The organism is Bradyrhizobium ingae, assembly GCF_055791185.1.
In genome coordinates this window covers 451,903-509,573 of the sequence record NZ_JBVUBB010000001.1, presented here as the reverse complement: position 1 = coordinate 509,573, position 57,671 = coordinate 451,903, and the positions used below count along the sequence as shown (strand labels likewise).

The window sequence follows — 57,671 nt, the reverse complement described above, 5'->3', positions numbered from 1 at the left end:
CTCGAGCAAAATTGCCGTCCGACCGAGCGCCGCCCGCTCGACTTTCTCGACCGCTTGCGTGAGTGCTTGGCTACATCCGACAATCGCTTCCTTGGCCGACGTGAGCGCTGCGCGCGCTATCGGTGAAACTTGGGTGCTGGCAGAATTTATTCGGGGCCTCGCCGCAAGCACGAGCATCGCTCCCTGGACAGCACCATCGACCAGCAGCGGCTCAATCCGTTGTTCACGCAGTCCCTCGGGCAGGCCATTGGTCAAATCTTTAGCCAAACGACCATCGTGGCTCGGAAGTATCCGATTTCCGATGTTCAGGTCGCCCGACTCCACGATCCGTTGCCAGCGAACCCGAGCCATGTCGTTGTGGTGGATGACGCGACCGAAACGATCGAGGATCACCACACCGTCAGCGCTGCCCATTCCCGGCATTCGAGAAATGCTGGCCTCGAGAAGCCGTATTCTTTCAAGCCGGATCTTTTCCGAGAGCGCAAGCTCGATGTGATTGGCCGCGATCACCGCTAGTGCAACGTTGTGGCGGTGAAAGATCGCCTGTGGTCCAGAAAAATCAATGATACCGATGATGCTGCTGTCGATCGGGCTGCGAATGGGACTGCCGACACAAGTCCAAGCTTTGATACCCTCGGAAAAGTGCTCGGCAGCGTGGACGTGAACCGGTTTTCCCGTAACGAGTGCCGTGCCTATCCCGTTGGTGCCGGTGATCGTCTCACCCCAGGCGGCGCCGACTTCAAGGCGGATATCGTGCCCTGCGTCGATTGTCCGCTGATCACCACCGACGTCGAGGACGACACCGTTCCTATCGGTGATAACCAACATCGTCGCGGCGTCGCCGAGCACTTCCGCGACACGACGGAATGTCTGAGCGCTCGAGCCAAGCAGGTCATCATTCTTCAGACGCAATTCATACAGGTCGTCCGGCGAAGCGACGAGATTGCTGCCTTTGCAATGAGCATCGACTCCTGAATGCACACTCCGCTGCCACGACTCCTCGATAACGCTCCGCACCAGTGCGTTCTCACGGTTGGCCTGTCCAAAGGTGAGAAAATTCTCCCAAGCCTTGTTGGTTTCCCGCTCGTCGTATGGCCGCCCTTGATCCGCGTCCGAAGTGTCGGCCGGAACCCCCTCCATGGAAAACGGCGGCTTAGCCATTAGCGTTTCCGTTAGCATTGGAACACCGCGCTCCGCTTGGCAAAAGGCTCCCCAATCAGCAGAGATAACGGGGGCCAGGCTCTATTTGTCGGCCGCGATCTGCTGGGCCTCGGCCCGAGAGAATCATTCGATTTCTTTAGCAATCGCGTTCAGCCCGAGGCGGTCTGCGATGATCTGTTCGAGCTGCTGCTCGGCAGCCTCGTTGGGCACTTTTGCCCCCTCAAGGTCGGCGAGGACTTTGTGGGACTCATCATCAAGCGGGTCGAAAATCCCGTTCTCGCGGGTCGCCAGAGCGAAGTGTCGCGATTCAGCCCTTCCGCGCAGTTCACCCAAAAAATGGAGTTGTCGCCCCGACGCCAGATCAGCGATTACGACTCGTCCGTTTAGGCTAATCCGCACGTAGGGCTCCCTCTCCCTGGGACGGCTGGGCGGTGTCGACCAAAGCTTCCCCGATGGCTGGGGCTGCGGAGGTGGCGTCCGGTTGCGCAGCTCCTGCCAGCGCCCGCCAGTCAAATGATTGGCGATGGCGTCAATCCCGGTGCGGTTTTTCTGAATGAAATCCTTGGCCGCCACCTCTTCACGGTACGGACCATCCCGCTTGGAAATGATATGGACCACGTTTCCTTCCCTCCTTCTTTGCCTGGACGGGTGACCGTAAAGGCTTATAGGCCGCCTCCTTCGGGTCGCATCCACACTTGCAAGATTGTAGCTCAATCTAAATCGTTGTCATCGTCCAATCATGCGCGTCCGAGCTTCTCTGCTCCACCGCCCAAGGCCGGTCCCTGAGTTGGATCGATGTACTCGGGCACGTCGGCCACGAGGGTATTCGTGGTCAGCACGAGCGTGGCGACGGAAGCCGCGTTTCGAAGCGCAGTGTAGGTGACCCGAACGGGGTCGACGATGCCGGCCGATACCATGTCGATGAAGTTTCCGTTGGCAGCGTCAAACCCTACTCCTGCCGGCGCGCTCTGTAAGTCGGCTACGACCCTTTCAGCGTCGTGCCCTGCGTTCCGCGCAATGAAAGCGGCCGGGCGGGACAATGTCTGGCGTACCAATTTGATGCCTTCGCCGAGGTCGCCGTTGATGTTGCCCAGTGTGCGGGCCACCATCGGCGCACATTGCGCCAGGGCAGTTCCGCCGCCCGGCACAATGCCCTCGTCGGCTGCGGCACGCGCTGCACTGAGCGCATCGTCGATCAGTTGGATCGTCCGCTTCTGCTCAACGGGTGTGACGCCGCCGGCAAAGATCACCGCTGTCCCGCCCGAGAGCTTCGCCAGCCGTTCCTTGAGTTTGTCCTGCTCGATATTGGGTGGCGCCAGATCGTGCTGCTTGGCGACCTGCTGGCGCCGCGCTGCAATCGCCGCATCGTCGCCACCGCCGCGAATGATCACCGTCTCCCGGGCACTGGCCCGAACCTGCCGCGCGGTGCCGAGATCGGTGAGCCCAGCCTCTTCCAGCCTGCCGCCAAGGTCGCGGGCGATCACCCGTCCGCCGGTGATGATGGCGAGGTCGTCCATCATCGCCTTGCGCCAGTGGCCATAGTCGGGCGGATTGACCACCAGGATCTTGCCGCGGTTACCGTCGCCAAGGAGCGTCACGACGACCTCGGGCGCGATCTCCTCGGCAACGATAACAAGAGGTCGCCCGGTCGCGGCAACGGTGGCACGCACTGACGACAACTCGCCCGGCGCCCTGATCTTGAGATCGGTCAGGAGAATGTAGGGCTGGTCCAGCACTACCTCCATCTTCTCGACGTCCGTCACCATGTGGTGGGAGATGTAGCCGCGATCGAACGACATGCCCTCGACGACCTCGAGCGTCGTCGTGGTCGTCAATCCGTAATCGGAGCTGATGATGCCGTCCTTACCGACGCGCTCTACCGCCTCGGCGATAAGGCCGCCCAGATGGGCGTCGGTCGATGCGATCGTCGCCACCGCCTGCAACGTCTTTCGGTCTGACACCGCGATTGCCGAGCTCTTTAGCGCCTCAACCACTACCTCGACGGCGCGTTCTATGCCCTTGCAGAGATCCACCGCCTTGGCGCCGCGCTCCAGGGCCGCAACGCCACCCTGAATGAGACCGTTTGCGAGCACCATCGCTGTCGTCGTGCCATCGCCGGCGACCGCGTTGGTCTGCATCGAGACCTCACGCACCACCTGCGCCCCCATATTCTCGAACCGGTCGGGCAATTCGATCTCGGAGGCGATGGTGACGCCGTCGCGCGAGACGATCGGCGTACCGATCGGCCTGTCGACCATGGCGTTCATGCCCTTTGGGCCGAGCGTCGATTCGACGGCAGCGGCAAGCTTCTCGACTCCCCGCGCAAGAGCGCGGCGGGCCTCTTTGTCGTGCAGCAGGACTTTCGGCATTGGGTTTCCCTCCGAGGCAGTCGTCTCTTGTTGATCTACTCAGGCGGACTTGCTGCCCGCTCTCGTTTTTGGCACTCGCAGGTGCCGCGATAAACGCGGCCTTACGCGGGCGGAGCGCTGTGTCCCTCGCCGCTCCCGGGCGGTCCGATGGACCGCACGGCACAGCCACTGCCGCAGCCTCCGCAGGGCTGAGCCGTCCGGTCCGCACCGCCTCCATCGAACTCGCGATAGCGAACGGCAAGAAGGCCCCGGCACAGTGAGCTGTTGAACTCCATATTGATGCGCACCCCACGCAACCGCTGGAGATATGAGGCCAGATCGTGACGTTTGATGGCTCGCCCCTCGTAAGTGACGAACACACGGTCCCCAGGGAGACGAGCCAGGTCTCGTTCGACCAGAAGCTCGCGATAGCGCAGCTTCTGGCGCGCAACCTCCTCCGAGGCGAACTCAACCTCGTCGTAAAGGCCCAGACTCATCCGGCAGATCGCCGGATCCTCGTAACCTAGCCCCCGTAACGCCAGGATCATGACCTCCTGGCGCCGCTCGAATGCCTTGCGGCGGAACTTCTCCCTGAGATCCTCAAGCGACCCGCCAGACGCAAAGTCCTTAAGGGCGTCACCGAATGATTTGCCTTCCCTGACGCCACGGTTGATCTCCTCCGCGACCATGTGGTCCTGGAGCTGCGGCCGGGCCTCACGAACCCATGGCAGCGAAGAGACCGCCCGACGCATGTCGTCCGCCATGAGGAACGCGAAGTTTGCCGAGCACCAATACGTCGGCAGGCGAAAAACGATATCGACCCCTCCGATGTCGTCGACGGTAACGCTTTCGACAAAGCCAAGCTCCGTCACCGACTCATCCAGCTCTGGGTCGGTGACCAATGCGAGACGCTTCCACACCTCGCTGGCCTTCAGGTCATGCTCCTCGACCGACGCGCTCATGGGCCGTCATCCCGCCGCGCTTGCGTAGTCGGTTTTCGCCAGTTTGGCCTTTTGCGCCTCGACGTCCACGCCGTAGAGGCGCGCGGCGTTGAGGCCGAGAATCTTCTTCTTTGCCTGCGGGGTGAGATCGACGCCGTGCTCCTGCTTGAGATCTTCTGGAAGCTCGAAGTTCCAGAACTTCTCGACCAGCCATCGCGGCGTCCAGATGGCGTAATCGCTGCCGAACAGGATTTTGTCCTCGCCGACCCAGAACAGCAGCTCGCTGATCACTTCGGCGAAGTAACGCGGACGCCCATGTATGAACGGCAACGCGACGGCCAGACCGCCATAAACGTTGGTCTCCTGCGTAGCGATCCAGCAGAAATCGTCCAGGCGCGGCAGGCCGCAATGCTCGATGATGAAATTCAGGCCCTGGAAATCGGTGGCCGCATGGTCGACGTCGTGAACATCGAACGCGTCCTTGTCCAGCGGAATGATGGTGGGCCCCTTGTGGACGTGGATATTGGTGATGCCGAGCTTCTGGCAGAGCTCGAAGCAGCGATAGGCGTTTGGATCGGTCAGCTTCCAGCCACGCGAATCGCCCTTCCACTCGGCAGTGTAGAGCTTGACGCCCTTGATGCCGAACGTCTCCTTCATGTAGTGAATGTACTCAAGCGCCCGCTCACCGTCGCGTGGGTCGAAAGCGCCGTTGACGATGAACCGGTCCTTGTACTTCTTCGCCATTTCGGCGTTGCGGTCGATGGTGTTGAAACCGTTCTTGTAGAATTCCGTAAGGTAGGTCGACTGCACGATGGCCATATCGTCCGGACCGTCGACGAACAAATCGCGATACATCTGTTCCGCGCTGTACTTCTCGAACTGTTCCTTGGGCCAGAGTTTGTCCTTCGGGCTCAGCGACGTGTGGTAGGCGTAGAAGCAATCAATGAACTGCTTTCCGTGAATGTTGAGCTGGTTCGCCGGACTGCCATCCCAGAAATGGGTATGACCATCGATGACGAACACTTCCTCGCCGGTCGGGGTTTTGAACATGACAATCTCTCCAAGTTTTCTGCGTGTTTGTCGATAAATCCGTCACCGACGGTGCGGGAAAGTGGCGGAGCCGCGATCCGAGGAAAGCGGCTCCTCCTAGTCACGAGGGAGGCCTCAGTTCACTCGATGTATTCGAAGACCTCGTCCATGTTGCCGAACAGAGTCACAGTGTTGTCGTCAATGCGCACCATTCGGCCGTAATGCGTCGAGGTGTTCACTTCGAAGATCTCGGCCGTCATCTCCTTGCCGAGAATTTCGCTGATTTCGTCCATCTTGAAGATCAGCTTGCCCTCACCGTCGATGCGGATCAGGGCCGGCTGGTAGGTCACGGTCACGCTGGGCTTCTTGCCCATGAACTCGGCGATGGCGCGCGCCTCCACGCTGTCGTTCATCGTGACACCACACTGATGCGAGATCGTTTGTTCGAAACGAAGATCTCCCATCTTCTGAAAGATGTTCTGGTTGGTCGCAGACCTGGAAGCAACGGACATTGCAATTTACTCCTTGGGAAGGGTGAGGCCGAGTTCGCCGAGAATCTTCTTGATGCGTTCGACCGACTGCGCGCGCGCGTCGGCGTACTGCGCCGGCTTCGAATGCGGCTGCGACCAGATCGGTTGCAGGCCTGCGGCCGCCTTGTTGGCGAGGGCCACATGCTTGTTGACCCAACCCTGGAACAGCTTCTTGTTGTGTGCTGCGTGCTGATTGTCGGTGACCAGCAGATGTACCAGGTCGATCGTGTTCGCGAGATTGCGCTCATAGTCGGCCTCGGCCGCCGAAATCACCGGCGGCGTGATGAAGTCGCCGTTCGACGAGGCCACCTGCATCAAGAAGCCGCTACGGAACAGTTCGCCGACGAGCGGCTCGAACACGATATTGGTGGCAAAATACTGCTCGAGATAGTCGGCCGATCCCATGATCGACTCGATCGCTTCCCGGGTACCTTGCCAGCCCTTGTCGTCGAGCCAGGTGCGCTTGCCCGCCGCATCGTCGAAGCCGGGAATGTCCATTCCGATCTCGGCGAGATAGAGCGTGATATCCTGAGCCAGGCGCAGCTTGTACGACGAGTTCGTCAGCGTCGCGTTGTTGATCATCTGTGTGTAGCCGTAGCGCTGTGCCTGCATCAGCGACGTGCCGAGCCCGAACTCGACGTGCTTCCACGCGCCGAGGTGGGTTTGGAGAATCTTGACCCAGGCCTTGTCGAAGGACTTCGGGGCGCCGGACTTGCGACCATTGGCGATGACCGCCTGGACCATCGCCTCGATCTTGGATTGGCGCTGATAGTGGGTTCGCTCCCACTCCTGGTCCGGAGCACGGAAGGCATGCCAATTCGAGCTCAGGGCGGCCGTGTTGTCCTTGGTGTAAGCCCCCTTCCCGTTCGGGAAAGAAATGATCCAGTCTTGCAGCAGATAGCGCTCCGGATCCGGCTGCACGTCGACGGTCACGTCCTCGTAGTGCGTGGCTCGCTTGCTACGTGGCTCGAAATACCGGTACCTGCGGCTGTCCGAATCAGGAAATATTGCAGCACCGGCGGCGCCGGATCCTACTGAAACGCTTGGAACGGCAGTCATAGTCTCTCTCCTCCCATTGGTGGCTTTACGCTCGCTAGGTCGTCACTCAGAACATCTCAGTTGGTGGCCGGCGTGAACTTGTCGAAGAAGACGCGCTCCGATTCGACATCGTTCATCTGCAAAACTGGTGTCAGCGCCTCGATCATCGGCGATGGCCCGCAGGCATAGACGTCAACGTCATCGCCATAACCCGAGCTGCGCAGGTGTGCTCCGACCGCCTCGTGCACGAAGCCTTTTTCGCCTTGCCAAGTCGCGTCGTCCGCCGAATGAGAAAGGACCGGCACGAACGTGAACTCCGGGTGCTTCTCTGACAGTTCGGCGAAGCGATCGAGATAAAACAGGTCCTTTTGCGTGCGGGCCCCATAAAAGAAATGGACGGGGCGTACCTCTCCAGAGTTGAGGTGATCGTGCAGGATCGACCACAGCGGCGACATTCCCGAGCCGCCGCCAACCAAGATCATGGCTCCGGTTTTGTTCTCTCGTCTGAAGCAGGTGCCGTAAGGTCCCTTGATCCCGACCTCGGTTCCGATGGCGAGGTCTCCGTCGAGCCGGGAGGAGAACCGTCCGTTCGGGTACTTTTTGATGATGAATGCGAGTTTTTGGCCTTCGCCCGGCGAATTTGCCATGGAAAACGAGCGCGTAATCGTCTCTGCCCCCGCGAGCGTGATGTCGACATATTGACCCGCCCAGAACTTCAGAGGTTGCTCCAGCGAGATCTCGAGGTACCTGATATCGTGGGTCAGCGCCGAGACGCCCGTCACTGAGCCCGTGAAATCCCTGACCGGGATTGATTTCGACAGCACCTCCTCGTCATAGTTGAGGAGCTCCACTTCGAGATCCGAGTAGGCCAGCGTCCGACACAGCAGAATGTAGTCCTGGCCTCGCTCCATCTCATTGAGGGCGAACGTCGAGTATTTCTTCAGCTCGATATCACCGTCGGTAAGCACGCATTTGCAGGCCGAGCATTGTCCCTCCTTGCAGCCGTGCGGCAGCGCGATTCCCTGGCGGAACGCCGCGTCGAGAACCGTCTCGTTCTCCTCGACTTCGAACTCTATGCCTACGGGTTGCAGACGAACGATATTGGTAGGCGCGCCCATACGGGCCTCCTCAAGCGTGGCTTGCGATTCTTTCGGGGATTGTTCGGGGAAGGAGCCGGCTGAAGCCGGCTCCTTCCGACGCGTTTAATTGCAGGGATTGATGGTGAATCCCTTGCGATAGTCGGCGAGATGCTTTTCGCGATCGGCCGGGCTCATCTCCCGCAAGATGGTCAGCGGGCTCTTGAGAATGTGGCCACGGACATCGTCGAGCGTCCACATTTCCTTCTCGTCGAAGCGCAGGTGCGGCTGGGCGACCAGGGTCTTGCCGTCCGTGCGCACGAAGCCGAGGTCCTTGATCGCGTCGGCGAGATCGACATTGTGGTAGACGCTTTCCCACTCGCGACGGCCGCTGAACCGCCCCATCGCCGGGGTCGGACGTCCCTGATACTCGCCGGCGAAGGCTTCGACAGCCGTCCAGCGATCGAGCTCGTGGGCGAAGGTGTACAGCTTGCCGTCGATTTCGCCGGTGACCATGTCCTCACGGATCAGGCAAGGCACCAGGCACGACCAGCAACGATGCGGATAGACGTAGCCGACATCGCTGTTGAACAGGATGTTGGTCTGGCCACGATGTGACAGCTTCTCGTACCACTTCCAGAACTCGCCGAACTGGGCATACCAACCCGGATACTTATGCTCGAACCACTCGAAGTCCCTGTCGGTCTGCGCCTCGATGCGCCAGAAGTTCGCCGACCAGCCGACCGCGAAGAACTGGGCGACCTTGTGGACGTAGTGTTTCTCAGTCAGTCGCTTCCAGGCGGTCTGGACGTCGTCGTGATGGATCTTGATGCCGTACTTTTCGAGCGGCAGCATGTAGGTGCGATAATAGTCCTCGAAGATCCAGCGGTGCCACATCTCCGCATAGGATTCCTTGGTCTTGTCGCGATTGGTGGTGCCGTACTCAATGAAAGTTCCGATCGCGGCATCGACGATGGCGTGGTTCTGCCAGAAGGCATACCGCATGTCGCGCTCGAGCAGCAGGTGGTTTTCCGGCTCCTTCAGCATCGACATGAGCATCGAGTGGCCGTTGCCGATGTGGCGGCTTTCGTCCGACTGCACCGAGAGGAAGACGGTCGGAAGCGCGTAGTCGCCGTTACGGGCCGCTTCCGACGGCATTGCGACGAACAGCGTGTTGGTGAACGCCGTCTCGGCGACCACGGTCAGGTAGACGTTCGCCGACGTGATCGCGTCACCGGTGATGAAGCCTTCGCCGAACTGGCGGCCGATGGTGGTGGCGTAGCACTTGCCGAACGCCTCCTCTGTGATGTCGAACCCGGCCGGGTCGATGTAGTTCTCCATGTACCATTTCTTCAGATTCATCTGGATCGTCGAGTGACGGAACTCGTCGACCATCTGCATCGTGAAGCCGGTGCGGAGATCTTCGCCGGGAGCCAGGCGGCCGACCATCGCCATCGAACGCGCCGCAGAGATTTCGGGGAACGGGATGATCGCCAGGAACAGCTTCATCCACTCGACCCAACGAGGCTCGACGTTGCGGAACATGTCGCCGCGAAGTGCCGCGTCAAGCGCGCCATAGACGCGGTTGTCTTTCTCCTCCTGCATAGGGAAGTAGGACCGAAGGACCTGCTTCATCGGGTCCTTCGGCGCCTTGGTGATCTTGTAATCCGTGGGGAAGGTCATCGCCTCTTGGACGTAGGACGGATTCCAGCCGAGGTCCGCAATCTTCTTTGCAGCCTCGCCGACGGAAATGCCGCGCTGGGCGGTGATCTTGTTGAGTGTTAAAGTTCCAGACATCTCGTCTATCCTCCTGATCGGGTCAGAAACCACTTCGATATTTCGCCCGCCCGGGACCTCGACGGACCGAGCAGCGCTCACCCGTGCGTTACGGGCCACCTCGCGGTCGTTCGCACGACCGGACGTTCAATATCGGCAAGGGTCTTGGGATGACTGTGAGGCGCTCGAAGGATGACAGTAGCGATCCTTGAACCAGCGGTCCTCCGATCGCAGCGGTGACATCCCGCACAAAGTGCCCCTCGTCTAAACGTCCCCTTCCCTCGTTCTTTTCGCGGCTCGCCCAGACGGACCAGTCGGCGTTGTTGTCTTCACAAGCATTGCAATGGGCGTGCCAGTGCGTCCGAGGGCCTTTCCGCACGATTTATAACTGGCTAAGCGCGGAAACTTGCGAAAGACGCAGCCGTCGTTGGCGTCGGCCAAGGATCTGGCGAGGAGCAAATTGCGACGAGAATTGCAAATTGAGATTCTCATCGAGTTGAGACATCGATCTTGCAGCGCATGATTTGCATCGCAACATCAACATGCTGACCAAACGACAACGACGTGTCCTGCTGTTAATCGATATCGAACGCTTGGGATGCTTGCTCCCAGCCGGCTCTATTCTCGCCTATCCGAACTAGCGATATTCATCCGTGGCAACGTAGCGCTTTGACTCCCCAGCTCTCGCGATCCAGCGATCGCAGTACAGAGCGTAACAATCATGATCGCAGAACGGCAGCCCAGTATTGAATTCTCTAAGATAGCTTGCCTGAATTGGCTCACAGCAGAGCATACAGAAGGTCTTTAGCCACGGCGTCCTGCCGTTCACCAGAATAAACCTCATGCGCGGCATCCCGATACAAAGCATTGCAATCCCACCTTCCGCTCGTTGAACGGCCACGCGGCTCGCAAACGGCGTAGCCACCTGTGGTCGGCCTACGTGCGCGATCAGAACCGGTCGCCTTTTGGAGCAAACGACATTCGCCAACAGTAGTAGCAGACAGGCCCAAACCTTCCGCCGCAAATGGCGTAGCTACTCGCGTGAACAGAATTCCTGGAGCCCTCCATTCTGGCCTCCTCTCGGCATCACGCGAATGGTCCGACTGCGTTTCCTCGTCGGCGCGACCCCTCGTATATTGCGGCTTCGGTCATTGTGATTGCACGCCATGTCTCACGGCGGATACGATCGCCGGACGCTCGAGAACTCGCCTCTGCGTACCTCAAGGCGAGGCGCCCAGTCTTGGCCGTGTCGGCGCGCTTCGTCGGCTTGTACTTACTCAGACGGCGTGCAACGGTCGTGCCAGATCGTTCGATGGCTGCTTTTAGATAGGTCACATGAACAGATAGGAAGGCGGACTCGATCGGACTGGTGTCGCTGGCATCGATCCGAGACCGGCCGAGTTGCAAATTGCGACAACGACGCAAATTGAGACTCGATGCGGCACTGCGTTCGGTTCGGCTGCGAGGTTTGCATCGCAACATAAACAGCAGGCCCAGGACTGCTTCGCGCCGCTTTCCCAGAATTCCGAAGCAGAATCGACTGGGTACCTTTTTTGGGGAAGCGGGATTTCGCACCGTGACAAATACACGAGATCCATCGCGAGTCACCCTCGCGATGGATTACGGGTAGCAGCAGCAATCAAGGAATTAATACAGCGCGCCCGTGAATTTTGCCGGCATTGAGATCGTGCAATGCTTTGTTTGCGTCCGCCAGGCGATATTCGGCAGTTGCAAGTTCGACGAGACCTCGGTCCGCAAGCGCCATCAACTCAGTTAGCTCGGCCCACGTGCCGACCAGATTTCCGATGATATTTTTCTCGGTAATCACCATGTCGACGGTCGGAACTCGGATATCCTCACCATAACCAACGACATAATAGCTGCCCATCGGGCGGGTCATCGCCAGGCCTTTGGAGGTCGTGCCCTTCTCGCCGACGAAATCGATCACCGCTTCTGCGCCGTTTCCGTCAGTCAGAGCCAGCACCGCTGCCACTTCGTTGCCATCAGCTTTGACCATATGGTCAGCGCCCGATTTTTCAGCCAGCGTCAGCGACGCTTCGGACTTGTCGACCACGATGATGTCGGCCGCACACATGGCCTTGAGGCACTGGATTCCAATATGCCCTAGCCCACCCGCGCCGATAACGACGCAATACTCACCCGGCAGAAGGTGACGCGTGGCTTTTTTGACAGCTCGATAGGCCGTGAGTCCCGCATCCGCGTACGGCGCGACTTCCTTCGGCGCAAGTGTCCGCGGCAACGGCACGATATTGCGTTCCGAGGTGCAAAGGAATTCCGCGTAGCCGCCGTTGCAATCGAGACCCGGAAATGTGCCGGGACCGTGCATGTCGAAGCCACGACGACAGGCGAGACACGTGCCGCCACTGATCTTCGGGTGAACAATGACCGGGTCACCTTTCTTCAATCCCTCGACTTCCTTGCCGACCTCTTCGATCCAGCCGGCATTTTCGTGTCCCATGATAATGGGCAGCAGCTTATCGCCTGTCGGATCCATGTGCGGCTTCCAGACGCCTTCGATGATGTGAAGATCGGTCCTGCACACGCCCGCGCCGCCGATCCGGACGATGACGTCTGTCGATTTGGTCAGCTTGGGATCAGGCACTTTTTCTTCGCTGACCCACCGGTCGTTGGACAGCTTCTCGTCATACGCTCTCAATACTTGGGCTCTCATGATCTCCTCCGTCTCCTCGGCGACCTTCGGGTCTCCATTGGTGATCGAGCCTCAGCATTTTCTATGCCAATGCATTTCGCAGCGCCAACAGCCACTCCTTCGGACGGAATAACCGCAGTACTGCGGTGCACCGCGGAGCAAGTCGTCATTCGCAATGAAACAACCCGTTACTACCAAGTCTGGCTTGGCGTCCCCTACAGTCGAAAATCGCTAGGGAGGATCGATGGCCAAGTGCGGTTTGATGAGCGTAGCGGCAGCTGGCGTCTGTACTGCGTTGCTTTCCATATCGGTGGCCGGCGCTCAGGTGCCGCTGCCCGCGGTCCCGCCTCCCGACGGGGCAACGTTGTTCAAGCAGCAATGCGCCACATGCCATACCACGAATGTTTCGGACCCGGTCCGACAGGGGCCATCACTTTACAAGGTCGTCGGCCGTAGCGCTGGCAAGGCAGACGGGTTTCACTATTCCGACGGATTCGCCAAAGCGGATTTTGTCTGGGATGACGCGCAGCTTGATGCCTGGCTGACCAATCCGCAGGCGATGATCCCTGGTGCGGTGATGGCCTATCGGCAGGCCAAACCGGAAACACGCGCCGCGATCATCGCTTATCTGAAGGAGCTCAACTGAATGGCCAAACCGGTTCACTCAATGATCCGCGTGCTCGACGAAGCGAAATCGCTGGACTTCTACAAGCGAGCTTTTGGGCTGGAGGTCGCAGATCACCTCAAATTCTCCGACTTCGCCCTGATCTATTTGCGCCATCCGTCTTCACCGTTCGAGGTCGAGCTGACCGTCAATTTCGATCGGAAGGCGCCTTACGCCCTCGGCGACGGCTACGGCCATCTTGCGGTCGTCGTCGACCACGTCGATGCGGAACATAAGCGTTTCGAGCGCGAGAATTTATCACCGGGACCTCTGCGCGACTTCAAGCATGATGGCGCGACGCTGGCGCGGTTCTTCTTCGTCTCCGATCCAGATGGCTACAAGATCGAAGTGATCCAGCGGGGCGGGCGCTTCGGTTAACTGCAATCAAAAAAGAGCATTCCACGGAGGAAACTCATGAGAGAAGTCGATCGTCGCAACAAATATGATCGCCGCGTCTTCCTGAGGGGGGCGGCTGCAACGGCACCGGCGGTTGCGATAGCGACCAGCATGGGCATCAGCGTCAGCAACGGCTGGGCGGAGGACGCCACCACGCTGACGCCGGCAACGCTGAAGACGCTGGTGAAGATGGCGCGCGACATCTATCCGCACGATTTCCTCAGCGACAGCTATTACATAACCGCGGTCAAGCCGTGGGACGGCAAGGCGGCCAAGGATCCCGCGGTCAAGTCGTTGATCTCAGATGGGGTCGCCCAACTCGACAAGGCGGCTAACGACCACCACAAGGTCCCCTACGCGCTGGTGCAATGGGAGAACGAACGCGTCGCGCTGCTCCAGCAGATCGATCAGACCGACTTCTTCCAGAAGGTCCGCGGCGACCTCGTCGTATCGCTCTACAACCAGAAAGAGCTGTGGCCGAAATTCGGCTACGAGGGCTCCTCGGCCGAGCATGGCGGCTACATCAATCGCGGGTTCGCCGACATCGACTGGCTCCCGAAGGTCTAGGCAGGGGCGGTCTGGGAGGAACAACAATGGCAAAATTCGATCTCAATGAGAGTGGCGTGGTCGTCATCATCGGCTCAGGCGCAGGCGGCGGAACGCTCGGCAACGAGCTTGCGCAGAAGGGCGTCAAGGTCGTCATCCTCGAAGCCGGTCCGCGTGTCGAGAACCAGGACTTCATCAACGACGAGTGGGAGAGCTTCGGGCAGCTGGCGTGGTCGGACATGCGCACGACATCGGGAAGCTGGCGCGTCGCGAAGGATTTCCCGAACCTGCCGGCTTGGATCGTGAAAGCTGTCGGTGGCTCGACCACGCATTGGGCCGGCGCGTCCCTGCGCTTCGACGAGCACGAGTTCAGGATCAAGTCGGCCTACGGCAACATTCCGGGCGCGAATCTGCTGGACTGGCCGATTACACTCGCCGAGATGGAGCCGTATTACGCGAAGGCCGAGGACAAAATGGGTGTGACGCGGACCAACGGCATTCCTGGGCTGCCCGGCAACAACAACTTCAAGGTGCTGGAGGCCGGCGCTAAGAAACTTGGCTACAAGGAAGTCCACACCGGGCGGATGGCTATCAACAGCCAGCCGCGTGATGGCCGTGGCGCCTGCCAGCAGATCGGCTTCTGCTTCCAGGGTTGCAAGTCCGGCGCGAAGTGGTCGACGCTCTACACAGAGATTCCGAAGGGCGAGGCCACCGGCAATCTCGAGGTGCGGCCGGGCAGCATGGTGATCAAGATCGAGCATGATGCGAGCGGCAAGGTAACCGGCGTCGTCTACGCGGACGAGACCGGCGCGATGCAGCGTCAGAAGGCGCGGGTGGTGGCGGTCGCCGGCAACTCGATCGAGAGCCCACGACTGTTGCTCAACAGCGCGTCAAACATGTTCCCGGATGGCCTAGCCAACTCATCGGGCCAGGTCGGCCGCAACTATATGCGGCACATGACCGGCAGCGTCTACGCCGTCTTCGAGAAGTCGGTGCACATGTATCGCGGCACCACCATGGCCGGCATCGTCCGCGACGAGGCCGCCAACAACCCGAAGCGTGGCTTCGTCGGCGGCTACGAGATGGAGACGCTGTCGATCGGCCTGCCTTTCATGGCGGCGTTCCTAAATCCGGGTGGCTGGGGCCGCTCCTTCGCCAGCGCGATGGAAGACTATCCGCGGATGGCCGGCATGTGGCTCGTCGGCGAGGACATGCCGCAGGAGACGAACCGGATCACACTCGACCAGAAGGTCAAGGACAAGTTCGGCATGCCGGTCGCCAGTGTGCATTTCGACGATCATCCGAATGACATCGCGATGCGTGCCCATGCCTATAGGCAAGGGGCTGCCGTCTATGAGGCTGTCGGCGCCACCGTGGCCTACCCGACGCCGCCCTATCCGAGCACGCACAATCTCGGCACCAACCGAATGAGCGACAAGCCCAGGGACGGCGTGGTGAACAAGTTCGGCCAGACTCACGACATCAAGAACTTGTTCGTCTCTGACGGCAGTCAGTTCACCTCGGGCGCGGCCTGCAATCCCACGCTGACAATTGTTTCCCTGGCGATCCGACAAGCGGATTATATAGCTGCCGCGATGCAGAAAAAAGAAATCTAGAAGCGATTTGCGGGCGACCAGCTCTGTCACTCGGAGAGTGACAGAGCTGCGTCCTCTTGCTGGTTGCGCTCCAAGGTGGATAGCAGGGGCTCCGGCCGGCTACTGGACAAGACTGATATAGGGGTATCAGAATCTCTTTTCGGGCTATCATCGCTGGAGCGATAGACGAGACAGCAGCATCGCAATAGCGAGGTGAAATTCCTCACCTCGCCGTGATGTTCGAGAACCTCGTCGTGGAGCGTGGTAAGAAATTTGGCAAGGCTAACGTTCTCTCCTGCCGCTATCTCTTCCAAAGTATCCCAAAATGTGAGTTCGAGACGGATCGATGTGCAGTGACCTCCAATCCGCAGCGAACGCGTCTGCGTTTCGTAATTGCGTTGAGGTTGGTGCGCAAATAAATTGCACATGACGGGTCCTCCTCGGATACTTGCCTTAGAATGTCACAATCTCTTGTGTCACGCTACTGCGCCAGCGCTTTAGTCGGGCTCATGCGACCGAACCACGCGATCGAATCTGAAGGCAGAATTGGAATGGCGCAAGACAAACGCAAGCCGTGGACGGCAGGTGACGACGAACATCTGCGGCAGCTAGTTCTTTCGGGCGCATCCGCGGCATCAGCCGCGAAACAGCTTGGTCGGACGGTCCCGTCTGTAACTGCGAGAGCTTACGCTATCGGCGTCCCTCTTCGACGCTTCCAAGTTAGGCGCCGCGCTCTATCTAAATGGGGATGAAGTCAGCCGGGTTATTGTCCCAACCCGATGGAGCGAACTGCCAGCGATAGCCGACGCTACTCTGAAGACCAAGAGTCTCCGCAAGATCCTTCAGTTTATTTGGTGATTGCGATCTCGGTTCTATGTTCGAGAGCGATGTTACTTAAGACCGGTACATTGCCATACGTTCGACGAACGCATGTACGCTGAAAACGCTCGGCTCGAAGAACAATTGAAAAACGCGAGCTGGGAAGGAATGGTTGCCCGAAATGCGTCGGATAATGCGTGCGCGCCACGCCCGTCTTAGTTGCGCACCGTCTGTTACTCAGTTACTCACAACGTTCAGCGAAGCTGTTCTCTCCCGCCGCCTCAAGGGAGGTTCGACGTGCGACGATTGTTATAGCAACGCCCGTTGCATATTTGCTGGAAAGGATCATGCGCGATATGCGCGGCCGAGCACCGGCCGATAGCCGTCGCGAGCGCGCCACAGCAGGCGCGCGGAGGAAATTAGTCGAAATCGCAAGTTGGCGTGCAAAATCGTACAAATGGCGGAGAGAGTGGGAGTCAAACCCACGAGTCTCGATCGCTCCCGCAGAACAGCTCGGTAGCACGTAATTACTCGTCGGCGTTCGACCCTCGGAAATTCAGATCCTGCACGTGCGCCACAAACCTGCTCAGCTTGTCTTTGGTGAGATTTTCTTTGATCTCTCGGTGCACACGTCGTGCACACGCCGCCTTCTAACCAACTGATAAAATTGAACTCTCGCTCCAATCCATCATGGGGAAGTTTAAGCAACCTTTAGCCAATTCGATCGAGGCAGAGCAATAGTAGTCCGCTTTGCACCAAAAGCCGCCAATTCGCCCGATCGATCTCGGTGCTCACAACGAGGAATCGATGCAGCTCCGACTTGCGCCCGCCCAAGAACTAGCTGGATGAACCATTCTACCAATTTTATCGGCGACAGAGGGACACGCCGCGCAACGAATGGTGGTTTGCGATTGTCTACCGATTGCGCCCGGCCAAAAAAAGCGAGGGCCAGTTGGCCCTCGAAAGTCGCCGCGAGGGAGCTCTGATCAGTTGGCCTCGGCCCGCTTGGGCGGAGTTGCGGGCCACGATTTGATCAAGGTATCGTAGTCCACGGTCTCGCCCTTGGGCTTCTCGTTCGCAAGCTTGCGCTGCGGGGCGACGTTGCCGTCCTTCTCCGATTTCGCAAACCAGTATTCGGCCGTTTCCTTCTTGTTGAGCTTCGGGCCGCACTTGCCCTGCACACCGGACTTCTCAAGTCGCTCAAGGACCGAATCTTGGGCCAGCGCGAGTGTGTCCATCGCCTGTTGCGGTGTTTTTGTCCCGGATGATGCGTCACCGATGTTCTGCCACCAGAGCTGCGCGAGCTTCGGATAGTCAGGCACATTGTTGCCGGTCGGGGTCCACTGCACCCGCGCCGGCGAGCGGTAGAACTCGATCAAGCCGCCGAGCTTCGGCGCACGCTCGGTGAACGATTTGTCCCAGATGTCGGATTCACGGATGAAGGTCAGACCGACATGGCTCTTCTTCAGCGACACCGACTTGGAGACGATGAACTGGAGATAGAGCCAGGCCGCCTTGCGGCGGTCATCTGGGGTCGACTTCAACAGCGTCAGCGAGCCCGCGTCCTGGTAGCCGAGCTTCATACCGTCCTTCCAGTACGAGCCATGTGGCGACGGTGCCATACGCCATTTCGGCGTGCCGTCAGCATTAACCAGCGGAATTCCTGGTTTCACCATGTCGGCAGTAAAGGCGGTGTACCAGAACATCTGCTGGGCGATATTGCCCTGCGCCGGCACCATGGCCGAGTCGTAGAAGGTCATGCCTTGGGCCTGCGGGGGGGCATATTTCTTCAGCCATTCGAGATATTTGGTCACCGCGTAAACAGCAGCCGGACCGTTGATGTCTCCGCCGCGATCCACGCTCGAACCAACCGGACGGCAGCCTTCCATCCGGATGCCCCATTCGTCGACAGGAAGACCGTTCGGAATGCCCCTGTCACCGTTCCCGGCCATCGACATCCAGGCGTCCGTGAAGCGCCAGCCGAGCGATGGATCCTTTTTGCCGTAATCCATGTGGCCATAGACCTTGACGCCGTTGATCTCCTTGATGTCGTTCGTGAAGAACTCGGCGATGTCTTCATAGGCGGACCAGTTCACGGGCACGCCGAGATCGTAGCCATACTTGGCCTTGAACTTGGCCTTGTAGTCGGGGTTGCTGAACCAGTCGTAGCGGAACCAGTAGAGGTTGGCGAACTGCTGGTCGGGAAGCTGATAGAGCTTGCCGTCCGGCGCGGTCGTGAACGACTTGCCGATGAAGTCATTGACCTCGAGCATTGGGTCGGTGACATCCTTGCCCTCGCCAGTCATATAGTCCGAGAGCGCGACGGTTTGCCCGTATCGAAAATGCGTGCCGATCAGGTCGGAATCGTTGATCCAGCCGTCGTACACGTTCTTGCCCGACTGCATCTGGGTCTGGATCTTCTCGACCAGATCACCTTCCTGGATCGTGTCATGCTTGACCTTGATCCCGGTGATTTCCTCAAATGCCTTGGCAAGCGTCTTCGATTCGTATTCGTGCGTGGGGATCGTCTCAGATACGATGTTGATCTCCATTCCTTTGAAGGGCTCGGCGGCTTTTGCGAACCAGTCTAGCTCCTTCTTCTGGTCGTCCTTGGTCAGGGTCGAGGGCTGGAATTCCGCGATCCACTTCTGGAGCGTGGCGTCGTCAGCGGCACGGACGGGCGCTGCGATACTTATTGAAGCGGCAATCAACGCCGCTGCGCTGGACTTGGTTAGAAACCTGCTCTTGGTCAAGGGAATGATCCTTCTCTTGTGACACGTTGATCCTCCATCGCAGCGGCACGTACGGCGTCCAGGTTGACCCTAGATCTGCCTCTTCGCGAGCTTCAAACCGTGCGGAATATGAGCGCGGCCATCACAAGCGAAATCACTGATGCGAGCCACAGGCTCGAAATTTCAAATCCGTCCACCCCGATCGGCAGCGCAGCGATCGCGCTCGTGCCAACAAGGCCGATCCACAGCAGGTGGATCACGGCCGCCGTGATCAGCGAGATGAACAGGCGATCGCCGCGCGTGGTCGGAATGCGCAGAGCGCCGACGTGATCGGCCTCGGGATATCTGGCGGCCAAGTACGTCAGCACCGCCAGCGTGCAGGCGATGGTTGCGAAGAAGACTGCCGTCGGACCGGTCCAGGCCATCCAAGCGATGGATTCCACGCTCCCCTCCCTAAACCCGCCCGAGCGCGAAACCGCTCGCAATGTGGTCGCGGACAAACCAGATCACCAGCACGCCCGGGATGCTCGTGAGAACGCCGGCCGCGGCCAACAATCCCCAGTCAATGCCGCTTGCTGACACGGCCTGCGTCATGATCGCAGAAATCGCTTTATTGTTTGTCAGTGTTCGCGCGAGCAACAACTCCACCCAGGAGAACATGAAGCAGAAGAACGCTGCGACGCCGATGCCGCTCGTGATCAAGGGCACGAACACGCGCAAGAAGAAAGACGGCAGCGAATACCCATCGAGGAATGCAGTTTCGTCTATTTCGCGCGGCACCCCGGACATGAAGCCCTCGAGAATCCACACCGCCAACGGCACGTTGAAGATGCAGTGCGCGAGCGCCACCGCCCACGGCGTATCGAACAACCCAACCGCAGAGTAGAGATTGAAATAAGGCAGAGCGAAGATCGCGGCTGGCGCCATGCGGTTCGATAGCAGCCAGAAAAAGAGGTGCTTGTCGCCGAGGAAGCGATAGCGAGAGAAGGCGTAAGCTGCTGGCAGCGCGACAACGAGCGAGATCACGGTGTTGAGCGCGACATAGCCGATCGAAAATAACAGGCCGCCGCGCCAGTCCGGCGAATTGAAGATGTAGGTATAATTCCGCAATGTCGGCGCTTGCGGGAGCAGCGTCATAGTTGTCGTGATCTCAAAATTGGTCTTGAAGCTGAGATTGATCAGCCAATACAGCGGCAGCACCAGGAACATCAAGTAAACAACGACCGTGATCCGCCGCACCATCACGCCACCTCCTCGTTGCCTTCCCTGGTCGTGATGGCGGTGTAAAACACCCAACAGACGCTCAAGGTAATCAGCGTATATACGATCGACATGGCGCCCGCCTTTCCAAGATCGAATTGACCAAGCGCGATCTTGACGAGGTCGATCGAAAGCACCGTTGTGGAATTGCCCGGGCCGCCTCCAGTGACCACAAACGGCTCGGTATAGATCATGAAGCTGTCCATGAAGCGGAGCAGGACGCCGATGGTCAGAACCCGCTGTAGCTTTGGCAGCTCGATGCGCCGAAAGACGCCAAATCGCGAGGCGCCGTCGATTTTTGCCGCCTGATAATAAGCGTCCGGAATAGACCGCAGCCCTGCGTAGCAAAGCAATGCAATCAAACTGGTCCAGTGCCAGACGTCCATCAGCACGATGACGACCCATGAACTGATCGCGCTGCTTGTGTAATTGAACGGAATCCCGACGGCGTTTGCAGTCCAACCAAACAGACCAATATTGTCGCGGGCATAAAGCTGCCAAATGATGCCAACGACATTCCAGGGCAACAATAAGGGGACCGCCATCACAACCAGACACAAAGCGAGCCAAGCGCCGCGCTTCGGCATCGATACTGCGACCGCCACCCCGAGGGGCACTTCGATCAGGAGTATAATGATCGAGAACGCAAGGCTCCTGCCAAGCGCGGCATAGAAACGGCCGCCAAGCTCACTACTGGGATCGAGAAGCTCGACATACCATTGTGCACCATTCCAGAAGAATTGGTTGTTTCCGAACGTGTCCTGAACCGAATAGTTCACGACCGTCATCAGCGGCAAAATGGCGTTGAAGGCGACCAGCAGGAATACCGGTAGCACAAGAAACCAAGCACGGTTATCGACGGGCTTCTGCATCTCTCACTCCACCCGTCGGCTGTTGTTATAGACATGGATCTGCTCGCGCTGGGGTACGAGCACGGCATTATCGGCAGGAACCTCGGCATCCTCGGAAACGCAGGCCGCAATCGCCGTCCCATCGAGATCGCAATGCACGATCTTGAGACGGCCTATGTCGTCGACGCGACGGATGCTTACCGCGAGGCCGCAACCACCTCGCTCAATTTTGAGATACTCCGGCCGAATCCCAATTTCTGTCTTCGCGTGAGAGTCCATGCGCTCGATCTCACGACCGAGCGGCAGCACCTGGGATCCGACCCTTGCCTGATCGCCTTCGATACGGGCGGGCAGGACGTTCATGCCCGGCGATCCGATAAAATAGCCGACAAATGTATGAGCGGGCCGCTCGAACAATTCCTGCGGCGTCCCGATCTGCACAACTTCGCCCTGGTACATCACGACGACCTGATCTGCGAAGGTGAGCGCCTCCGTTTGATCGTGAGTGACGTAGATCATGGTCACATCCGTTTCGGCATGGACGCGCCTGATCTGCGCGCGTAGCTGCCACTTCAGGTGCGGGTCGATGACCGTGAGAGGCTCATCGAACAGGATTGCCTTCACGTCGGAGCGGACCAATCCCCGGCCCAGTGAAACCTTTTGCTTGAGATCGCCGGTCAGTCCGCGCGCTCGACGGCTCATGATGCCTTCGAGCCCGAGCATACGCGCCACTTGACGCACACGCGCCTCGACCGTGGCGCCCGGGACGGAGCGATTGCGGAGTGGAAAAGCAAGGTTCTCTGCAACCGTCATGGTGTCGTAGACGACCGGAAACTGAAACACCTGAGCTATGTTGCGTGCCTCGGTGGGAATGTCCGAGACGTCGAGGCCATCGAACAAAATATGCCCGTGCGATGGCTTGACGAGACCTGAGATCACGTTGAGCAACGTCGTTTTGCCACAACCGCTCGGCCCCAACAGGGCGTAGGCACCGCCTTGACGCCAGGTCATGCTCATCGGCTTTAGCGCCCATTGCCAGGAATGCGTTGGATTGACGAAGTAGCTATGTGCCAGATTTCGGAGCTCTATTTGGGCCATCGTCAGATCCTGCCAGCGTGAGCTGCCAAGTCCGCGGGACCCACGACCAAATCATCATGAGAATCGAACACGTAGAAGCGGGCAGGATCGAGATAGATCGCAACGCGCTCGCCGGGAGCGTGCTCGTGAATGCCTGGCAACAGAGCGATCCAGCGCTCGCCGCCGTCGGTATCGAGATGTAAAAAACTATCAGAGCCGGACAATTCGGCCACTGCCACCTCGCCTGTGACCCTGACTGGGACGGCGGTCCGCGGCGATAGCGCCAGATGGTGGGCGCGGAATCCTACCTTGTAGCGTCCCGGTGGTAACTGCGAGATTGTGGAAGGCGGGTCGAACCCAATTGCCGTTGAAGCGTTGTCGTTTGCAAAATGAAGGCTTGCATTTCCGCCGCCTTCGACGGCCATTCCGATGAAATTCATCGGCGGATCGGAGAGCGTCTGAGCGGTAATGCAGTTGCGCGGCCGTCGATAGAGATCTGCAGTGTTCGCGAACTGCACAATTTTGCCCTGGTGGAGGGCGGCGGTGTATCCGCCCAGGAGCAGCGCCTCGCCAGGTTCCGTGGTCGCATAGACAAAGACCGAGCCCGATTTTTCGAAGATCTTCGGAAGTTCGATCCGCAGCTCCTCACGAAGCTTGTAGTCAAGATTTGCAAGTGGCTCGTCGAGCAGCACGAGCTCCGCGTCCTTGACGATCGCACGAGCAATTGCGGTCCGCTGTTGCTGTCCGCCCGACAGTTGAAGGGGCTTCTTTTCCAGCGAGGTATCGAGCTTGAGCAATCGAGCGGCGTCCATGACCTTACGATCAACTTCCGCTCTCGGGACACCCTTGGTCCTTAAAGGAGCGGCTATGTTGTCGTAGACAGAGAAATCGGGGTAGTTGATGAACTGCTGATACACCATGGCAACGCTGCGACGGCGGACCGAGCGACCTGTCACGTCCACACCATTGACAATGATGCCACCCTCCGTGGGCCGATCCAGCCCTGCCATCAGCCGCATCAAGGACGTCTTCCCAGCAAGCGTCGGCCCGAGCAGCACGTTGACGGTCCCTTCGTGCAGCGTGAGCGACACATTGGCAATGTGGTCGATAGCGCCCACTCTGCTGCTGACATTTTGGAGTTCGATCGGCATTGAACAGTTCACTCTTACGCGCGAGATCAACGTGAGATGCTATCGGGAGATTTCGTCCACTCTCGCAGCTCATAGACCGTGCCCGGCCGCGGCTGGATTTTACCGGGCTGCGCCAGTCGCCGCCGGAAACTGTGGATCGGCGTTGCACGGGGATCGATTATCACTTCGAGGACGACCGGGCCGTCGCATGCGAAGGCCTGGTCGACCGCATGTTCGATCTGATCCGGTGTTTTGACGCGGATGCCTTTCAACCCCATCGCTTCGGCCGCAGCGGCATAGTTCGGTCCGCCATCGAAGGAGAGGTCGACCGATTGGCGAAGATTGGAAAAGTAGAATTCCTCCCACATCTGGAGCCAGCCGAGGATGCCGTTGTTGAGGACGACATTGATGATCTTCATCCCGTTCTGCGCATGAGTTGCCAGTTCGCCAATCGCGAAGGAATGACCGCCGTCTCCTGCGACCGTAATCACGCGGCCGCCGGCTTTCCCGAGCACAGCTCCCGCGCCAATCGCGGCCGGAATGGAATAGCCGAGCCCGCCCTGTCCCCTCGCGTAAAGAAAGTGACGCCCCGGACGCATGGCTGGAATGTGGACACCAATCCAGCCAGCAGCCCAACTGGCGTCTGATATCACGACGTCCCGCGGTCCAAGCCTCTCCGCCAGGGCGCGCATAAGGCGAGCCGGTTGAATGGGCATAGAGTCCGATGAGACCTCCTCCGCCAAGCCGGCGGCATGATGAGCCTTGACTTCCTCGATCCGGGCCAGCCAAGCAATCTGCGGTTTTGCAGAAAGAGCGGCATCGAGCAGCTCAAGCGTGATCCTCACATCGCCACAGAGCGGAATGGTGGGGCGGAAGGTACGGCCGTGTTCGAGGGGATCGGAGTCGATGGTGATCGTGACCTGATCGCGCAATGGCAGCGTCCAATTCATCGCGGTGTTCTGGCTCGCCTTGGAGCCGCACCAAACGACGACGTCAGCATCTTTGATCAATTCGATCGCCGCTGCCGAGCCCAGCGGATTGAGCACGCCACCGGCATAACGGCGCGTTTCGGGCACGGACCCTTTGCCGGAAAGACTGGTGACCACCAAAGGCTCGAACCGATCAGCCATGCGCGTGAGGAGTTCGGCCGCCCCAGAGCTGTGCACACCTCCTCCGGCGATAATGGCTGGTCGCTTGGCACTCTCGATCAGTCGCGCAGCCCGCGCGATATCAGCTTGAGGCGGAGCATAGCGAATGGAGGGCATGCGGATGGCTCGGTCATCAACCACCGCCTTGATGTCCGCCTCATCCCATTCGGCATCCATGACGTCGTGCGGAATAATAAGCACGACCGGACCAGGACGTGGTGCGGTTGCGATGCGGAAAGCAGAGCGCACGAGGTCGGGCAGCGCTGCCGCACTTGGCACCATGAAGGTCGCCTTGGTGATCGGCTGGAAAAAGGCAGTCTGGTCGAAGCCCTGCGATGCGACGCCCTTCGAGCGCAAAGAGGTCCAATTGAGCGGTAGCTCGCCCACGATCGCAACCAGCGGAATGGAGGCATTCAGTGCCTCCACAAGGCTGTCGGGCAACTTCGTGGCACCTGGACCAACAGTGACATCGCAAACGCCTGGCTTGCCCGTCAAGCGGGCATAGGCGTCGGCTGCATAGCCGGCACTGCGCTCATCACGAACCAGAATGTGCCGAATGGCTGGCGAACGCCGTGCAATGCCGTCGTGCAGCGCGGCAGTCTGACCACCTGGCATTCCGAACACAAACTCGACCTCCAATTGCAGCAGCATTTCTGCGAGGAGATCGCCCACATGTGCCATTACAGTTTCCTTCCAGGTGTTTTCTTGGTGTTGAGTTCAAGACGCTGAGGAAAGTGAACCGAGCGCCGTGGTCGTGTTGCGGAAGCGCGCATATTTCCGTGAGTAGAAGTGATGGCGCTCCGGATCTGGCTCAAACCTGTCGACAACGCGAACCATCTTTCCGACTGCAGCGCGCGTGCTGTTATGCAGCCCCACGGCAACGGCAGCCGAGATAGCCGCCCCGCGCGCTCCGAGCTCCGAGCCGTCCGTCACCTCCACCGGAAGGCCGAGTGCATTCGCAAACAGCTGCGCCCAGATGCGGCTGCGGGAGGCTCCCCCCGCCAAACGGATGCAGGATGGTCGAGCGGCATCAGATCCCGACAGCAACCGCTCGATGTCGATGCGATGTGCGAATGCGATACCTTCGAAGATCGCTCTGATCAGATCGCCGAGATTGCTCGAGGCCTTCATGCCGACGAGCCCGGCTGGAGCGCCATTCGGGCTGCCAAAGAGATAGGGCAGGAAGAGAATGTCGTTGTCGCGCGCGAGGGCGTTCGCGACGAGATCATTGCACACATCGTAGATGGATCTACCGCTTGCAAGCGCGCGCGCCGCTTCACCGTCGAGCACGTTGCGGCAGAACCATTCGAAATTGGAGGCAGAGGTGGCCGCCCCCTCGGTTGCGAGCATCCAACCGTCGATTAGATAGGGCGTCTGCAAGAATGGCATGACGCTCAAGCGCGGAGAGGCGTGCAGTGTGGAGTTAATACTGAATGTGCCCGCAACCATGCTGAGTTGGTCGGGCTCAACGACACCCGATGCAAGCGAGGAGCCAACCACGTCGACGACACCGCGTACCACAGGTGTACCTTGCTTCAATCCTGTCGCAACCGCTGCAGCTGCGGTGACAGCGCCCGCCAATTCCACCGATGGTCGGATTTGCGGCAGCTTCGCGCGCCATGCCATAAGTCCGAGGTCATCGAGCATCGGCTCGGAATAGTCTCGGGTGCTGACGTCGATAAAGCCGGCGATCCCGGCATCAGTTGGATCGGTTGCCTGCTCGCCGCAGAGATGCCACCGGAGGAAGTCCTTGCACATCAGGACGGTCGCCGTGCTTTCGACGGCTTCTGGCTCGTTAGCTTGAAACCAAGCCATGAGCGAGATTGCCTGGCCCGGCCAGATGCGTTGTTGGATACGGCGTTCGTTGCGCTCGGCGCGACCTTCGCGCCGCCAAGTGTCGACGATCTCGGTTGCGCGGCAATCAGTAGAGACCACCGCCGGGCGTACCGTGCGACCATCCTTATCGACCAGGTAGATGCCGCTGCCGTAACCCGTGACCGAAATCGCGGCTATGTTCGCGGCCGGTGTCCCAGTGTTTTCCAGCAACGTTCTGACCGATTTGGCCGTCGCCTCCCACATGGCCTCGCCATCCCGCTCGGTGTGACCAGGTTTGGGAAACAGCATTCGATTGGGCTGCCGTTCGCAGGCGAGTTCTTGGCCGGCCCCATCGAACAAGGCGGCCTTCGTCATGGTGCCACCCGCATCGATGCCGATGATGCGCTCTTGCATTCACCCCTCCCCTGCGCAACGGCTTCCTTCGGAAGTCCAACTTGTAATTATATGTAGACTGGAGAATGCGGGCCCGTTCGGTCAAGCCGCTATTTTCCGCGAACTTGTATCCTCATTCTTGCATATTCGCTGAGCAGCGACGCTGCTTACGGCGTCGTGCCTTCGGTATGAGCTGCCCAACCTCAGATACGAGTCGGTAAAAATTCCGACTTGTAATTATAAGTTTGCGCGCTTTACGATGATCAAAAAGCGGAAGGGAGGGGCTCGAAATGCTCGCGCGTGACGCCGTGCTGGGTCGATTGAACTCTAGTGAACAGCCGGACGTCCTGATCGTCGGGGGTGGCATTAATGGCATTGGCGCCTTTCACGACCTTTCCCAACAGGGCATCAAGACCCTCCTCGTGGAACGTGGGGATTTCTGCTCCGGCACGAGCGCTGCTCCGTCGCGCCTCATCCACGGCGGACTTCGTTATCTGGAAACCGGCGAGCTTTCGCTGGTCCGGGAGTCGCTCATAGAACGCAATCGGTTGCTGCTGAACGCGCCGCATGCGGTCAAGCCAATTCGCGTTTGGATACCGCTCCGCGGCTGGACAGGCGGGACGTTCGATGCTGTTGGACGTCTTCTGCGGTTGAAACGTGATCCAGGACCGAAGGGCGGGCTGGTCATCAAGCTGGGTCTGTTTCTATACGACTTTCTCGGAACGAGTTTGCGCACCATGCCGCGCCACCGCTTTGTCCCAGCGTCCGAGCAGCGAACGTGCCTGCCGGGCCTCTCCAAGGATATTCGTGCGATCGCGGAGTACTACGACGCAAAGGTCACAATGCCAGAGCGGCTTGGGGTAGAGCTTATCGAGGACGCCGAAGCAATTTGCCCATCCTCCACCGCGTTGCCTTACGTGGAGGTCAGCGGAGTTGATTGTGGCACAATCAGGTTGCGCGACGTGATCGGCGGCAAGTCCTATCAAGTCAGGCCGCGCCTTGTTGTCAATTGTGCTGGAGCCTGGCTCGATCGTGTCGACGAAAGCCTTTGCATTAAGGAGCGCATGATCGGTGGCACCAAAGGATCTCACCTCGTGCTCCGGAACCCGGAGCTTGCAAGACAGCTCGGCGAGATCATGCTGTATTTTGAAACGCGAGACCATCGCATATGCTTGGCATACGCACTGGACGATAGGCACGTCCTGCTCGGCACCACCGACATGCCGACCGACAATCCCGATGATCCCGTTTGTACGCAAGAAGAAGTCGATTACCTCTATGCCGCCCTACGAGAGTTGATGCCGAAATTATCTGTGCATCAAGACCAGATTGTCTTCGCCTACGCAGGTGTTCGACCGTTGCCGCTCACCGAAGGTGCCGCCGCCGGCGCGATCAGTCGCGATCACGCCTTGCGAATGTTTGAGCCCACCTCAGACCGGCCGTTTCCGGTGCTTTCGCTGATTGGAGGAAAGTGGACGACGTATCGGGCCTGCGCCGAAGAAATCAGCGACGCAGTTCTCGTACGACTCGGAGTGCCGCGACATACCAGCACGGCACATGCAATGATAGGCGGGGGGCGAAATTGGCCAAGTGACCCGAGCGAGCGCGCGCACGTCATCTGCCGCCAGAGCAAGATCCGGGACCTGCCGGAGGCGCGCATCGAGCTGCTACTCAGTCGCTACGGCGCACGAGCCATCGCCTATTTGGATCAGTTGGCGCCGCAAGCTTCCGAAGCTATGCTTCGGCACCTTCCCGGCTACTCGGTGCAGGAAATCACGTTCCTTGCGACACAAGAGCGCGTTTCGCGCTTGGCAGACATCGTGCTGCGCAGGACGTCAATTGCTCTCTTGGGCGAAGCGGTGGAAGCTGCCATCGCAGAGCTCGGATCGATCGTGGGGGCTGCCCTAGGCTGGACAAATGACCGCATTCGATATGAAATTACTGCAACGACGACGCTGCTCACTGAACGGTACGCCGTAAGAAGGAGCTAAAGTTGGCGGTAGAGACTTCAGATCCGGCTTCATCAAGCAAGATCCACTATGAGGCAGCCGACCGGAATGCCTCTGCGCCGCTTTGGTCGCAAGTCAAAGCAGCCGTGCTTGACATGATTGCGAATACACCTCTTCCCGAACATGCGCGGCTTCCTTCGGAAGCAGAGCTCTGCGCTCAGTTCAGCGTTTCACGAACCGTGGTTCGCGAAGCCCTGAATCAGCTTGTATTCGAGCGCGTGATCTACAAGCTTCAAGGTAAGGGAGCCTTCGTTGCGAGCCGGCGCGAAGATCAGGACTTTCTGGGATCAAACATCGGCTTCAGCGGAGAGTGGCGGGAGCGGAATCGTGCGGTCTCACGGCGAATCCTCCGGCAAGAGATCGAGCAAGCCGATGATCGAGCGGCACAACTTCTCCGCCTGACGACGGATCGAACGGTCATTGGATTGGATCGTGTGCTCAGTGTCGATGGTATTCCTCGCATCCTTGTGTACACCAAGATAGCCGCAGCGAACGTACCAGGCCTTGAGCGCGTTCCGCTTGAGAACCGTTCGCTCTATGACACGCTCTTCCGAAAATTCGGCTTGAAGATGCGACATGCTGAACGCTGGCTTGCCGCAGTGAACGCAACCATAGAACAAGCCAAGTTGTTGGAGGTGGCGGAGAGCACGCCGCTGATCGCAATCGAATCGATCGGCTTTGCCGCACATGAGGAGCCCATCGAATATTATACGGCCTACTATCGGACTGACGTTGGCCGGCTACATTTCTCGGTCGGCTGAGTTACCTCCGGAACCTTCAGTCCCTCCAGCGGCAAGGTGCCACACCGCCTCTAATGTCAGTGCGCACCCAGATGCCCGCGGCGTCAACCCGCCCTCCCGCTTCCCCGGAGAAGGAGATCTATCATGTGGTCGCTACGCCGACGCCAGTTCCGACACGCTCGCGACACCATCGAGTTTGTTTCGGGTCCTGATCAGTTAGCGAGCTCCCCCCAAAATAGTCTCGTTGTGTCGCTGTCACGCGCGACCGATCGATGATGAGTGCTGCCTGTGATCAGCTCCTTCGTCTACCAAGTTTCGCTTCAGCACACCTCGGGCTATCGCTTACCGCTGACGATCCCAGTTTGGCACCGGCGGATGCTTGCGCTTTATGGAGTTTTCTTGATCTCCCGATGCACACGTCGTGCACACGCGACGTTCTAACTAATTGAAAGACTTGAACTCTCGCTCCAATCCATCATGGGCAAGTTTGAGCTAGGTAGCACCAATTGGGTCGCAGCCAATGAAGAGTGGTCCGTTTTGCGCCACAAGAGAGGATCCCCCGGACAGGGACTCTGCAGTACCTAACGTTCGCACATGTGTATGCAGATGACGGAACGGATGTCAGTCAACCTCTTCTGAAATCACCCGCCTATCTGACCGGCCCGGGCGTCAATCTACGGTGCATCCAGCCGTCATTCTTGAAGGGTTGATACAGATCTCGCGTTTTTCGCGCGACAAGGTTCTATCCCGGCTACATCGCTTGACGGGCATCGCGGACGTTTGCCCAACAAGACATAGCAAATTTATGTCCCTTACCGACGGGATCTCCATATCAATCGCATATCATTTTTACTCGGACCGGCTTTATGCCGCGCCTATGCGATCGCAGGCTGCCTCCTCTCGAATTCCTATCCGCCTCTCGAAGATATTCAGCGCCGCATCTGTGCGGCAACGATCGAGGCGATCGGTACGAGTCTTGCTTGAAGAGCGGGCGATCTCATGAGGCATCCACGAACGATGATCCGGCTTCTGGCGACGGCTCTGGGCGCTGCAGTTTCAATCGGAGTCCTCGCAAGCCCCGTGCTTGCGGAATATCCCGATATTTCGAGCCGGCGCGCAGAACAGCGACGGACGTTCAGCGACGCCGAACTGCGCGACGGCTTCATCAAGATCGCGCTTCACGCCGAGCTGCAGATCGGCGCGCGTGTCGACCGGATCCGCAAGTTCGACGAACCCGTGCGCATCTTTCTCGACGGCAAGGCCGCCCCGGAGCGCGTTAACGTGCTGGAAGGCATCGTCGCCGACATCCGGCACCGCATCGATCGTCTCGACATCGCGGTGACTGCCGATCGCAAGGACGCCAATTTCGTCGTCACACTGGTCAAGGCACAAAAGCTGATGCCGACCATCCGCGCCCGGTTCGGCAAGGAACGCGCCCGGCAGATTGCGCACTCGCTCAATCCCCAATGCCTGTCGGGAATCGCCAAGGACGGCGCTTATCGCATCCGGCGAACCGAGGTGATCCTGCCAGCTGACGCCGGCGACTTCACCTTCTACGATTGTGCCTATGAGGAGCTGTTGCAGGGGCTCGGTGCGATCAACGACGATGCATCCGTGCCCTGGACCATGTTCAACGACGAGGTCCAGATGGGGTTCTTCGACATCTACGACCAGCTCCTGCTCAACATCCTCTACGATCCGCGCATCCGGCCCGGCATGACCAGGAAGGAGGTCGAAGACCTTCTCCCTGCCGTGCTGCCGGAGGCGCGCGATCTCGTCAGCAGGAACAACCCGCTCGACCAGGCAAGCGCGCCCATACCGACGGGCGCGAACTGACGGCAGACGCCTCTGGCCACCAGGGAGACGGCGCTGGAGCGCAGGCGCAATCAGCGGTGGGGCACTGACGTCTTCACCGAGGACGAGGAATACTCCGTAATCGGATATTCGATCGCCTTCGGCTGCCGCACATGCTGTGTGACGACGATCTGCCGGTTCTGGTTGTTGCTGTACTTCGAAGGCGCGCTAACGGATCCGCCGGCGAACGCGGGTTGAGCCAGCAGCGACGCGGCGGCGATCGCAACTGTGCCTGCGAGAGCGATGGTCTTGGACATCTGCATCCTCCATCTGAAGCGAGACAACGGATGAGGCGCGGGCATTTCCAATCGACGACTCTTTTCCGGCGTCGTGTTGTCCCTTGGTTCCAATGCTGATCCCAATTCCGCGCATACGCAAGATTAATTAGCAGATGCCGAAACAATGTGCATGGGAACCGACGGGTCAAAATGAGAGCAGACCCACATCGCGCAAATGTTGCGCGCGCGTCGATGGCGAATTGATACTCCTTACTTCTGTTTGCGCGCGAAGAACGCCTGAAACGCCGCGAGCGCTTCGGGCGATCGCATGCGCTCCTTGAAGAAGCGATCCTCCTCGCCGACCCGACGGACGAGGTCCTCGGTCGGCAGTTTCAGGAGCTTGCGCGAGATGGCGACCGCCTCGGCCGGCAGCGCGCAGATCTGGCGCGCCACCTTCTGGGCCTCGACCACAGCGTGTCCCGGCGCCACGATCTGGTTGACGAAGCCCGCCTCCTTGGCCTCCTCCGCGCTCATCTCTCGTCCCATCACCAACATGGCAAAAGCGCGCTGGTGCCCGACCATGCGCGGAACGAGAAGACTGGTGGCACCATCGGGGACGAGACCGTAATGGATGAAGGGTGACGAGAAGGTCGTCGTCGTGCTGGCAAGCACGTAGTCGCAATGCACGACCATGGTCGTGCCGATGCCGATCGCGATGCCGTCGACGGCAGCAATGATCGGCTTTCTGTTGTTGATCAGCGACTGCAGGAAGATGACAGAGTTGCGGGGACGAGCGACGTCCTGCTCTCCCGTGGCGGCCTTGAGGAAATCGCCGATGTCGTTGCCGGCAGTGAATACGCCGGAGCGCCCCGTCAGGATCAGGCAGCGGATGGCGGGATTGGACTGTGCGGAGTCGATGGCATCGCTCATCGCCAGGTACATCTGCTGCGTCAGCGTATTCTTTTTCTCCGGCCGGCGCATTGTGATGGTGCGGGTGGCACCTTCGTCGGTGACGATGATGTGCTCGGTCATGACGTTCCTCGCATCATTGCGAATGAATCCGCAGCGCCCACTTAGTTGTTCTTTTTCGGGGGCTTGGCTGGAACGTTGGCGCGCGCCCCGCCCCAGGGATCGTATTTCTCGGCCGACACCGGAATCCTGTCGAGAGCTGCTTTATACGCCTTTTCGTCGACCTTCGGATGGTTCTCGACCGGCGGACCCGAATTGCCGTGCTTCGGGTGAAAGTCTTGAGCATGGACCGGCATAGCGAGCGCCGATACCACGACCAGGGCGGCGATCACACCGCGGAGTGCGCGCGCGCGAACGTTCATGCAACTCCTCCCGTACAACCTACTGACCAGATGGCGTCCGGACGCCGTGCCAGGCGTCACGCACTTGGTGATAGTGAACTTCCGGCAGATAATCCGGCGTATTCAGGTTCAGCGTGTGCACGTCGAGCCGCCCGACGGCGCTCAGCAACGTGTAGGATGCGATCACCCGGTCGCGCTGCGCCGCGATCTGCCGTGAGCGTGCGTTGGTCAGGTCCTGCTGCGCGTTCAGGACATCGATGGTGGTGCGTTGGCCGCCGGCCGCCTCGCGCCGCACACCCGCCAGCGCGACGTCGGCGGCCTTAACCTCCGACTCGGCCGCGCCGAGCGCGACCTTGCTCCCCTCGTTCGAAACCCAGGCGCTCACGACCGCCGTTCGGGCCTGGTTTTTCACCTGCTCCAGCACCAGGCGGCTTTGTGATGCGAGCTCCTTGGCTTGGCGCGTCTGCGAGGCCGCCGTGCCGCCATCATAGATCGGGACATTGATCTGGCCGAGAACGGAAGCCTGATCGGTGCCGAACGTGCCCAGCGTCGAATCCGACTGCTTCGAACGGCTGGCGTTGGCTTGCACGGCGACCTGCGGCAGCAGGCTGCCTTCGGCCACCTTGATCGTGGTCTGCGCGGTGTCGACGTCATAACCCGCGCCGAGCACGGCCGGATGCTCGTGATTGGCGGTCTCGATCGATGCCGGCATGGACGGTGGAGAGAAGCGATCGACCGGCGTTGCCGGCGCGAGCTGACCGGGCGGCGCGCCGATCACCTGCGCATAGGTCGCTTTGCTGATGGCGAGCGCCACCTCAGCCGCATTGAGATCCGCAAGGCCCCGGCTCAGCCGCGCCTCCGCCTGCGCCGTATCGGTCGGGGTGACGTCGCCGGCGTCGAGGCGCCTCTTTGTCGTGGCCTGGATCTCGCGCAACACGTTGACGTTCGTACGCTGGGACTCGACCAGCGCCTGGTTCGCCATCACGTTCATATAAGCGGTGACGGCATCGAGCAGGACGCCCTGCCCGGTATTGCGCAGCGCCTCGCGGCCCGACAACACCTGGAATTCGGCGACGCGGACGCTGTTGGCGGTCTTGAAGCCGTTGAACAGGACCTGGCTGACCGTCACCCCGATGGTCCAGGGACGCAGTGTTGCGCCCTGGATCGTGTTATCGGGCAGCGTATTTCTCACGGCCTGCAAGCCCGCGCTGAGGCTGGCAACGACCTGCGGGCGATATCCGGCCAGCGCCTGCGGCACATTCTCGTCCGTGCCGCGCTGCCGTGCCCGGTCGGCGTTGAGCATCGGGCTCGCCTGATAGGCCCTGACCAATGCTTCGGCGAGGTTCTCGGCGTATGACGGAGCGGCGCCGCAAAGCATTGCGCCGAGAACGAGCGCGGCAAGGTGCGACCGGTGGGACAGCAGCGTACGCACGAGGCACCTCATTCCGCGGGTGCCAGTTGGCGCTGCATCGCCAGGCCCGGTCGGGTCCGTCGCGAGAACATCGCGATCAGTGCCGGCAGCGTGACCAGGATGACGATCGGCGCGAGCATCATGCCCGCGACCACGACGACGGCGAGCGGCTTCTGCACCTGCGAGCCGATACCCGACGACAGCGCAGCCGGCAGGAGGCCGATGCCGGCAACGACGCAGGTCATCAGCACGGGCCGAAGCTGGAGCTCGCCGGTGCGGAGGATGGCAGCGCCCCGCTCCATGCCCTCGTCGATCAGCGCGTTGTACTGCGACAGGATGATGATGCCGTCCATCACCGAGATACCGAACAGCGCAATGAATCCGATCGCGGCGGAGACGCTGAAGGGAATTCCGGACAAGAGCAGGCCGAGGATGCCGCCAAGCACCGCCATCGGGATCACGCTCATGGTCAGGACCGTATCGATCACCGAGCCGAAATTGAACCAGATCAGCATCGCAATCAGCGCCAGGCTGATCGGCACCACGATCGAGAGGCGCTTGATGGCGTCCTGCAGGTTGCCGAACTCGCCGACCCATTCGAGATGCGAGCCGCCCGGCAACGGCACGTTCTGGGCAACCTTGTCCTGTGCCTCCTGGATGGCGCTGCCAAGGTCGCGCTCTCGGACCGAAAACTTGATTGGAAGGTAGCGCTCCTGCTGTTCGCGATAGATATAGGCGGCGCCCGAGACGACCTTTACCGTGGCGACCTCGCTCAGCGGCACCTGCGTGATACCGTTCGGACCTTGTGCCCCAATCCGCAGATTCTGGATCGCTTCGGCGCTGCGCCGGTATTGCGGCGCAAGCCGGACGATGATCGGGAAATGCCGGTCGCTTCCGGGCTCGTAGAGATCGCCGGCGCTGTCGCCGCCAATCGCCGTCTTGATCGTGGTGTTGATGTCGCCCGGCGAAAGTCCATAGCGAGCGGCTCGGGCGCGGTCGACGTCGATCTGAATCGTCGGCTGCCCCAAGGAGGTGAAGACCGCAAGGTCCGTGATGCCCTGCACGGTGGCGAGCTGCGCCTTGATCTTGTTGGCCGTGTCGGTCAGGGCCTGGAGGTCGCCGCCATAGAGCTTGATCGAATTCTCGCCCTTAACGCCCGACACCGCCTCCGAGACGTTGTCCTGGAGATATTGCGAGAAGTTGAATTCGACCCCAGGGAATTTCTCCTGAAGCTGCGCCAGCAGCTTGGCGGTCAATTCGTCCTTGTCCTCGCCGTCGGGCCATTGTTTGGCGGGTTTGAGCGGCGCAAAAAACTCGGCGTTGAAGAAGCCGGCGGCGTCGGTGCCGTCATCGGGACGGCCGTGCTGGGAGACGACCGACTCGACCTCCGGCCGCTCCGCGATCAGCTTGCGCATCTCGTTGACGTAGGTGTTGCCCTCCTGCAGCGAGATGGTCGGCGGCAGAGTTGCCCGGATCCAGAGATTACCCTCCTCGAGCTTGGGCAGGAATTCGAGTCCGAGCAGTCGCACGCAGAATACCGTCACCACGATCAGGCCAGCACCGCCTATCAACACGATCCGCTGATGCGCCAACGAACGCCTCAGCACAGGCATATAGAGCCGGTGCATCCAGCGCATCAGGAATGTCTCGGTCTCCTCGACATGGGCCGGCAGAATGATGGCGCTGAGCGCGGGCGTCACCGTGAAGGTCGCCAGCAATCCACCCGCCAGCGCATAGGCATAAGTCCGGGCCATCGGACCGAAAATGTTTCCCTCGACGCCGGATAACGTGAACAGCGGCAGGAAGGCCGCGATGATGATCGCAGCCGCGAAGAAAATCGAACGCGAGACGTCGGCAGCCGCCGTCAGGATCGCGTGATGCTTCATGCCCATGATGGTATGGGCCGAGATCGTCGCCTGCTCGCCCGCCGTCAGCCGCTCGGTGTGGGACAGTCGGCGAAAGATTGCCTCGACCATGATGACGGTCGCATCCACGATCAGGCCGAAGTCGATTGCACCGACTGACAGAAGATTGGCCGATTCGCCGCGCAGCACGAGAATCGAAACCGCAAAGAACAAGGCGAAAGGAATCGTGGCTCCCACAATGAAGGCACTGCGGAGGTCGCCGAGGAAGATCCATTGCAGGAGCACGATGAGGCCGATGCCGACCACCATGTTTTCCAGAACCGTATGGGTCGTGGTCTCGATCAGATCCTTGCGGTCGTAGATGCGCTCGATCCGGACGCCGGGTGGCAGGATCGTGGAATTGTTGATTGAGCTAACGAGCTGCTCGACCCGCGAGATGGTCGGCGAGCTCTGCTCACCGCGGCGCATCAGGACGATGCCCTGGACGATGTCATCGTCCTGATCCTCGCCTGCGATGCCCAAACGCGGCTGCTCGCCGACGGTCACGGTGGCGACATCGCTGACCAGGACCGGCGTGCCGTTGTTCGAGGTCACCATGGTATTGGCAAGCGCATAAATCGATCGGATCAACCCGACGCCGCGCACCACGGCGGACTGCGCGCCGATATCGACGGTGTTGCCGCCGACATTGACATTGGCGTTGTTGATCGCCTGCTGCAGCTGCGGCAGGGTCAGGCCATTGGCGACGAGCTTGTTGAAATCGACCTGCACCTCGAAGGTCTTGGTCTTGCCGCCCCACCCTGTCACGTCGATCACGCCTGGCACTGTGCGGAACCGTCGTTGCAGCACCCAGTCCTGCAGCGTTTTGAGGTCCAGCACCGAATAATTCGGCGGGCCCACCAGCCGGTAGCGATAGATCTCGCCGATCGGGCTCAGCGGCGAAATCTGCGGCTGCGCATTGTTGAGCAGGGGTGGCAGTTGCGACAGGCGGTTCAAAACCTGCTGGAGCGCCTGCTCATACGTGTAGTCGAAGGAGAACTGCAGCTTGACGTCGGACAGACCATAAAGGGAGATCGTGCGGATCACCTTCATGTTCTTGATGCCGGCGACCTGGGTCTCAAGCGGAATCGTGATGTAGCGCTCGATCTCCTCGGCCGAGAGGCCGGGTGACTGCGTCACGATATCAACCATCGGCGGCGTCGGATCGGGATAGGCCTCGATATTGAGCTGCTGGAATGCGACCAGCCCCCCGACAATCATGGCCACGAAGAGCCCGACCATGAGAAAGCGACGACTGACTGCGAACGCGACGAGACGATCCATACGATCCGGACTCCAGACTGACTAGCTGCCGGACGTAGCGGCACGGTCGATGAACAAGCTCCCGCGCGTGACGATCTTTTCTCCCGCCCTGAGATTGTTGCGGACCTCGACAAGACCGCCGTTGATCAGGCCCATCTCGATTTCGCGGAGTTCGATCGAGTTGTCGTCGTGGGCGACCCAGACGCGAACCCGCTCGCCCTCATAGATCAGCGCCTGCCTCGGCACGGCAACCGAGGGGCGGCCTGATCCGGCATAGATGGTGACGTTGGCAAACATCTCCGGCTTGAGCTGGCCGTCCTTGTTGTCGATCGTGGCGCGCACCAGAAGGCGCCGCGTCGACGGGTCGATTGCGGCCGCGACATAGTCGAGCTTGGCCTTGAACTCGCGGCCGGGCAGCGCCAGCACCGCAAACGAGAGGTCCTGGCCGACCGCGATATCGGCGGCTTCGCTTTCGCGCACGAAGGCCGTCAGCCAGACCGACGAGAGATCGCCGATCACAAAAACAGGATCGCTGGCTCCGGAATTGATGAATTGTCCGGGACCGATCTTGCGCTGCACGACCGTACCGGCGAGCGGCGAATAGATCGGCGTTTCCGCGCTGATCTGCCGCGTCTCCTGGAATTTCGTGATCTGCTCCTCGGAACGGCCGAGGATGCGGAGGCGATTGTGGCCGGCCTCCAGCGCGGTCTCGGCCGAGCGCATGTCGTTCTGGGCCGCGGTCAGATCGGCCTGCGCCTGCTGCCAGTCCTTCAGCGGCACGGCCTTGCCGGCATAGAGATCGTTGGCGCGCTTCTCGACGATCTCGGCGAGATTGAGCTTGGAGCGCGCCGTGTTCAGCGCACCGAGCGCCGTGACGAAGTCATTGAGCGCCTGCACCGTATCTGTCGCTTCGACCACGAACAGCGGCTGCCCACGTTCGACGACGTCGCTCGGCTTGGCCAGGAGCTTCACAACTCGTCCAGCGTAAGGCGAGAAGATCGGCGTCGATGAGTCCTCGTTGACCGCGATCTTGCCTTCGGTGGCGTGCTCGGCGCGGAAGACGCGCTCGGTGACCGGCTCGATCGAAAGCGTGGTAAGCTCAGATGCGGTCGGCACATAGCGCGGGAGCTTCGCCTTCGCTTGGCTCGAGCTTTCGGTCGCCCTGGCGTGCGGCGTCATGATCCATTTGGCGCCGAAGGCACCGAGGACGACGACAGCCCCAATGGCGGACGCGGCGACGATCCGTCGCCGCGTCAAAATTGCCCCTATCTTCATGGCGCACACCTGCACATTTGCATATGCACTCCCCTCAGTTGCCGAGCGGACGTGCCAATCACACGCGGGCTCAATTCTCCGCCGGGCCTCGCCACATCGGGGATTTCGGACCGCCGTAGTAACGCATCGGGCCGAGATGGGCTGCCGGGGCATCGGCAACCCTCTGCTGTGACGATACGGTGGCCGGAGCACGCCACATCGGCGACTTCGGTCCGCCGTAGTAGCGCATCGGCCCGAGCGCACCCGGCTCCTGCGCAACGTTAATCGGTGCGCTTACGTGGTGATGGGCGTGCCAATGCCGATGGACGTGCCGGGCCTGTGCGGCGCCGCCGGTCGCCGCCATCAGCATCGCGCCGGCGCATAAAGCGACGACCAGCCGCAGAAGTCTCGAGTTGATCATTGCTGTCCCCCTGCCCCCAAGGCGTCAGTATTTGGCGACCACAGCACCGCCGCCGAACTTCCAGTCGAGACCGACCAGAACCGTCGAATAGGTGGCAGACACTGAATAGGGCGTCACGCCGTTGGTCGGGGTGATGCGGCTGAAGGTACCGAGGTCGTAGTAACGGTACTCGAGCTTGCCGATCAGGTTGTTGGTGATCGCATAAGCAATGCCGCCGCCAGCCGTCAGGCCGTTTCGGTTGACCTTAAACGTGTCGGTGCCAACACCCGGATTGACATCTGTGTGGGTGATGTTGCCGGCTGCCCAGCCGCCACTGAAGTAGAGCAGCAGGCGGTCCACTGCAATGCCGCCAATGCCACGAGCCGAAGCAACCCAGTTCAGCTTGCTGGAGTCGATCTGCGCGAGAACCGGGTTGCCGGCCGTCCCATTGTCATTGCCGTTGACGTTGGTTCCGGCACCGTCGAAATCAAAACCCACGACGATCTGGCCGGACTGCCAGTAGCCCCCGATCTCGCCGCCACCGAATGGTCCGTGCGATTCATAGTTGGCGATGTTGTTGGAGAATCCGGTCGGTGTACCATTGTTGATATTATGGTTGCCGAAGGCGTAGCCGCCGAAGGCACCGACATAGAAACCGGACCAGTCGTACTCCGGCGTCACCACCGCCGGCGCCTTGCCATAGATCGGAAGGTCCGCGGCGAGGGCCGGTGACATCAGCCCCAACGCGCCGAGCGCAACCGTGGTGAGAAGAACTTTTTTCATTTGTTGCCCCTGTGGAATTGCGTCTGCCGAGAGGCCCGGCGGCGGATGGCCGCCGGGCACTTCACATCAGAAGTGGATGATGATGTCCGCTGATCCGATCAGCGCGTTGCTCTTGGTCGGCGCAATGCCGAGGTTCGCGTTGCCGTTGAACGCGGCCGCATCCAGCGAGCGGTAGTACGTGAACTCTGGCCGGATCTCGATCTGCGGCGAGAACCAGTGCTGCCAGCCGATGCCGGTCTCGATGTAGCGGGTCTTGGTGCCCGTGCGCTGGCCCTGTTTGTCGTCGTAGAACTCAGCACGATAGGAGATGTTGTCCAGCGCTGTGGCCCTGTAGTTCAGGTAAGCAACATAGGTCTGCACCTCGGCCTTACAGGCGAAGACCGTTGCGCTCGAGCACTGCGCCAGAGACGGCGCATTGAACGGCATGTATTGCGGCGAGAACGGCGTGCCGCCCGCTGCCCAGGCCGCGACGGCGGTGGGATTGTTCGCGTTCAGCACATTGTTCTGATGCAGATTGTAGGTCTCGAACGATATGTGCCACTGGTCGTTGAACTTGTGGTAGTAGGTGACGCCATACCATTGCAGGTTGTTGTAGCCCCACTGGCCGCCGTTGATGCCGTCGGCAACCACGTAGAAGCTATCCTTGCCGGAATCGCTGGTCCAGCGAACACCGGCTGCGAGAGTCGGCACGGCGCCGGGATCCTTCGGCATGGTGCTGTTCGGATAGAGCGCATTCGGGAACGGGTTGGCGATCATTGCCTTGTAGTGCCACGGCATCGCCTCGGTGCCGACGGACAGACCGAGCTGGAACATCCAGTTCTTGGTCACTGCGAGCGTCGTCTGGACACCGGTGTTGGTGTAATTGTCGAACGTATACGTCATGGAGTGCGTATACATGTAGTTGTTCGGCGCGAGCTGGGCCTCAATGTCGGGGATCGAGATGTAGCGGCCGAAGCGAACCAAGAGGCCCTCGGCGATCTGCGGGATGAACACTTCGCCATAGGCCATCGGCATGTCATAGCCGTTGTTGGCGTTGTGCTGCAGAAGCTGGTTGCTCCAGAGGCCGTACGCCGTCGTATAGCGATAGTTCTCGCCGTAGATCGGCGCGATGCGGAAACCCCAGTCGATGTGATCCTTCTGCACCGTGTCCGGCAGGCGCTCGATGTAGAGCACCGCCTGATCAAGCTGAACGGTGTTCGGGCTGTAGAGATACGCCGCCGGCCAGTTGCCGCCGTGGACCGAGTTGTTGGACACGTTGCCGCCCGCGTTGATCCAGCCGTAGACCTGGATGTGTGCATCGTTCATCCATGATCCGACGGCCGTGTTGCCGAGCGCCGCCATCAGAGGGCTGTCGACCGAACTCGGGCGAGTCACGCCGATCGTGGTGGAGCCGCCATAGGGCCACTCCGTGAACGGATATGGCGGAATGGTCTGCGGCGTGGCTGGCCAATCGGCCCGTCGCGACGGCGGCGCCTTGGGATCGGCTGGTGCCGCATCCTTGCCCCATTCCAGGCGGTAGTAATTGACGAAGCGTGTCAGGAAGTCACTGCCGAGATAGGAATCCAGGCAGCCATAGTTCTTGTAGGGATCGCAGAACGTCTTGCCCATCGGCGGAAGTGTGTCTCCCGCGTGGGCTGCACCACCCAGCCCCACCGCAATCAACGACACGCCTGCCAAAAGAAACCTTTTCATCATATTGCCCCAAGTTGCTGCCACCGACGCCTTGCACGCGCTCTTTCGGCTTCGTTAAGCTTCGGGTGCAATCCTTCGTGATGAGGCTGATAAAAAGCGATACGGTTTGGCCGGCGCTTTCGTTAAAATAAAATAGTGCACTGACGCGGTTGAATTCCGATTGCATTCGTAATCATCATTTGCACAGCACGTTTGCTCAAATCGTCAGCGAAAAAAGGTGTTTTTCGCGATCGAACGATGTCGCAACGCAAACCTTTCCTGCGCGCTGTGTCATTTTCGTCATACTTCCCGTAACAACCACGCCTCTTCACCCGCGGAGCGCAGCCTCAGGCTATTTTTTTTCTACGAGATCGACCTAGTTTATCGATCGAAGATTTATGTCGGGACTCGCTAAGCTCGCCGCATGAGCAAATCTGTTTCGCGAGGCTCGTCCACGGAAGCCGCGTCTCATGCAGCGCGTAGCGCTAGAGGGTCGACGCAGGCAGCTGTTGACTTCGATCTCACCTTCCTGCCGGCGAACCTCACACGCCAGTGCCGGAGCCTGATCGAGTCGTATCACGAGGTGCACGGCTTCGCCTCGCTGCCCAACATGCTCTGGAAATTTCGCCTCGGCACCTTGATCGAGAGACATCGCGAGCTCCGCCATCTCTTGCGCAAGGCATCGACGACGCGCAGCGCCAAGAAGGCTAATGAAGGTTTCGTGCAAATCGCAACGACGATCCTGTCACTCGAAATCCTCGGGAGCAGCTTTGCCGGCTGGAGCGCGCTTTTCCCGCTGGCCGGACAAACTGCTCGTGACATCCTGCAGGCGAACGCCCACGGCCCACACATGCCGTTAATGGATTTCTATCTCTATCCACCAAAGCAGATCAGCGCGTCGGCGGTCGCGGCTCTGGCCCTTCCCACCAACCGCCCGGCTGAGGATGCTGCGCTCTATCGCGCTTCGAGCCCCGAACTGGCCGGGGAAAGACGATCACTTCAATACGCGAGCATGATTCGCGATACCGAGGGCACACCAGCCCGTGCGCCCGCTCCGGCGCGATCCTAAAAAGCAACTCCTCTTATAGGAAGCCTGCAGGGCACTACCGCTGCGAGGCAAATTTGCGGGTGTTTCCGTAGTTTCACGGACCACTATGACTATTTCTTTTTTATTTCTCGTATCCGCCAACAACATAGATTTTCTACGCCGTTTTGGAACATCGTCGCATTGCTGGGTAGTCGACGACATCGAAGCCAAATTGCATTCGCCACGTTTGATCGGAGACGCGCGCAATTCGTTTGATGTCTCCTGCTGGGGCTGTCCGTACTTTGATTTTTCATCTGCCTATAGGCCGCACGCCCTCAATGGCGAGGAAATGGCCCACGGGGACCGCGTTGGGCTTGAGCGAAACCACAGCTGGGGAGGAGCTTTCTCCCTCTCGCATGGTCGAGCGCAATCTCGTCCCGCTGCTTCTTTCTCTCCTGAGCATCGCGCTGATCACGGCCGTCCTGCTGGCAGTCGAGATCAACGTGGCCACGATGCTGGTGCCGGTCGCCTATCTCGTTCCGGTCATTTTCGCCGCGACCAGATGGGGAATTTGGCCGGCGATGCTGGCTTCCGTCGCTGGCATGGCCGCCGCGGATTTCTTCTTCTTTCCGCCGATCTACAGCTTGCGCGTGGAGGACCCGCAGGAGGCGGTCGATCTTTTGCTGTTTCTGATCGTGTCATTGGTCAGCAGCAATCTTGCTTCGCGCCTGCGCAAGGAGACCGAGAGGCTACGCCGGCGCGAAAAGGAGATGCACGCGCTCTACGATTTCTCGCGGCGGCTAGCCGCGTGCTTCACCATCGCCGACCTGGTCGCGGCGATTCAGGAGCATCTCGCGCGCGTGCTCGGACATTCCGCGACCTTCTTCGTGGCGACGGCCGACGGTCACTTCGAACCCTCCGAGGCGCGCTTCGCCCCGCCGGACGTGCAGACCGGCGCCGCAGCCATGAATTCCGGCGTCGGTCCGCTCGCACGCACGATCATCGACGAACGACGCGAGGAGCTCTGGCTCTTGCGCGCGATATCCTCAGACAATTCCGTGCACGGCGTCATCGCCATCAATATCGGCCTCGGCTCGCGGCAAAGCATCGAATCGCGAACGCGGCGGATCGAGGCCATCCTGGACGAAACGTCGCTGACGCTACAGCGCCTCGATATCGGCAAAGCCATGGAAAGCGCGCGGCTGCATTTGCAGGCGCAATTGCTCAGGGATGCCTTCCACGGCACACTCTCGCACGAGCTCTGCTCGCCGCTCGCCGCGATCAAGGGCTCGGCCAGCGTACTCGAAACCGTGCCCGCTATCCGCGAGGACGCCCGCATGCGCAGCCTTGTCGAGGCCATCTCGGAGGAAACGGCGCAACTCGACGGCTATATCCAGAACCTGCTCAGCGCGACGCGCGTGAGTGCAGGCGGCCTCAGTCCGCGGCTGGAATGGGCCGATCCGAAAGATCTCGTCAACGGGGCGATCAAACGGCGTGCGCGACGGCTCGCCGGCCATCGCATCGAGACGAACCTTAGTGAAGAGCTGCCGCTACTGCAGGTCGATTCGGGCCTGATCGAGGAGGCCTGCGGGCAGATCCTCGAGAACGCCGCAAAATATTCACCCGCCGGTTCGACGATCGCGGTTGAGGTCCGGTCCGAACTTGGACGCGTGATCGTGCTGGTTTCGGATCAGGGCGTCGGCATCACGCCGGACGAGCAGCAGCAGCTCGGCCACCGGTCGTTTCGAAGCGCGCGGCACCAGGCCTCCGTGCCCGGCTCAGGGTTGGGCTTCTGGATCGCATCGACCTTCGTTCACGCCAATGGCGGGACCGTCTCCGTGCAGAGCCGAGGGTCCGGACAGGGCACGACGGTGTCCATCGCGCTCCCCGCCGCAACAACTCCCTCCCTCGAAACGATAGCGCTCGCCAATGAGTAAGCCTGCCAACGTCGTCCTCGTGATCGACGACGAACCCAAGATCAGGCGGTTCCTGCGCGCGGGCTTCGAGCTCAACGGCTTCGTGGTGCTCGAAGCCGAGAACGCGACCGAGGCGCTCAAGATCGCGACCTTCAGCACGCCTGACCTCATCGTCCTCGACCTTGCGCTGCCCGATCTCCACGGCGCCGAGGTGATGGAGCGGATCAGGGCTTGGTCTAACGTACCGATCATCATCCTGTCGGTCGCTGCTGGCGAAGACGAAAAGGTGCGCATGCTCCAGGCCGGTGCCGACGATTATGTGGTGAAGCCGTTCGGCATGGCCGAGCTCCTGGCGCGCAGCGAGGCAGCCTTGCGCCGCTATTTCAAGTCTGCGACGGAAAATCCCGTAGTCGTCGCAGGTCCCCTCTCGGTCGATCTCGTGACCCGCACCGTATCGCTGAACAAGGCACCAGTTCGGCTGACGCGCAAGGAATATCGCCTGCTGCACGTTCTGGCGACGCATGTCGGACTCGTCGTCACGCACGACCAGCTCCTGAAGGATATCTGGAGCGGCAATCAGCGCGATAACATTCAGTACTTGCGGATCCTCGTTCGCAAGCTTCGACAAAAGATCGAGATCGACCCCAACCACCCTCGCCTGTTGATCACCGAGTCCGGTGTCGGCTATCGGCTCCAGAATCGGCTCGATGCGGAGCCGATGGCCGAGATCGGCTGAGCCCATGCTGCGCCCCTCGCCGCGCCGGTCGTTCTACATTGCAGTATCCTGGTCGGCCGACGACGGATGGACCTGGGAGATTCGGCGCAAGCGCAAGCCGATGGGAATCAGGCTGCGCGGGACGGGCTTCAGGTCTCACAGCTCGGCACACGAGGCGGGCCGCCTCGCGCTAGAGGATTTCCTCAACGGGCTGGTCATCGAGCGCGCCTCGCGAACCTCGATTTGACTGCGCCCTCTCCTCCCTTCAGCCCCCTATCCGCAGCGTAAATCGCAGCACCGCCGTGTGAATTCGCGCGTGTAGAAAAATAATATATTTTTCTTTGCAAACCGCGTAGTTTGCCCAAGAAAGGTGCTCGCGCGGTGGATTTCCTCATTCAAAAATTTAGCGTTTTTGGATTCGACGGCCAGTATTGGATGCTCGCCAGCGCAGTCCTTGTCGTATTTTTCATCATCATCGCCTGGCGCAGCCGCGACAATGCTTAGGCGCGTCTGCCTCGTCCACGCGTGAGATGAACGCGATCTCGCGGGGCCAATGCCGGCCCAGCGCCGCGAACGACGACAACTCTCGAATTCGCTGCACGTCTCTCGGAATATATTTTCTCTTAATTCTTTTTTGGCGTTTGCGATGTCGCGAGCGTGCAACGAGCACCGAAAAAGCGAATTCCATACGCCTTTGCCGCCCTTTCTGCGTCGCGGAATCTTTCTGCCGAACCTAAGATCACGACAGACAGATGAATTGGCCGTGTGGCCATGCAGGGGGCTTGAATGTTCGAACGACTGAAGACTGCCGTTGTCGTGGCCGCATTGATGGGGATCGCCGCGACCGGCGTTGCATCCGCCGCCGATCTGCCGGTGAAGGCGCGCCCGATGGCTGTGGCGCCACTTTACAATTGGACGGGCTGCTATCTCGGCGCGAATGTCGGCGGCGGCTGGACCAAGGTGGACTCCTTTCGCGTGCTGGATGTCACTGGAGCACCGGCGCCCGCAAACTATGGAACCGAGAAGGATAGCGGCGTAATCGGCGGCGGCCAGGTCGGCTGTGATTTCCAGACGGGCAATCTCGTGTTCGGCGTGAGCGGGAGCTTCGACTTCAGCAACATCAATGGGCGCCACGCGCTGACCGATTTCCCGACCTTCTCCGAGACCAACAACCTCAAGGAACTCTACACAATCACTGGCCGCATCGGTTATCTCTGGACGCCGCAATTCCTTGGCTATCTCAAGGGTGGCGCGGTCTACACCCGGCAGCGTGCCCAGGTGTTCACCCCCGGCGGCGCGCTCTTTGAAGGTGCGACCTTCACCGATCCCGGCACCACGGTCGGCATTGGCGGTGAATACATGTTCACGCCGAACTGGTCGGTTTTTGCCGAGTATAACTACATGTGGTTCTACGACGATCACGCCCAGGCCCTGCTGCCGGCCGGCGAAGTCATCAACTTCCAACAGAAGGTTTCGACCGTGCTGGTCGGCGTGAACTACAAATTCAATTGGAACGGCCCTGTCGTCGCCAAGTACTGACCTTTCTACCCGACTAGCTCTGCAAACCTCCAGACTCCTTCGGCCCCGGTTCGTCCGGGGCTTTTTTTAAAGGCGTTGTTCCCGGGTTCGGTTCGACTGGTCCGATTCTTGCGAGCGTCTAGCCTCGCAGAAGGAGACAATCATGGGCTTGCGTGTCTGGGTGCTCGTCCTCGCGACAGCGGCAATTGCGCATGCGGTCCTCTACCTGACGGATCGCGAGATCAGCGCCGGCGTTGACCATCTTTCCGAGACGACGCTGACGCGCCCGCCGCAACTCTATGCCGATCAAGATTTGAGACTGGTGAGCGCACGGAGCCCATACATGCGAGACGAGCGATAATCCGGTCGAATGGGATCGGCGCCTAAGGGGGGCGCTGGCGCCGCTGTCCGTGGCTTGCGACCGTAGTGAGTCTAGCGTGCCCGGTTCGCGCCGTCGCGAACGTCCGTTTGCGCCAAAAACCCGAAAACTATCTAGCGGCACGGACCCCGTCACTCGCGCGAGCGCCCATGCCCTGTCGCTCAAACGCGCCCCGCCAGCCTGGAGCCCGCTCTCATTGGCTTTCACAAGATTTTTCTTGATCTCCCGGTGCACACGTCGCGCACACGCGACCTTCTAACGCATTGAAAAACCTGGACTCTCGCTCCAATCCATCATGGGCCAGTTTGGTCTAGCCACGGACAAGAAGCTTCCTAGTGATCAATAGTGGTCCGCTGTGTCCCGCCAAAAGCCGCCGGTTTGGAGAAACGCTTTTGCAGGGGGCGCAGGTTCGTCCTACGTACCAATCGAGCTCATGTCGAAATGCAATGCTCAACGGCGCACTGGGACTAGATGCTCCTCATCCCTCGCCGGAAGTTCAGAGAACAGGCGTGACCAGCGCCGCCCCCGCGAAATGAGCGGCGAGATTGTCCCGCACGAGTTTCCCCATAGCGCGCCGGGTCTCGATCGTGCCCGAGGCATGGTGGGGCTGAACGACAACATGGTCGAAGACCTTGAACCGCTCGTCGATGCGCGGCTCGTGCCAGAACACGTCGAGGCCTGCTCCCTTGATCGTCCTGGCCTCGAGCGCGTGGAGAAGAGCTGCTTCGTCCACGGTCGATCCGCGTGAGACATTGATCAGGATGCCATCCGGTCCGAGCGCATGGAGCACGTCGGCGTTGATGAGGTTCATCGTGCTCTCGCCGCCTGCGAGCGTGACAACCAGGAACTCGACTTGGCGCGCCAGGCCGACGAGATCAGGCAGGAATGCATAGGGAATATCGGACCGGTGACTGACGTCGAAATAGGCGATCTCGCAATCGAACGCCGCCAAGCGCTTGGCAACGGCGGCACCGACACGTCCCATCCCGACCACGCCCACTTTCTTGCCGCTCACTCGCGTGACGAGAGGCATACTGCTTTTGCCCCAGCTTCCATCGCGCACGAACCGGTCGGCTTGGGGAATGTTCCTTGCTACCGACAACAGCAGGCCGACGGCCATATCGGCAACATCCGCAGTCAGCACGTCCGGCGTATTGGTGACCCTGATCCCGTTCGCCTTGGCGTAGCCAAGATCAATCGCATCGGTGCCGACGCCGTAGCAGGAGACGATCTCGAGCTTCGGAAGGCGCTTCATGAGATCCGCCGAGGCGCCCAGCTCGCCTCGCGTGGCTATGGCCCGGATCGTGCTTCGATTTGCCTCGATCATCCGGCCGGGGTCGGTCGCTTCCCAAAGCTTGTGGACGACGTAACGCACGTCCAACTCTTCCATGTCCCAGGCGGGATAGGCACCCATCATCAGCACGTCTGGCTTTCCCAACATTTGGGAGGCTTCCTCTATCAAGAATTGCGATCTGGACGGCGTGGCGCGTGGCTTACAAGCAGGTCGTGATGCCGCCGTCCACGTACAGCGTATGCCCGTTGACGAAGGACGAGGCGTCCGCCGCCAGGAAGACGGCAGCGCCGATCAACTCGTCGACATTGCCCCAGCGAGAAGCAGGCGTGCGCTTTTCCAGCCAAGCAGAAAATTGGGGATCATCGACCAGCGCTTGGTTCAACGGCGTCTTGAAATAGCCCGGCGCGATCGCATTGACCTGGAGGCCGTGCTTTGCCCAATCGGCGCACATGCCGCGCGTCAGGTTGCGGATCGCGCCCTTGGTCGCGGTGTACGGTGCAATACCGGGACGCGCCAATTCGCTCTGAACCGACGCGATGTTGATGATCTTGCCCTTCCCGCGCGCGATCATATGGCGCGCCACGGCTTGTCCGACGTGGAAGGCGCTCGAGACATTGGTCCTGAACAATTCCTCCCACTTCTCTACCGGAAACTCCTCCAGCGGCGTGCGGAATTGCATCCCGGCATTGTTTACAAGAATATCGACCGGTCCGATCGCTTCCTCAATGCGTGAAACTCCGCCGCGAACGGCGTCGGCGCGGGTGACGTCGAAGCTCGTCACTGCGACGTCGTGCCCAGCGGCCCTGAGGGTTGCAGCAGCCGCATCGAGTTTGCCGCGATCGCGTCCATTCAGCACCACGGAGGCGCCGTGCTCGGCAAGTCCCCGCGCGATAGCCAGTCCGATGCCTTGCGACGATCCCGTGACGAGCGCCCGCCTGCCGGCAAGGTTAAACAATTCGAATGGCAAGTGAGACCTTCTTCGGGTGGTGGTGGACGCAGCTACCGACCGAGCAGCTTCTTCACGCCGGCCAAACCAACGCGAAGAAAAGGATCGGAATGAATGTAGAAATAGCGTACACCCTGCTCTAGCCAGGACGGCAGTTCGTCCGAGGTCACCAGCGTGCCGGCGACCTTGCCTGCGGCGCGAATCTTCTTGACGACAAAGCCGACGCGCTCAGTTACCGCCGCTGGCCGCGGCTGGCCAAACGGGGGCGCCGGCGGATAGCCCATGTTCTGGGACAGATCGCCCGGCCCGATGAAGAACACGTCAATCCCGTCCACCGCGAGCAGCTCGTCGATGTTGTCGATCGCGCTCGGGGTCTCGATCATCGCGATGATCAACCGCTTCTCGTGGTCGGCGGGACAGGCGTAGCGGACGGCGTCGACGATGGCGCGCGCCTGGTCCGCGGTATCCACCATCGGAACCATCAGGCCGTCGGCACCGGCGTTGAGATAGCGGATCAGGAGCGGACGCTCGTGTGAGTGCGGTCGAACGATAGCCGCACCACGCGCCCCGCGAATGGCCTGCGCGGTGACGCGCACATCCTCGAAGCTCCAGGTGCCGTGCTCGCAATCGACGAAGATGGCATCTGCGCCAAGCTCGACCAGGCGAACCGCCAGTCCCGACGACGCGTGGTGGGGCGTGAGCATGGTGACCGCCTCGCCCCTAGCGAGACGCTCGCGCAGTTTGGCGCCGTTCATGGGAAATCCTTTCTAACTCTTCGGCTTGTCTTCCAGGCCTTCCGGCGACCCGACCCACCGGGCCATCTCGATGTCCGCAGAGGTGTCGCGCATGAAGGTCGGACAGATGTGCAGTTCGGGGATCACGGCGCCCTTTTGCAGGCTGGCGCAAAGCAGCACCGCGCGCGCGACGTCGTGCGGATTGAGCATCATCGCCCGTTCGCTTTCCGCCGGCGGACGCGCGCGATTGTTCATGATCGGCGTATCGGTCTCACCGGGCAGGATCGTCGTCGCGCGAATGCCCTGGTTGCGGTAGGTGTTGTGCAGGAAGGTCATGAAATTTTTCACGCCCGCCTTGGCCGCGCCGTAGGCAGCGCCACCGAGCAGGTTCGGATTGACGACCGCCAACGAGGAGACGGTGATGATCGTGCCTTCCTTGCGGGCGATCATGTCCTCGAGGACGGCCTGCGTCAGGTTGAATACGGCGGTGAGGTTGACGTTCACCGTGGCATTCCATTCTTCCTCGCTGATGAACCGCGCGTTCAGCACTCTGCTGGCGCTCCCGGCATTGTTAACGAGGATATCTGAAGGCCCGAGATTGTTCTTGACCCAGCCGACCGTCTCCAAGATCTCCTCCCGCGAGGCGACATCGAGCGCACGGGCAACGGCCTTGCCGCCTGCTTTCTCGATCTCTGCGACGACCTCCTGCAGCGGCCCGATCCGGCGGCCAGTCAGGACGACCGTCGCGCCTTCCTGCGCCAATAGGATCGCGGTCTCTCGGCCGATTCCCGTACCTGCGCCCGTGATGAGCGCGATCTTTCCGTCGAGCAGGCCCATTACGTACCTCTATTCGGCAGCGGTCGCTGCCAGACTTGAGCGTCGATAGCCGTAAGTCTGCCTCGCTGCCGCCGGCGTAATCAACCCTTCTGCCAGATCGAGCTCGATCGCTGCAGGGCTACGCTCACTTGTTTGCCCCCAGCCACCACCACCCGGCGTCTCGACCTCCAGCCGATCGCCGGTCCTGAGAACGACCTTGCCCTTGGGGAACTGTGGTTCGCCATTCTTGGTCACCTTGCCGGCGCTGCCGGATTGGCCGCCCACGACGCCGAAGCAGGGATGACGTACCCGCTCGGAGGCGAGATAAATGCTCATCGGATTGCGTCCGCGATTGCGCAGCACGACGCGCTGGCCGAGGCCACCACGGCTCTTGCCCGCGCCACCAGAATCCGGAATCAGCTCCTTGCATTCTGTGAGAACCGGGACGGCGATTTCGAACATTTCGACCGCCGTCACCTTGCAGTTCGACGGGAAGCTCAGGGTGTCCAAACCATCGTACGCGGCACGAGCCCCCTGTCCGCCGTGGAAATTCTGGACGGAGCTGTATTGCGAGCCGTTGTCGCGCTGCCCGACGCAGTTCGCAGCCCAGATCGGCGCGCCGCCGCTATCGCCCATCACGAGGCTTGGCACGACACCCTCCAGCGCCTTGAAGATCAGCGACGGGATCACGTGGCCGATCAGGTTTCGCGAATTTCCGGCGGTCCATTGCTCCGGGTTGAGGATAGAGCCGAGCGGTGCTTCATCGGTAATCGGCGTAATGCAGCCCTCGTTATTCGGGGTGTCGGGGTCGAGCAGGCACTTCAGCGCATAGACCGAGTGGGCGTAGCGATAATTGGTGCGACAGTTGATAGAATGGAGGATCTGATCGGAGGTACCGGCATAGTCGACATGAATGGAGTCGTCGCGGACGATGACCGACGCCTTGAGCTTCACATCCGTGTCGTAACCGTCGAGCAGCACTTCGGCCGAATAGGTCCCTTTCGGCCATTGCCTGATAGCCTTGCGCGTCTGCGCTTCGGATCGCGTATGGATGGCATCGGCGAGCTCGTCGATGCCATCGAGACCGTACTCGTCTAGGAACTTGACGAGCTCGCGTCCCATGACGTTGTTGGCAGCGACCATGGATTCGAGGTCGCCCATCACTTCGGTCGGGAGGCGGACGGACGCAGCGATGATGTCCAGCACGTCCTTGTTGGGAACGCCGGCTTTGTGCAGCTTCACAATGGGAAAGCGAATGCCTTCCTCGAAGATGTCGCTGGCCTCGGAGTGCAACGGGCGGCCGCCGACATCGGGCAGATGGGCGATCGAGCCCGCATAGGCCACGACCTTGCCCTTCCTGAATATCGGGGTGATCATGGTCACGTCGGGCAGATGACCAGTGCCGATCTCGGGATCGTTGGTGGCGAGCACGTCGCCTTCTTGCAGACTTTCCGGCGGAAACTTCGGCAGAAAGTATTTCTGCGCGGCCATCGGCAGCGACGTGATGAACACGGGGATTGACCAGGTGCACTGGGCGAGCGCCCGCCCACGGCTGTCGAGCAACACGGTCACGTAGTCGTGGTTCTCGCGCACGATGGGCGAGAACGCTGTGCGCCCGAGAACGATGTCGGCCTGGTCGGCGATGAAGATCAGGCGATTCCACATCACCTGAAGGTTGATGGGATCGTTGAAATCGGCTGCATTCACGGACATGCGCGGCGTCCTCTAGGCGATGTTGATGACGAGATTGCCGTGAGCATCGACGTGAGCCCGGCCGCTCGGTCCAACGACCGCGGTCGACTCGCGCTGCTCGACGATGGCCGGGCCCTGGATTTCCGCGCCGATAGGCAATTTGTAGTGGTCGTAGACCGGGGTCTCGGTGTAACCGCCGAGCTCGTTGAAAAAGACCGAGCGCGCGCCCTTTTTGGCCTGGGCAGCTTCCCTGCTGTGCGGTCGCGTGACCTGATCCTTCTCGCCGCTGGAGCGCAGGCGCCAGGTGATGACCTCCACGGACGAACCGGCAACAGTGCGGCCGAACAGCTCGCGGTACAGCTTGTAGAAGTTGGCGAGCAGTTGCTCCAGGAATTGGTTTGCGGGGAGATTGCGATCCGGCAGCGCAACCGTGATCTCGTGGCCCTGGCCGACATGGCGCATGTCGACCGTATAGGTGTTAGTGATCGTCTCGGGTGCGACGCCAGCTGCGGTGACGACTTCCGCGCCCTGCGCCGTGAGCTCGCCGAGCAGGCGATCCATGGTGGCGAAATCCCAAACGTCGAGCTGCATCGGGAAGCTCGCGGACAGATCGACTGCGACCGGCGCGATGAGCAGCCCGATCGCCGACGTGACGCCGGCGCCGGTCGGGCAGATTACACGCTTGATGCCGAGCTTGCGCGCGATGCCGTAGGCGTGCACCGGACCCGCACCACCGAAAGCCACCATCGGCAGGCTGCGCGGATCGACGCCGAGATCGGTCGCATGTACCGCGGCCGCCTTGCTCATGGATTCGTTGACGAGGTCGTGGATACCCCACGCGCAGCGCGGCACGCTGACGTCCAGCGACGCCGCGAGCTTGGCCATTGCCGCCTCAGCCGCATCCTTCGAGACCTTGAAGGAGCCGCCGACGAAGGACTCTGTCCCCATATAGCCGAGCAGAATGTCGGCGTCGGTCACCGTCGGCTCGGTGCCGCCGCGCTGATAGGCGGCGGGGCCGGGTAGCGCGCCAGCCGAGCGCGGGCCGACATCGAGCAGGCCGAGTGGGTTCTTGGCGGCGATAGAGCCGCCGCCGGCGCCGATCTCGATCATGCGGATCGACTGGATTTTCAGCGGAAAGCCAGAGCCCTTGCGGAAGCGGTGATAGTGCGCGACTTCGAGATCGGTTCCGACCGTCGGCTCGCCATTTGGAATCAGGCACAGCTTCGCGGTGGTACCGCCCATATCGAAGGACAGCACACTACCCTCGCCCGCAATGCGGCCGAACTCGGCCGCTGCGACGGCGCCCGCCGCCGGTCCCGACTCAATCAGACGCACGGGCAGCTCGGCGGCGCGACGGCTCGGCACAAGACCGCCGGACGAGGTCATCCACAAAACCTGGCGATTGATGCCTTTGGCGGCGAATTCATGCTCGAGATGCGCGACGTGGCCCGACATCTGCGGGCGCGTGTAGGCATTGACGACCGTGGTCGAGGCCCGGTCGAACTCGCGAACCTCCGGGCACACCTCAGAGGACAGCGAGACGAAGATGTCGGGGTTCTCTTCCCGCAAGAGCGCTGCGATGCGTTGCTCGTGGGTCGGATATTTATAGGCGTGAAGCAGGCAGACGGCGACGGACTTGATGCCTTCGTCGCGCAGCCGGCTGGCAATCTCCCGAACCGTTTCCTCCTTCAATGCCGTGACGATGTCGCCATCGGCCGAAATGCGCTCGACCGCACCATAGCTGTCGGCCCGCGTCACCAGCGGATCGGGATATTTGAGGTTCAGATCGTAGAGATCGTAGCGTCCCTCGTTGCGGATCCGCAGCATGTCCTGGAAACCGGCCGTCGAGATGAAGCCGGTCTTGACGCCCTTGCGTTCGAGCACCGCGTTGGTAACAACGGTGGTTGCCCCTAGCACCTGAAGCTTGTCAAGATCGATGACGTCACCGAACTGCTCGAGCAGTTCGGACACGCCGCGGACGACCGCCTCGGCCGGATTAGTCGGCGTGCTCAGGACTTTGTGCAGATGCAATTCGCCGGTGTCGTCGAGAAGCGCGAAATCGGTGAAGGTCCCGCCGGTATCGAATGCAAGCTTGGCCATCTTTTTCCTCGAAGCGATCGCCTTCTAGACGACGCTGGTCCGTCGAATTTTTCCCTGCTGACCTTGCGATCAGGGCATGGGGTCAAATGCGGATTCCAAGATGGTTTTGAGGGTAAGAAATGCAGTCGCGGCCGGCCACCACAACTCCAGTCTGCCGCCATAGGTTTTGTTTATGGCATCGAGAACGCAGCACTGCCCTTAAGCACATGGGGCTCGCGTCGTCGAAGCAGCCCGGATTTGAGACTAGACCGCTCGAATGCCCCGGGGATGATTGCGCATCAGCTTCTCGACCACGGTCAGAAGCACTGATCGCGTAGCCAGCGCCGGCTCCGACAGCGGTAGGTGATCGGACACGCACAGCGAAACGGTGGCCTCGATCGCCGGGCGGACAAGCCGCCGAACTTCGACGCCGGCAAAGCTCGACGCGCTCGCTGCGACCGACGCCGGCAAGATTGTCGAGCCGAGCCCCTCCGTAACCGCTGCGCCCAGCGCGGACACGGATTCGATCTCGGACACGACGTTCGGCGTCACCCTTGCACGGCCTAAGGATTCGTCGATCAGCCGGCGCAGGAAATGCCCCTGGCTGGGCAGCAGCAGCTTGACGTCGGCGAGTGCCGAAAGCTGCAGCGGCTCATCTCTCGATTTCTTCGTTTCCGGATCCGCGCGCGACACCAGATACAGCTCTTCCCGGAACAGGGGCTGGAGCTTCACGCCCTTGATCGGACCGGACCCGTAGATCATGGCCATGTCCATCTTGCCGGTCATGATGAGCTCGCTGAGCACGTGGCCGAAGCTGTCGTTGATATGAACGATAATCTGGGGGTGAAGCCTCGACATCTCCTTGAGCAACGGCAACGACAGCGTGCTGGAGGCCGAATAGGTCGCAAGCCCGATGGAGACACGCCCAGCCAGTGCTTTTGTCGATTGGTCGATGTCGATCTGCGCCTGCTCGATCTGCTTGAGCAGCAATTGTGCGTGACGATAGAGGATGAGGCCTGCTTCGGTTGGGACGATGCCCTGATTGCTGCGCAGCAGCAGCTTGTGCTTGAAGTGGCTTTCGAGGGCGGCGATCTGCTGCGAGAGCGCGGGCTGCGCCGTCCGCAATAGACCGGCCGCCCGGGAAACGCTGCCGGCGTCGACGACTTTGACAAAGCTCTTCAGCTTCCTGAAATCGACGCTCATGTGTACGGAACGCTGCCCCTCGGTGTGCCTAGGCTGGCAATATCCTCTATCTAGGTCGTTGATTTCAATGAGATTCTTTGCAAGGTCGGGCGTTCAGCGAAGCGCCTTGCACGCCTTCTCGATGCGGTCGCAGGCCTCCTTGATGGCCTCCATCGACGTCGCGATCGACAGGCGGAAATAGGGTGACAGTCCATAGGCTGCGCCCTGCACGGCAGCGACGCCGACATCGTCGAGCAGATAGAGGACGAAATCGAGATCGTTCTCGATGACCTTCCCGCCCGGCGTCGTCTTGCCGATCACGCCAGCGCAGCCTGGGTAGAGATAGAAAGCCCCATCCGGAACGAGGCACGACAGGCCGGGTGTCGCGTTCAGCCGCGCGCAGGCATAATCGCGCCGCTCCTTGTAGAGCTTGACGCTCTCGCGGACGAAGGATTGATCGCTGGTGAGCGCATGGGCTGCGGCGGCCTGGCTGATCGACGAGGGGCATGACGACATCTGCGACTGCAGCTTGTTGATCGCCGCAACCAGCGGCGCAGGGCCCGCCGCATAGCCGATCCGCCAGCCGGTCATTGCGTAGGTCTTGGAAACACCATTGGTGAGGAGAATGCGCTCCTTCAGGGCCGGCACGGCCGCTGCGAGGGTGGTTGCGGGCTCGTCGCGATACCAGATCTGGTCATAGATATCGTCGGACAGCACGAACACGTTGGGATGCCGCAGCAGGACGGCGCCCAGCGCCTCCAGGTCCGATCGCGAATAGGCCGCTCCCGTCGGGTTCGACGGCGCATTGAGGATGAGCCAGCGCGTGCGCGGTGTGATGGCGGCCTCGAGCGCGTCCGCCGTCAGCTTGAATCCCTGGTTCTCGGAGCAGCGCACGATAACGGGCTTGCCGTCATTGGCGATGACCATGTCGGGATAGGAGACCCAGTAGGGCGCTGGAATGATGACCTCCGCCCCCTCCTCCACGCTTGCCATCAGCGCCAGGAACAGAATCTGCTTGGCGCCGCCGCCGACGCAGATTTCGTTGTCGGCATAATCGAGCCCGAGGCGCCGCTTGTAATCGCCAATGATCGCCTTGCGCAGGGCGACGGTGCCGTTCACCGCAGTGTACTTCGTCTCCCCCCGGTCGATCGCCTCATGCGCGGCGGCCTTGACGTTATCAGGGGTATCGAAGTCCGGTTCGCCGATCGCCATATCGATGATGTCACGACCTGCTGCCTTCAGTTCACGAACCCGCGCGGAAGCCGCTGTCGTCGGTGAGATCTTGATGCGGGAGACCCGCGCGGCGGGCACGAAAATCGTCACTTTTGTGGTCCTTCGCGTTGCAGATGACGTCAGTGTTCGACGTCGGTTTCGCCGCGCATGCGGCCGGTCAGGAACAACTCGCCCAACTCGTCATGCGTGATATCCGCGGGCCGACCGTCCCAGATCACCTTGCCGAGGCGCAGGATGACGGCGCGTTGGGCGACCGCCATGGCCTTCTTGGTGTTCTGCTCGACGAGCAGAATGGTCTGCCCGGCGGCATTGATGCGCAACAGCTCG

51 protein-coding genes (2 of these 51 only partly in view) are annotated in these 57,671 nt (G+C 60.5%); 14 read left to right on the top strand and 37 right to left on the bottom strand.

Features of this window, described 5'->3' with window-relative positions; translation table 11 throughout:
- The 10 genes from ACV1FX_RS02360 to ACV1FX_RS02315 all read right to left on the bottom strand — a co-directional run.
- Positions 1-1,161: the 5' portion of a sigma-54-dependent Fis family transcriptional regulator gene (locus ACV1FX_RS02360; RefSeq protein ID WP_473115907.1), read on the bottom strand. It extends 876 nt beyond the left edge of the window; 1,161 of the gene's 2,037 nt are visible here — the first part of the coding sequence; the start codon lies at positions 1,159-1,161; its stop codon lies beyond the left edge, outside the window.
- Positions 1,162-1,284: 123 nt separating this feature from the next.
- Positions 1,285-1,779 carry a hypothetical protein gene (locus ACV1FX_RS02355; protein ID WP_473115906.1) on the bottom strand — a complete coding sequence of 165 codons (495 nt, stop codon included), beginning with the start codon at positions 1,777-1,779 and terminating at the stop codon, positions 1,285-1,287.
- Between the two features lie 119 nt (positions 1,780-1,898).
- Positions 1,899-3,530 carry a chaperonin GroEL gene (gene groEL / locus ACV1FX_RS02350; RefSeq protein WP_473115905.1) on the bottom strand — a complete coding sequence of 544 codons (1,632 nt, stop codon included), beginning with the start codon at positions 3,528-3,530 and terminating at the stop codon, positions 1,899-1,901.
- Between the two features lie 101 nt (positions 3,531-3,631).
- The gene (locus ACV1FX_RS02345) at positions 3,632-4,471 is read right to left on the bottom strand and encodes a metal-sulfur cluster assembly factor (RefSeq protein ID WP_473115904.1); all 840 of its coding nucleotides are present in this window, start codon (positions 4,469-4,471) and stop codon (positions 3,632-3,634) included.
- 6 nt (positions 4,472-4,477) lie between these two features.
- The gene (locus ACV1FX_RS02340; RefSeq protein WP_473115903.1) at positions 4,478-5,500 is read right to left on the bottom strand and encodes an amidohydrolase family protein; all 1,023 of its coding nucleotides are present in this window, start codon (positions 5,498-5,500) and stop codon (positions 4,478-4,480) included.
- A 119-nt stretch (positions 5,501-5,619) separates the two neighbouring features.
- Entirely contained in the window at positions 5,620-5,991 is a 372-nt protein-coding gene (locus ACV1FX_RS02335; protein WP_473115902.1) for an MmoB/DmpM family protein, read from the bottom strand.
- Between the two features lie 6 nt (positions 5,992-5,997).
- Positions 5,998-7,068 carry an aromatic/alkene monooxygenase hydroxylase subunit beta gene (locus tag ACV1FX_RS02330; protein WP_473115901.1) on the bottom strand — a complete coding sequence of 357 codons (1,071 nt, stop codon included), beginning with the start codon at positions 7,066-7,068 and terminating at the stop codon, positions 5,998-6,000.
- A 56-nt stretch (positions 7,069-7,124) separates the two neighbouring features.
- On the bottom strand, positions 7,125-8,165 hold the full coding sequence (locus tag ACV1FX_RS02325; protein ID WP_473115900.1) for a 2Fe-2S iron-sulfur cluster-binding protein: 1,041 nt from the start codon (positions 8,163-8,165) through the stop codon (positions 7,125-7,127).
- An 84-nt stretch (positions 8,166-8,249) separates the two neighbouring features.
- Complete coding sequence (locus tag ACV1FX_RS02320; RefSeq protein ID WP_473115899.1) at positions 8,250-9,920, bottom strand: aromatic/alkene/methane monooxygenase hydroxylase/oxygenase subunit alpha; 1,671 nt, start codon at positions 9,918-9,920, stop codon at positions 8,250-8,252.
- 1,618 nt (positions 9,921-11,538) lie between these two features.
- Positions 11,539-12,591, bottom strand: coding sequence for an NAD(P)-dependent alcohol dehydrogenase (locus tag ACV1FX_RS02315; protein WP_473115898.1), 1,053 nt, complete (start codon positions 12,589-12,591; stop codon positions 11,539-11,541).
- 241 nt (positions 12,592-12,832) lie between these two features.
- Here ACV1FX_RS02315 and ACV1FX_RS02310 point away from each other — a divergent pair, with 241 nt between their 5' ends.
- The 4 genes from ACV1FX_RS02310 to ACV1FX_RS02295 are packed head-to-tail and all read left to right on the top strand — an operon-like array spanning position 12,833 to position 15,792.
- Positions 12,833-13,216, top strand: coding sequence for a c-type cytochrome (locus ACV1FX_RS02310; protein WP_473115983.1), 384 nt, complete (start codon positions 12,833-12,835; stop codon positions 13,214-13,216).
- The gene (locus tag ACV1FX_RS02305; protein WP_473115897.1) at positions 13,217-13,612 is read left to right on the top strand and encodes a VOC family protein; all 396 of its coding nucleotides are present in this window, start codon (positions 13,217-13,219) and stop codon (positions 13,610-13,612) included.
- Between the two features lie 36 nt (positions 13,613-13,648).
- Complete coding sequence (locus tag ACV1FX_RS02300; protein WP_473115896.1) at positions 13,649-14,197, top strand: gluconate 2-dehydrogenase subunit 3 family protein; 549 nt, start codon at positions 13,649-13,651, stop codon at positions 14,195-14,197.
- Between the two features lie 26 nt (positions 14,198-14,223).
- Positions 14,224-15,792, top strand: a complete 1,569-nt coding sequence (locus ACV1FX_RS02295) for a GMC family oxidoreductase (protein ID WP_473115895.1) — start codon at positions 14,224-14,226, stop codon at positions 15,790-15,792.
- A 26-nt stretch (positions 15,793-15,818) separates the two neighbouring features.
- On the opposite strand, the gene ACV1FX_RS02290 is transcribed toward ACV1FX_RS02295, so the two are convergent.
- The 9 genes from ACV1FX_RS02290 to ACV1FX_RS02250 all read right to left on the bottom strand — a co-directional run bounded on the left by ACV1FX_RS02290 (position 15,819) and on the right by ACV1FX_RS02250 (position 27,017).
- The gene (locus ACV1FX_RS02290; protein WP_473115894.1) at positions 15,819-16,199 is read right to left on the bottom strand and encodes a ribbon-helix-helix domain-containing protein; all 381 of its coding nucleotides are present in this window, start codon (positions 16,197-16,199) and stop codon (positions 15,819-15,821) included.
- Between the two features lie 1,377 nt (positions 16,200-17,576).
- A complete protein-coding gene (locus ACV1FX_RS02285; RefSeq protein WP_473115893.1) occupies positions 17,577-19,343 on the bottom strand; it encodes an ABC transporter substrate-binding protein in 1,767 nt (588 codons plus the stop codon).
- A 92-nt stretch (positions 19,344-19,435) separates the two neighbouring features.
- Entirely contained in the window at positions 19,436-19,765 is a 330-nt protein-coding gene (locus ACV1FX_RS02280; RefSeq protein WP_473115892.1) for a DUF2160 domain-containing protein, read from the bottom strand.
- 10 nt (positions 19,766-19,775) lie between these two features.
- On the bottom strand, positions 19,776-20,564 hold the full coding sequence (locus ACV1FX_RS02275) for a carbohydrate ABC transporter permease (RefSeq protein WP_473115891.1): 789 nt from the start codon (positions 20,562-20,564) through the stop codon (positions 19,776-19,778).
- A complete protein-coding gene (locus tag ACV1FX_RS02270) occupies positions 20,564-21,454 on the bottom strand; it encodes a carbohydrate ABC transporter permease (protein WP_473115890.1) in 891 nt (296 codons plus the stop codon). Before ACV1FX_RS02270 ends, ACV1FX_RS02275 begins: the two co-directional genes overlap by 1 nt.
- 3 nt (positions 21,455-21,457) lie before the next feature.
- Complete coding sequence (locus ACV1FX_RS02265) at positions 21,458-22,531, bottom strand: ABC transporter ATP-binding protein (protein WP_473115889.1); 1,074 nt, start codon at positions 22,529-22,531, stop codon at positions 21,458-21,460.
- Between the two features lie 2 nt (positions 22,532-22,533).
- Positions 22,534-23,661, bottom strand: a complete 1,128-nt coding sequence (locus ACV1FX_RS02260; protein ID WP_473115888.1) for an ABC transporter ATP-binding protein — start codon at positions 23,659-23,661, stop codon at positions 22,534-22,536.
- Positions 23,662-23,687: 26 nt separating this feature from the next.
- Positions 23,688-25,469, bottom strand: a complete 1,782-nt coding sequence (locus ACV1FX_RS02255) for a thiamine pyrophosphate-binding protein (protein ID WP_473115887.1) — start codon at positions 25,467-25,469, stop codon at positions 23,688-23,690.
- A gap of 36 nt (positions 25,470-25,505) precedes the next feature.
- A complete protein-coding gene (locus ACV1FX_RS02250; RefSeq protein ID WP_473115886.1) occupies positions 25,506-27,017 on the bottom strand; it encodes an FGGY-family carbohydrate kinase in 1,512 nt (503 codons plus the stop codon).
- A 269-nt stretch (positions 27,018-27,286) separates the two neighbouring features.
- Here ACV1FX_RS02250 and ACV1FX_RS02245 point away from each other — a divergent pair, with 269 nt between their 5' ends.
- From ACV1FX_RS02245 to ACV1FX_RS02235, 3 genes are all read left to right on the top strand, one after another.
- Positions 27,287-28,987 carry a glycerol-3-phosphate dehydrogenase/oxidase gene (locus ACV1FX_RS02245; protein ID WP_473115885.1) on the top strand — a complete coding sequence of 567 codons (1,701 nt, stop codon included), beginning with the start codon at positions 27,287-27,289 and terminating at the stop codon, positions 28,985-28,987.
- Between the two features lie 2 nt (positions 28,988-28,989).
- Positions 28,990-29,766 carry a GntR family transcriptional regulator gene (locus tag ACV1FX_RS02240; RefSeq protein ID WP_473115884.1) on the top strand — a complete coding sequence of 259 codons (777 nt, stop codon included), beginning with the start codon at positions 28,990-28,992 and terminating at the stop codon, positions 29,764-29,766.
- A 978-nt stretch (positions 29,767-30,744) separates the two neighbouring features.
- A complete protein-coding gene (locus ACV1FX_RS02235) occupies positions 30,745-31,581 on the top strand; it encodes a DUF2927 domain-containing protein (protein WP_473115883.1) in 837 nt (278 codons plus the stop codon).
- A gap of 50 nt (positions 31,582-31,631) precedes the next feature.
- Here ACV1FX_RS02235 and ACV1FX_RS02230 read toward each other — a convergent pair whose 3' ends face one another.
- The 9 genes from ACV1FX_RS02230 to ACV1FX_RS02190 form a co-directional block, all read right to left on the bottom strand.
- The gene (locus tag ACV1FX_RS02230) at positions 31,632-31,856 is read right to left on the bottom strand and encodes a hypothetical protein (protein ID WP_473115882.1); all 225 of its coding nucleotides are present in this window, start codon (positions 31,854-31,856) and stop codon (positions 31,632-31,634) included.
- A 231-nt stretch (positions 31,857-32,087) separates the two neighbouring features.
- Entirely contained in the window at positions 32,088-32,849 is a 762-nt protein-coding gene (locus ACV1FX_RS02225) for an enoyl-CoA hydratase-related protein (protein ID WP_473115881.1), read from the bottom strand.
- A 41-nt stretch (positions 32,850-32,890) separates the two neighbouring features.
- Positions 32,891-33,148: a hypothetical protein gene (locus ACV1FX_RS02220; protein ID WP_473115880.1), complete on the bottom strand. Its 258-nt coding sequence runs from the start codon at positions 33,146-33,148 to the stop codon at positions 32,891-32,893.
- A gap of 19 nt (positions 33,149-33,167) precedes the next feature.
- Positions 33,168-34,505 carry a TolC family outer membrane protein gene (locus ACV1FX_RS02215; RefSeq protein WP_473115982.1) on the bottom strand — a complete coding sequence of 446 codons (1,338 nt, stop codon included), beginning with the start codon at positions 34,503-34,505 and terminating at the stop codon, positions 33,168-33,170.
- A gap of 62 nt (positions 34,506-34,567) precedes the next feature.
- Positions 34,568-37,726 carry an efflux RND transporter permease subunit gene (locus tag ACV1FX_RS02210; RefSeq protein WP_473115879.1) on the bottom strand — a complete coding sequence of 1,053 codons (3,159 nt, stop codon included), beginning with the start codon at positions 37,724-37,726 and terminating at the stop codon, positions 34,568-34,570.
- A 21-nt stretch (positions 37,727-37,747) separates the two neighbouring features.
- Complete coding sequence (locus tag ACV1FX_RS02205; RefSeq protein WP_473115878.1) at positions 37,748-38,980, bottom strand: efflux RND transporter periplasmic adaptor subunit; 1,233 nt, start codon at positions 38,978-38,980, stop codon at positions 37,748-37,750.
- A gap of 70 nt (positions 38,981-39,050) precedes the next feature.
- The gene (locus ACV1FX_RS02200) at positions 39,051-39,380 is read right to left on the bottom strand and encodes a hypothetical protein (protein ID WP_473115877.1); all 330 of its coding nucleotides are present in this window, start codon (positions 39,378-39,380) and stop codon (positions 39,051-39,053) included.
- 24 nt (positions 39,381-39,404) lie between these two features.
- A complete protein-coding gene (locus ACV1FX_RS02195) occupies positions 39,405-40,142 on the bottom strand; it encodes an outer membrane protein (RefSeq protein WP_473115876.1) in 738 nt (245 codons plus the stop codon).
- 66 nt (positions 40,143-40,208) lie between these two features.
- Entirely contained in the window at positions 40,209-41,834 is a 1,626-nt protein-coding gene (locus ACV1FX_RS02190) for an outer membrane beta-barrel protein (protein ID WP_473115875.1), read from the bottom strand.
- 403 nt (positions 41,835-42,237) lie between these two features.
- Here ACV1FX_RS02190 and ACV1FX_RS02185 point away from each other — a divergent pair, with 403 nt between their 5' ends.
- From ACV1FX_RS02185 to ACV1FX_RS02155, 7 genes are all read left to right on the top strand, one after another.
- On the top strand, positions 42,238-42,882 hold the full coding sequence (locus tag ACV1FX_RS02185; RefSeq protein ID WP_473115874.1) for a hypothetical protein: 645 nt from the start codon (positions 42,238-42,240) through the stop codon (positions 42,880-42,882).
- Positions 42,883-43,256: 374 nt separating this feature from the next.
- Positions 43,257-44,777 carry a DUF4118 domain-containing protein gene (locus ACV1FX_RS02180; protein ID WP_473115873.1) on the top strand — a complete coding sequence of 507 codons (1,521 nt, stop codon included), beginning with the start codon at positions 43,257-43,259 and terminating at the stop codon, positions 44,775-44,777.
- A complete protein-coding gene (locus ACV1FX_RS02175; RefSeq protein WP_473115872.1) occupies positions 44,770-45,492 on the top strand; it encodes a response regulator in 723 nt (240 codons plus the stop codon). Before ACV1FX_RS02180 ends, ACV1FX_RS02175 begins: the two co-directional genes overlap by 8 nt.
- Positions 45,493-45,496: 4 nt before the next feature.
- On the top strand, positions 45,497-45,718 hold the full coding sequence (locus ACV1FX_RS02170; RefSeq protein ID WP_473115871.1) for a hypothetical protein: 222 nt from the start codon (positions 45,497-45,499) through the stop codon (positions 45,716-45,718).
- A 134-nt stretch (positions 45,719-45,852) separates the two neighbouring features.
- The gene (locus tag ACV1FX_RS02165; RefSeq protein WP_473115870.1) at positions 45,853-45,975 is read left to right on the top strand and encodes a hypothetical protein; all 123 of its coding nucleotides are present in this window, start codon (positions 45,853-45,855) and stop codon (positions 45,973-45,975) included.
- A 282-nt stretch (positions 45,976-46,257) separates the two neighbouring features.
- Positions 46,258-47,010, top strand: coding sequence for an outer membrane protein (locus tag ACV1FX_RS02160; RefSeq protein WP_473115869.1), 753 nt, complete (start codon positions 46,258-46,260; stop codon positions 47,008-47,010).
- Between the two features lie 142 nt (positions 47,011-47,152).
- On the top strand, positions 47,153-47,350 hold the full coding sequence (locus tag ACV1FX_RS02155; protein WP_473115868.1) for a hypothetical protein: 198 nt from the start codon (positions 47,153-47,155) through the stop codon (positions 47,348-47,350).
- Positions 47,351-47,864: 514 nt separating this feature from the next.
- Here ACV1FX_RS02155 and ACV1FX_RS02150 read toward each other — a convergent pair.
- From ACV1FX_RS02150 to ACV1FX_RS02110, 9 genes are all read right to left on the bottom strand, one after another.
- The gene (locus ACV1FX_RS02150; RefSeq protein WP_473115981.1) at positions 47,865-48,806 is read right to left on the bottom strand and encodes a 2-hydroxyacid dehydrogenase; all 942 of its coding nucleotides are present in this window, start codon (positions 48,804-48,806) and stop codon (positions 47,865-47,867) included.
- A gap of 55 nt (positions 48,807-48,861) precedes the next feature.
- Positions 48,862-49,629 (bottom strand): SDR family oxidoreductase, encoded by a 768-nt coding sequence (locus ACV1FX_RS02145; RefSeq protein ID WP_473115867.1) that lies wholly within the window; start codon positions 49,627-49,629, stop codon positions 48,862-48,864.
- 32 nt (positions 49,630-49,661) lie between these two features.
- A complete protein-coding gene (locus ACV1FX_RS02140; RefSeq protein ID WP_473115866.1) occupies positions 49,662-50,363 on the bottom strand; it encodes an HpcH/HpaI aldolase family protein in 702 nt (233 codons plus the stop codon).
- A gap of 12 nt (positions 50,364-50,375) precedes the next feature.
- Positions 50,376-51,179, bottom strand: coding sequence for an SDR family NAD(P)-dependent oxidoreductase (locus tag ACV1FX_RS02135; RefSeq protein WP_473115865.1), 804 nt, complete (start codon positions 51,177-51,179; stop codon positions 50,376-50,378).
- A 9-nt stretch (positions 51,180-51,188) separates the two neighbouring features.
- Positions 51,189-52,871, bottom strand: coding sequence for a hydantoinase B/oxoprolinase family protein (locus ACV1FX_RS02130; RefSeq protein WP_473115864.1), 1,683 nt, complete (start codon positions 52,869-52,871; stop codon positions 51,189-51,191).
- A 12-nt stretch (positions 52,872-52,883) separates the two neighbouring features.
- Positions 52,884-54,950 carry a hydantoinase/oxoprolinase family protein gene (locus tag ACV1FX_RS02125; protein WP_473115863.1) on the bottom strand — a complete coding sequence of 689 codons (2,067 nt, stop codon included), beginning with the start codon at positions 54,948-54,950 and terminating at the stop codon, positions 52,884-52,886.
- A gap of 243 nt (positions 54,951-55,193) precedes the next feature.
- Positions 55,194-56,132 (bottom strand): nitrogen assimilation transcriptional regulator NAC, encoded by a 939-nt coding sequence (gene nac / locus ACV1FX_RS02120; RefSeq protein WP_473115862.1) that lies wholly within the window; start codon positions 56,130-56,132, stop codon positions 55,194-55,196.
- A 93-nt stretch (positions 56,133-56,225) separates the two neighbouring features.
- Positions 56,226-57,434 (bottom strand): aspartate transaminase, encoded by a 1,209-nt coding sequence (locus tag ACV1FX_RS02115; protein WP_473115861.1) that lies wholly within the window; start codon positions 57,432-57,434, stop codon positions 56,226-56,228.
- A 29-nt stretch (positions 57,435-57,463) separates the two neighbouring features.
- A protein-coding gene (locus ACV1FX_RS02110; protein ID WP_473115860.1) for a branched-chain amino acid ABC transporter ATP-binding protein crosses the window boundary here: on the bottom strand, positions 57,464-57,671 show its final stretch. The gene runs 533 nt beyond the window's last position; the window shows 208 of its 741 coding nt (coding positions 534-741); its start codon lies off the right edge, out of view; it ends in the stop codon at positions 57,464-57,466.

Excerpts from the sequence above, each read along its gene's own strand:
- groEL (WP_473115905.1), bottom strand. The coding sequence starts at position 3,530 with ATGCCGAAAGTCCTGCTGCACGACAAAGAGGCCCGCCGCGCTCTTGCG.
- ACV1FX_RS02345 (WP_473115904.1), bottom strand. The coding sequence starts at position 4,471 with ATGAGCGCGTCGGTCGAGGAGCATGACCTGAAGGCCAGCGAGGTGTGG.
- ACV1FX_RS02340 (WP_473115903.1), bottom strand. The coding sequence starts at position 5,500 with ATGTTCAAAACCCCGACCGGCGAGGAAGTGTTCGTCATCGATGGTCAT.
- ACV1FX_RS02335 (WP_473115902.1), bottom strand. The coding sequence starts at position 5,991 with ATGTCCGTTGCTTCCAGGTCTGCGACCAACCAGAACATCTTTCAGAAG.
- ACV1FX_RS02330 (WP_473115901.1), bottom strand. The coding sequence starts at position 7,068 with ATGACTGCCGTTCCAAGCGTTTCAGTAGGATCCGGCGCCGCCGGTGCT.
- ACV1FX_RS02325 (WP_473115900.1), bottom strand. The coding sequence starts at position 8,165 with ATGGGCGCGCCTACCAATATCGTTCGTCTGCAACCCGTAGGCATAGAG.
- ACV1FX_RS02320 (WP_473115899.1), bottom strand. The coding sequence starts at position 9,920 with ATGTCTGGAACTTTAACACTCAACAAGATCACCGCCCAGCGCGGCATT.
- ACV1FX_RS02315 (WP_473115898.1), bottom strand. The coding sequence starts at position 12,591 with ATGAGAGCCCAAGTATTGAGAGCGTATGACGAGAAGCTGTCCAACGAC.
- ACV1FX_RS02310 (WP_473115983.1), top strand. The coding sequence starts at position 12,833 with ATGAGCGTAGCGGCAGCTGGCGTCTGTACTGCGTTGCTTTCCATATCG.
- ACV1FX_RS02305 (WP_473115897.1), top strand. The coding sequence starts at position 13,217 with ATGGCCAAACCGGTTCACTCAATGATCCGCGTGCTCGACGAAGCGAAA.
- ACV1FX_RS02300 (WP_473115896.1), top strand. The coding sequence starts at position 13,649 with ATGAGAGAAGTCGATCGTCGCAACAAATATGATCGCCGCGTCTTCCTG.
- ACV1FX_RS02295 (WP_473115895.1), top strand. The coding sequence starts at position 14,224 with ATGGCAAAATTCGATCTCAATGAGAGTGGCGTGGTCGTCATCATCGGC.
- ACV1FX_RS02290 (WP_473115894.1), bottom strand. The coding sequence starts at position 16,199 with ATGTGCAATTTATTTGCGCACCAACCTCAACGCAATTACGAAACGCAG.
- ACV1FX_RS02275 (WP_473115891.1), bottom strand. The coding sequence starts at position 20,564 with ATGGTGCGGCGGATCACGGTCGTTGTTTACTTGATGTTCCTGGTGCTG.
- ACV1FX_RS02270 (WP_473115890.1), bottom strand. The coding sequence starts at position 21,454 with ATGCAGAAGCCCGTCGATAACCGTGCTTGGTTTCTTGTGCTACCGGTA.
- ACV1FX_RS02265 (WP_473115889.1), bottom strand. The coding sequence starts at position 22,531 with ATGGCCCAAATAGAGCTCCGAAATCTGGCACATAGCTACTTCGTCAAT.
- ACV1FX_RS02260 (WP_473115888.1), bottom strand. The coding sequence starts at position 23,661 with ATGCCGATCGAACTCCAAAATGTCAGCAGCAGAGTGGGCGCTATCGAC.
- ACV1FX_RS02255 (WP_473115887.1), bottom strand. The coding sequence starts at position 25,469 with ATGGCACATGTGGGCGATCTCCTCGCAGAAATGCTGCTGCAATTGGAG.
- ACV1FX_RS02250 (WP_473115886.1), bottom strand. The coding sequence starts at position 27,017 with ATGCAAGAGCGCATCATCGGCATCGATGCGGGTGGCACCATGACGAAG.
- ACV1FX_RS02245 (WP_473115885.1), top strand. The coding sequence starts at position 27,287 with ATGCTCGCGCGTGACGCCGTGCTGGGTCGATTGAACTCTAGTGAACAG.
- ACV1FX_RS02235 (WP_473115883.1), top strand. The coding sequence starts at position 30,745 with ATGAGGCATCCACGAACGATGATCCGGCTTCTGGCGACGGCTCTGGGC.
- ACV1FX_RS02230 (WP_473115882.1), bottom strand. The coding sequence starts at position 31,856 with ATGTCCAAGACCATCGCTCTCGCAGGCACAGTTGCGATCGCCGCCGCG.
- ACV1FX_RS02225 (WP_473115881.1), bottom strand. The coding sequence starts at position 32,849 with ATGACCGAGCACATCATCGTCACCGACGAAGGTGCCACCCGCACCATC.
- ACV1FX_RS02220 (WP_473115880.1), bottom strand. The coding sequence starts at position 33,148 with ATGAACGTTCGCGCGCGCGCACTCCGCGGTGTGATCGCCGCCCTGGTC.
- ACV1FX_RS02215 (WP_473115982.1), bottom strand. The coding sequence starts at position 34,505 with ATGCTTTGCGGCGCCGCTCCGTCATACGCCGAGAACCTCGCCGAAGCA.
- ACV1FX_RS02210 (WP_473115879.1), bottom strand. The coding sequence starts at position 37,726 with ATGGATCGTCTCGTCGCGTTCGCAGTCAGTCGTCGCTTTCTCATGGTC.
- ACV1FX_RS02205 (WP_473115878.1), bottom strand. The coding sequence starts at position 38,980 with ATGAAGATAGGGGCAATTTTGACGCGGCGACGGATCGTCGCCGCGTCC.
- ACV1FX_RS02200 (WP_473115877.1), bottom strand. The coding sequence starts at position 39,380 with ATGATCAACTCGAGACTTCTGCGGCTGGTCGTCGCTTTATGCGCCGGC.
- ACV1FX_RS02195 (WP_473115876.1), bottom strand. The coding sequence starts at position 40,142 with ATGAAAAAAGTTCTTCTCACCACGGTTGCGCTCGGCGCGTTGGGGCTG.
- ACV1FX_RS02190 (WP_473115875.1), bottom strand. The coding sequence starts at position 41,834 with ATGAAAAGGTTTCTTTTGGCAGGCGTGTCGTTGATTGCGGTGGGGCTG.
- ACV1FX_RS02185 (WP_473115874.1), top strand. The coding sequence starts at position 42,238 with ATGAGCAAATCTGTTTCGCGAGGCTCGTCCACGGAAGCCGCGTCTCAT.
- ACV1FX_RS02180 (WP_473115873.1), top strand. The coding sequence starts at position 43,257 with ATGGTCGAGCGCAATCTCGTCCCGCTGCTTCTTTCTCTCCTGAGCATC.
- ACV1FX_RS02175 (WP_473115872.1), top strand. The coding sequence starts at position 44,770 with ATGAGTAAGCCTGCCAACGTCGTCCTCGTGATCGACGACGAACCCAAG.
- ACV1FX_RS02170 (WP_473115871.1), top strand. The coding sequence starts at position 45,497 with ATGCTGCGCCCCTCGCCGCGCCGGTCGTTCTACATTGCAGTATCCTGG.
- ACV1FX_RS02160 (WP_473115869.1), top strand. The coding sequence starts at position 46,258 with ATGTTCGAACGACTGAAGACTGCCGTTGTCGTGGCCGCATTGATGGGG.
- ACV1FX_RS02155 (WP_473115868.1), top strand. The coding sequence starts at position 47,153 with ATGGGCTTGCGTGTCTGGGTGCTCGTCCTCGCGACAGCGGCAATTGCG.
- ACV1FX_RS02140 (WP_473115866.1), bottom strand. The coding sequence starts at position 50,363 with ATGAACGGCGCCAAACTGCGCGAGCGTCTCGCTAGGGGCGAGGCGGTC.
- ACV1FX_RS02135 (WP_473115865.1), bottom strand. The coding sequence starts at position 51,179 with ATGGGCCTGCTCGACGGAAAGATCGCGCTCATCACGGGCGCAGGTACG.
- ACV1FX_RS02130 (WP_473115864.1), bottom strand. The coding sequence starts at position 52,871 with ATGTCCGTGAATGCAGCCGATTTCAACGATCCCATCAACCTTCAGGTG.
- ACV1FX_RS02125 (WP_473115863.1), bottom strand. The coding sequence starts at position 54,950 with ATGGCCAAGCTTGCATTCGATACCGGCGGGACCTTCACCGATTTCGCG.
- nac (WP_473115862.1), bottom strand. The coding sequence starts at position 56,132 with ATGAGCGTCGATTTCAGGAAGCTGAAGAGCTTTGTCAAAGTCGTCGAC.